General features: G+C 52.4%; 53 protein-coding genes (2 of these 53 cut by a window edge). 17 read left to right on the top strand and 36 right to left on the bottom strand.

The window, feature by feature from the left end; translation table 11 throughout:
- The 6 genes from K0778_RS05470 to K0778_RS05445 form a co-directional block, all read left to right on the top strand.
- Nucleotides 1-373 carry the 3' portion of a methionine ABC transporter permease MetI gene (locus tag K0778_RS05470; RefSeq protein WP_001294594.1) on the top strand. 281 nt of this gene lie to the left of the window's left edge, so only the last 373 of its 654 coding nucleotides appear in the window; its start codon lies beyond the left edge, outside the window; the stop codon is at nt 371-373.
- A 39-nt stretch (nt 374-412) separates the two neighbouring features.
- A complete protein-coding gene (gene metQ / locus K0778_RS05465) occupies nt 413-1228 on the top strand; it encodes a methionine ABC transporter substrate-binding lipoprotein MetQ (RefSeq protein ID WP_000874226.1) in 816 nt (271 codons plus the stop codon).
- A 117-nt stretch (nt 1229-1345) separates the two neighbouring features.
- Entirely contained in the window at nt 1346-1750 is a 405-nt protein-coding gene (rcsF, locus tag K0778_RS05460) for an Rcs stress response system protein RcsF (RefSeq protein ID WP_001202329.1), read from the top strand.
- The gene (tsaA, locus tag K0778_RS05455) at nt 1747-2454 is read left to right on the top strand and encodes a tRNA (N6-threonylcarbamoyladenosine(37)-N6)-methyltransferase TrmO (protein WP_000094011.1); all 708 of its coding nucleotides are present in this window, start codon (nt 1747-1749) and stop codon (nt 2452-2454) included. Before rcsF ends, tsaA begins: the two co-directional genes overlap by 4 nt.
- Before the next feature lie 111 nt (nt 2455-2565).
- Nucleotides 2566-4284 (top strand): proline--tRNA ligase, encoded by a 1719-nt coding sequence (gene proS, locus K0778_RS05450; RefSeq protein WP_001260712.1) that lies wholly within the window; start codon nt 2566-2568, stop codon nt 4282-4284.
- A 53-nt stretch (nt 4285-4337) separates the two neighbouring features.
- Nucleotides 4338-5162 (top strand): YaeF family permuted papain-like enzyme, encoded by an 825-nt coding sequence (locus K0778_RS05445; protein ID WP_001336393.1) that lies wholly within the window; start codon nt 4338-4340, stop codon nt 5160-5162.
- Nucleotides 5163-5361: 199 nt separating this feature from the next.
- Here the strand turns inward: K0778_RS05445 and nlpE are convergent, their stop codons facing one another.
- From nlpE to K0778_RS05430, 3 genes are read right to left on the bottom strand one after another with little or no spacing between them, the layout of a single operon-like run.
- Nucleotides 5362-6072, bottom strand: a complete 711-nt coding sequence (nlpE, locus tag K0778_RS05440; protein WP_153449062.1) for an envelope stress response activation lipoprotein NlpE — start codon at nt 6070-6072, stop codon at nt 5362-5364.
- Nucleotides 6073-6085: 13 nt separating this feature from the next.
- Complete coding sequence (gene arfB, locus K0778_RS05435; RefSeq protein WP_000635537.1) at nt 6086-6508, bottom strand: alternative ribosome rescue aminoacyl-tRNA hydrolase ArfB; 423 nt, start codon at nt 6506-6508, stop codon at nt 6086-6088.
- Complete coding sequence (locus K0778_RS05430) at nt 6505-7050, bottom strand: YaeQ family protein (RefSeq protein WP_001185290.1); 546 nt, start codon at nt 7048-7050, stop codon at nt 6505-6507. Before K0778_RS05430 ends, arfB begins: the two co-directional genes overlap by 4 nt.
- A 165-nt stretch (nt 7051-7215) precedes the next feature.
- Between K0778_RS05430 and K0778_RS05425 the strand changes: the two genes are divergently transcribed.
- On the top strand, nt 7216-7416 hold the full coding sequence (locus tag K0778_RS05425) for a YaeP family protein (RefSeq protein WP_000417058.1): 201 nt from the start codon (nt 7216-7218) through the stop codon (nt 7414-7416).
- Nucleotides 7403-7663 carry a Rho-binding antiterminator gene (gene rof / locus K0778_RS05420; protein ID WP_000062312.1) on the top strand — a complete coding sequence of 87 codons (261 nt, stop codon included), beginning with the start codon at nt 7403-7405 and terminating at the stop codon, nt 7661-7663. Before K0778_RS05425 ends, rof begins: the two co-directional genes overlap by 14 nt.
- A gap of 48 nt (nt 7664-7711) precedes the next feature.
- Here rof and tilS read toward each other — a convergent pair whose 3' ends face one another.
- From tilS to rpsB, 20 genes are all read right to left on the bottom strand, one after another.
- Nucleotides 7712-9010 carry a tRNA lysidine(34) synthetase TilS gene (gene tilS, locus K0778_RS05415; protein WP_000176549.1) on the bottom strand — a complete coding sequence of 433 codons (1299 nt, stop codon included), beginning with the start codon at nt 9008-9010 and terminating at the stop codon, nt 7712-7714.
- A 64-nt stretch (nt 9011-9074) separates the two neighbouring features.
- The gene (locus tag K0778_RS05410; RefSeq protein ID WP_000901099.1) at nt 9075-9464 is read right to left on the bottom strand and encodes a VOC family protein; all 390 of its coding nucleotides are present in this window, start codon (nt 9462-9464) and stop codon (nt 9075-9077) included.
- Nucleotides 9465-9520: 56 nt separating this feature from the next.
- Nucleotides 9521-11662, bottom strand: coding sequence for a lysine decarboxylase LdcC (ldcC, locus tag K0778_RS05405; RefSeq protein ID WP_001020973.1), 2142 nt, complete (start codon nt 11660-11662; stop codon nt 9521-9523).
- Nucleotides 11663-11760: 98 nt separating this feature from the next.
- A complete protein-coding gene (accA, locus tag K0778_RS05400) occupies nt 11761-12720 on the bottom strand; it encodes an acetyl-CoA carboxylase carboxyl transferase subunit alpha (protein ID WP_000055741.1) in 960 nt (319 codons plus the stop codon).
- A gap of 12 nt (nt 12721-12732) precedes the next feature.
- Nucleotides 12733-16215 (bottom strand): DNA polymerase III subunit alpha, encoded by a 3483-nt coding sequence (dnaE, locus tag K0778_RS05395; RefSeq protein ID WP_001294757.1) that lies wholly within the window; start codon nt 16213-16215, stop codon nt 12733-12735.
- A gap of 36 nt (nt 16216-16251) precedes the next feature.
- Nucleotides 16252-16848, bottom strand: coding sequence for a ribonuclease HII (gene rnhB, locus K0778_RS05390; RefSeq protein ID WP_000569430.1), 597 nt, complete (start codon nt 16846-16848; stop codon nt 16252-16254).
- Nucleotides 16845-17993 carry a lipid-A-disaccharide synthase gene (gene lpxB / locus K0778_RS05385; protein ID WP_063084618.1) on the bottom strand — a complete coding sequence of 383 codons (1149 nt, stop codon included), beginning with the start codon at nt 17991-17993 and terminating at the stop codon, nt 16845-16847. The genes rnhB and lpxB overlap by 4 nt, the downstream gene beginning before the upstream one ends.
- Nucleotides 17993-18781, bottom strand: a complete 789-nt coding sequence (lpxA, locus tag K0778_RS05380) for an acyl-ACP--UDP-N-acetylglucosamine O-acyltransferase (protein WP_000565966.1) — start codon at nt 18779-18781, stop codon at nt 17993-17995. The genes lpxB and lpxA overlap by 1 nt, the downstream gene beginning before the upstream one ends.
- 3 nt (nt 18782-18784) lie before the next feature.
- Entirely contained in the window at nt 18785-19240 is a 456-nt protein-coding gene (gene fabZ, locus K0778_RS05375; RefSeq protein ID WP_000210739.1) for a 3-hydroxyacyl-ACP dehydratase FabZ, read from the bottom strand.
- Nucleotides 19241-19344: 104 nt separating this feature from the next.
- Nucleotides 19345-20370, bottom strand: coding sequence for a UDP-3-O-(3-hydroxymyristoyl)glucosamine N-acyltransferase (gene lpxD / locus K0778_RS05370; protein WP_001139279.1), 1026 nt, complete (start codon nt 20368-20370; stop codon nt 19345-19347).
- A 3-nt stretch (nt 20371-20373) separates the two neighbouring features.
- Nucleotides 20374-20859 carry a molecular chaperone Skp gene (gene skp, locus K0778_RS05365; protein ID WP_000758956.1) on the bottom strand — a complete coding sequence of 162 codons (486 nt, stop codon included), beginning with the start codon at nt 20857-20859 and terminating at the stop codon, nt 20374-20376.
- 121 nt (nt 20860-20980) lie between these two features.
- Nucleotides 20981-23413, bottom strand: a complete 2433-nt coding sequence (gene bamA / locus K0778_RS05360; protein ID WP_001240896.1) for an outer membrane protein assembly factor BamA — start codon at nt 23411-23413, stop codon at nt 20981-20983.
- 29 nt (nt 23414-23442) lie between these two features.
- On the bottom strand, nt 23443-24795 hold the full coding sequence (gene rseP, locus K0778_RS05355; protein WP_001295561.1) for a sigma E protease regulator RseP: 1353 nt from the start codon (nt 24793-24795) through the stop codon (nt 23443-23445).
- A gap of 11 nt (nt 24796-24806) precedes the next feature.
- Nucleotides 24807-25664, bottom strand: a complete 858-nt coding sequence (gene cdsA, locus K0778_RS05350) for a phosphatidate cytidylyltransferase (protein WP_000922446.1) — start codon at nt 25662-25664, stop codon at nt 24807-24809.
- A 12-nt stretch (nt 25665-25676) separates the two neighbouring features.
- The gene (gene ispU, locus K0778_RS05345) at nt 25677-26435 is read right to left on the bottom strand and encodes a (2E,6E)-farnesyl-diphosphate-specific ditrans,polycis-undecaprenyl-diphosphate synthase (protein ID WP_001295562.1); all 759 of its coding nucleotides are present in this window, start codon (nt 26433-26435) and stop codon (nt 25677-25679) included.
- A 188-nt stretch (nt 26436-26623) separates the two neighbouring features.
- The gene (gene ispC / locus K0778_RS05340) at nt 26624-27820 is read right to left on the bottom strand and encodes a 1-deoxy-D-xylulose-5-phosphate reductoisomerase (protein ID WP_000811923.1); all 1197 of its coding nucleotides are present in this window, start codon (nt 27818-27820) and stop codon (nt 26624-26626) included.
- A gap of 91 nt (nt 27821-27911) precedes the next feature.
- Nucleotides 27912-28469 (bottom strand): ribosome recycling factor, encoded by a 558-nt coding sequence (gene frr / locus K0778_RS05335; protein WP_000622418.1) that lies wholly within the window; start codon nt 28467-28469, stop codon nt 27912-27914.
- 291 nt (nt 28470-28760) lie between these two features.
- Nucleotides 28761-29486, bottom strand: a complete 726-nt coding sequence (gene pyrH / locus K0778_RS05330) for a UMP kinase (protein ID WP_000224573.1) — start codon at nt 29484-29486, stop codon at nt 28761-28763.
- A gap of 146 nt (nt 29487-29632) precedes the next feature.
- Nucleotides 29633-30484, bottom strand: coding sequence for a translation elongation factor Ts (gene tsf, locus K0778_RS05325; protein ID WP_000818114.1), 852 nt, complete (start codon nt 30482-30484; stop codon nt 29633-29635).
- A gap of 257 nt (nt 30485-30741) precedes the next feature.
- A complete protein-coding gene (gene rpsB, locus K0778_RS05320; protein ID WP_000246882.1) occupies nt 30742-31467 on the bottom strand; it encodes a 30S ribosomal protein S2 in 726 nt (241 codons plus the stop codon).
- A 367-nt stretch (nt 31468-31834) separates the two neighbouring features.
- Between rpsB and map the strand changes: the two genes are divergently transcribed.
- The 5 genes from map (at nt 31835) to K0778_RS05295 (ending at nt 37632) form a co-directional block, all read left to right on the top strand.
- A complete protein-coding gene (map, locus tag K0778_RS05315; RefSeq protein WP_001018194.1) occupies nt 31835-32629 on the top strand; it encodes a type I methionyl aminopeptidase in 795 nt (264 codons plus the stop codon).
- A 61-nt stretch (nt 32630-32690) separates the two neighbouring features.
- The gene (gene glnD, locus K0778_RS05310; RefSeq protein ID WP_001094588.1) at nt 32691-35363 is read left to right on the top strand and encodes a bifunctional uridylyltransferase/uridylyl-removing protein GlnD; all 2673 of its coding nucleotides are present in this window, start codon (nt 32691-32693) and stop codon (nt 35361-35363) included.
- A gap of 30 nt (nt 35364-35393) precedes the next feature.
- Nucleotides 35394-36218, top strand: coding sequence for a 2,3,4,5-tetrahydropyridine-2,6-dicarboxylate N-succinyltransferase (gene dapD / locus K0778_RS05305; RefSeq protein ID WP_001186650.1), 825 nt, complete (start codon nt 35394-35396; stop codon nt 36216-36218).
- Nucleotides 36219-36271: 53 nt separating this feature from the next.
- Nucleotides 36272-37084 carry a phosphodiesterase YaeI gene (gene yaeI, locus K0778_RS05300; protein WP_001619118.1) on the top strand — a complete coding sequence of 271 codons (813 nt, stop codon included), beginning with the start codon at nt 36272-36274 and terminating at the stop codon, nt 37082-37084.
- A gap of 161 nt (nt 37085-37245) precedes the next feature.
- Nucleotides 37246-37632, top strand: a complete 387-nt coding sequence (locus K0778_RS05295) for a DUF3461 family protein (RefSeq protein WP_000272188.1) — start codon at nt 37246-37248, stop codon at nt 37630-37632.
- Nucleotides 37633-37720: 88 nt separating this feature from the next.
- Here the strand turns inward: K0778_RS05295 and cdaR are convergent, their stop codons facing one another.
- The 3 genes from cdaR to dgt all read right to left on the bottom strand — a co-directional run bounded on the left by cdaR (nt 37721) and on the right by dgt (nt 42104).
- Nucleotides 37721-38878, bottom strand: a complete 1158-nt coding sequence (gene cdaR / locus K0778_RS05290; protein ID WP_000929443.1) for a DNA-binding transcriptional regulator CdaR — start codon at nt 38876-38878, stop codon at nt 37721-37723.
- 154 nt (nt 38879-39032) lie between these two features.
- Nucleotides 39033-40457: a serine endoprotease DegP gene (gene degP / locus K0778_RS05285; RefSeq protein WP_000753946.1), complete on the bottom strand. Its 1425-nt coding sequence runs from the start codon at nt 40455-40457 to the stop codon at nt 39033-39035.
- Nucleotides 40458-40586: 129 nt separating this feature from the next.
- Nucleotides 40587-42104, bottom strand: a complete 1518-nt coding sequence (dgt, locus tag K0778_RS05280; protein ID WP_000057067.1) for a dGTPase — start codon at nt 42102-42104, stop codon at nt 40587-40589.
- 83 nt (nt 42105-42187) lie between these two features.
- On the opposite strand from dgt, the gene mtnN reads away from it, so the two are divergent.
- The 3 genes from mtnN to K0778_RS05265 are packed head-to-tail and all read left to right on the top strand — an operon-like array spanning nt 42188 to nt 44340.
- Entirely contained in the window at nt 42188-42886 is a 699-nt protein-coding gene (gene mtnN / locus K0778_RS05275) for a 5'-methylthioadenosine/S-adenosylhomocysteine nucleosidase (protein ID WP_000689844.1), read from the top strand.
- A complete protein-coding gene (gene btuF, locus K0778_RS05270) occupies nt 42879-43679 on the top strand; it encodes a vitamin B12 ABC transporter substrate-binding protein BtuF (RefSeq protein ID WP_001129927.1) in 801 nt (266 codons plus the stop codon). Before mtnN ends, btuF begins: the two co-directional genes overlap by 8 nt.
- Nucleotides 43680-43716: 37 nt before the next feature.
- Nucleotides 43717-44340 (top strand): TRIC cation channel family protein, encoded by a 624-nt coding sequence (locus K0778_RS05265; RefSeq protein WP_000964221.1) that lies wholly within the window; start codon nt 43717-43719, stop codon nt 44338-44340.
- Between the two features lie 46 nt (nt 44341-44386).
- Here the strand turns inward: K0778_RS05265 and erpA are convergent, their stop codons facing one another.
- From erpA to yadX, 4 genes are read right to left on the bottom strand one after another with little or no spacing between them, the layout of a single operon-like run.
- Complete coding sequence (erpA, locus tag K0778_RS05260) at nt 44387-44731, bottom strand: iron-sulfur cluster insertion protein ErpA (RefSeq protein ID WP_001295564.1); 345 nt, start codon at nt 44729-44731, stop codon at nt 44387-44389.
- On the bottom strand, nt 44724-44789 hold the full coding sequence (gene yadW / locus K0778_RS05255) for a small protein YadW (protein ID WP_120795373.1): 66 nt from the start codon (nt 44787-44789) through the stop codon (nt 44724-44726). Before yadW ends, erpA begins: the two co-directional genes overlap by 8 nt.
- Before the next feature lie 23 nt (nt 44790-44812).
- Nucleotides 44813-46234: a H(+)/Cl(-) exchange transporter ClcA gene (gene clcA, locus K0778_RS05250; RefSeq protein WP_000845394.1), complete on the bottom strand. Its 1422-nt coding sequence runs from the start codon at nt 46232-46234 to the stop codon at nt 44813-44815.
- A gap of 11 nt (nt 46235-46245) precedes the next feature.
- Nucleotides 46246-46293 (bottom strand): protein YadX, encoded by a 48-nt coding sequence (yadX, locus tag K0778_RS05245; RefSeq protein WP_211180485.1) that lies wholly within the window; start codon nt 46291-46293, stop codon nt 46246-46248.
- 165 nt (nt 46294-46458) lie between these two features.
- Between yadX and hemL the strand changes: the two genes are divergently transcribed.
- Nucleotides 46459-47739, top strand: coding sequence for a glutamate-1-semialdehyde 2,1-aminomutase (gene hemL, locus K0778_RS05240; RefSeq protein ID WP_000045290.1), 1281 nt, complete (start codon nt 46459-46461; stop codon nt 47737-47739).
- A gap of 157 nt (nt 47740-47896) precedes the next feature.
- Here the strand turns inward: hemL and fhuB are convergent, their stop codons facing one another.
- The 6 genes from fhuB to hrpB form a co-directional block, all read right to left on the bottom strand.
- A complete protein-coding gene (fhuB, locus tag K0778_RS05235) occupies nt 47897-49879 on the bottom strand; it encodes a Fe(3+)-hydroxamate ABC transporter permease FhuB (RefSeq protein WP_000044089.1) in 1983 nt (660 codons plus the stop codon).
- The gene (gene fhuD, locus K0778_RS05230; RefSeq protein WP_000015990.1) at nt 49876-50766 is read right to left on the bottom strand and encodes a Fe(3+)-hydroxamate ABC transporter substrate-binding protein FhuD; all 891 of its coding nucleotides are present in this window, start codon (nt 50764-50766) and stop codon (nt 49876-49878) included. The genes fhuB and fhuD overlap by 4 nt, the downstream gene beginning before the upstream one ends.
- Nucleotides 50766-51563 carry a Fe3+-hydroxamate ABC transporter ATP-binding protein FhuC gene (gene fhuC / locus K0778_RS05225; RefSeq protein WP_001158929.1) on the bottom strand — a complete coding sequence of 266 codons (798 nt, stop codon included), beginning with the start codon at nt 51561-51563 and terminating at the stop codon, nt 50766-50768. The genes fhuD and fhuC overlap by 1 nt, the downstream gene beginning before the upstream one ends.
- Nucleotides 51564-51613: 50 nt before the next feature.
- Nucleotides 51614-53857, bottom strand: coding sequence for a ferrichrome porin FhuA (gene fhuA, locus K0778_RS05220; protein WP_063084620.1), 2244 nt, complete (start codon nt 53855-53857; stop codon nt 51614-51616).
- Nucleotides 53858-54076: 219 nt separating this feature from the next.
- A complete protein-coding gene (gene mrcB / locus K0778_RS05215; RefSeq protein WP_000918162.1) occupies nt 54077-56611 on the bottom strand; it encodes a bifunctional glycosyl transferase/transpeptidase in 2535 nt (844 codons plus the stop codon).
- Nucleotides 56612-56806: 195 nt separating this feature from the next.
- On the bottom strand, nt 56807-57671 hold the 3' end of the coding sequence (gene hrpB / locus K0778_RS05210; protein ID WP_001619115.1) for an ATP-dependent helicase HrpB. 1565 nt of this gene lie beyond the right edge of the window; only the last 865 of its 2430 coding nucleotides appear in the window; its start codon lies off the right edge, out of view; its stop codon occupies nt 56807-56809.

Below are 57671 nucleotides of genomic sequence, written 5' to 3'. Positions count from 1 at the left end.
TCCGTTAACCGTTGGTGCAGCACCGTTTATTGCCCGTATGGTCGAGAACGCTCTGCTGGAGATCCCAACCGGGTTAATTGAAGCTTCCCGCGCAATGGGTGCCACGCCAATGCAGATCGTCCGTAAAGTGCTGTTACCGGAAGCGTTGCCGGGTCTGGTGAATGCGGCAACTATCACCCTGATTACCCTAGTCGGTTATTCCGCGATGGGTGGTGCAGTCGGTGCCGGTGGTTTAGGTCAGATTGGCTATCAGTATGGCTACATCGGCTACAACGCGACGGTGATGAATACGGTACTGGTATTGCTGGTCATTCTGGTTTATTTAATTCAGTTCGCAGGCGACCGCATCGTCCGGGCTGTCACTCGCAAGTAACGTTCAACACAACATAAATAATTGAAGAAGGAATAAGGTATGGCGTTCAAATTCAAAACCTTTGCGGCAGTGGGAGCCCTGATTGGATCACTGGCACTGGTAGGCTGCGGTCAGGATGAAAAAGATCCAAACCACATTAAAGTCGGCGTGATTGTTGGTGCCGAACAGCAGGTTGCAGAAGTCGCGCAGAAAGTTGCGAAAGACAAATATGGCCTGGACGTTGAGCTGGTAACCTTCAACGACTATGTTCTGCCAAACGAAGCATTGAGCAAAGGCGATATCGACGCCAACGCCTTCCAGCATAAACCGTACCTTGATCAGCAACTGAAAGATCGTGGCTACAAACTGGTCGCAGTAGGCAACACTTTTGTTTATCCGATTGCTGGTTACTCCAAGAAAATCAAATCACTGGATGAACTGCAGGATGGTTCGCAGGTTGCCGTGCCAAACGACCCAACTAACCTTGGTCGTTCACTGCTGCTGCTGCAAAAAGTGGGCTTGATCAAACTGAAAGATGGCGTTGGCCTGCTGCCGACCGTTCTTGATGTTGTTGAGAACCCCAAAAATCTGAAAATTGTTGAACTGGAAGCACCGCAACTGCCGCGTTCTCTGGACGACGCGCAAATAGCTCTGGCAGTTATCAATACCACCTATGCCAGCCAGATTGGCCTGACTCCGGCGAAAGACGGTATCTTTGTTGAAGATAAAGAGTCCCCGTACGTAAACCTGATCGTGACGCGTGAAGATAACAAAGACGCCGAGAACGTGAAGAAATTCGTCCAGGCTTATCAGTCTGACGAAGTTTACGAAGCAGCAAACAAAGTGTTTAACGGCGGAGCTGTTAAAGGCTGGTAATTTTTAGGCTGTTTCCACAATTTGTAATATCATTCAGGACGGGCGCTTGCCCGTCTTGTCATTTTTACAAGCTCCTGATTCAATATTGACGTTTTGATCATACATTGAGGAAATACTATGCGTGCTTTACCGATCTGTTTAGTAGCACTCATGCTAAGCGGCTGTTCCATGTTAAGCAGATCCCCTGTCGAACCCGTTCAAAGCACTGCACCCCAGCCGAAAGCGGAGCCTGCAAAACCGAAAGCGCCGCGCGCCACGCCGGTCCGAATTTATACCAATGCAGAAGAATTAGTCGGCAAACCGTTCCGCGATCTCGGTGAAGTCAGTGGCGACTCTTGCCAGGCCTCTAATCAGGACTCTCCGCCGAGCATTCCAACCGCACGTAAGCGGATGCAAATCAACGCCTCTAAAATGAAAGCCAATGCTGTATTACTGCATAGCTGCGAAGTCACCAGCGGTACGCCAGGCTGCTATCGTCAGGCTGTATGTATCGGTTCTGCGCTTAACATTACGGCGAAATGAGCAGTTTCCAGTTCGAGCAAATAGGCGTTATTCGCTCGCCCTATAAAGAAAAGTTCGCCGTTCCGCGCCAGCCAGGTCTGGTAAAAAGCGCCAACGGCGAACTGCATCTCATTGCTCCCTACAACCAGGCCGACGCCGTTCGCGGCCTGGAAGCGTTCAGCCATTTATGGATCCTTTTCGTCTTTCATCAAACGATGGAAGGCGGCTGGCGTCCGACTGTGCGTCCACCGCGCCTCGGCGGTAACGCCAGAATGGGGGTTTTCGCAACACGCTCTACTTTCCGCCCTAACCCAATTGGCATGTCGCTGGTAGAGCTGAAAGAGGTTGTTTGCCATAAAGACAGCGTGATTCTGAAGCTCGGCAGTCTGGATCTGGTCGATGGTACGCCGGTAGTGGATATCAAACCGTATCTCCCCTTTGCCGAATCGCTTCCCGATGCCAGTGCCAGCTATGCGCAAAGTGCGCCAGCTGCAGAGATGGCGGTGAGTTTTACCGCAGAGGTCGAAAAGCAGCTTTTGACGCTGGAGAAGCGTTATCCGCAGTTAACGCTGTTTATCCGCGAAGTACTGGCGCAGGACCCGCGCCCGGCCTATCGTAAAGGTGAGGAAACGGGCAAAACCTATGCCGTCTGGCTACATGATTTTAACGTTCGCTGGCGCGTCACCGACGCAGGTTTTGAAGTCTTTGCGCTGGAACCGCGTTAAATTCACGCCCTTCTCTTTTGACATTTCTTTTGCACTGGTAAACTAAATCACTTTTTTTTGTCCCAGGCTCGCCTTGAGCCTGTTCTACCTTCCAACTGGAACCGTAACAACATGCGTACTAGCCAATACCTGCTCTCCACTCTCAAGGAGACACCTGCCGACGCCGAGGTGATCAGCCATCAGCTGATGCTGCGCGCCGGGATGATCCGCAAGCTGGCCTCCGGGTTATATACCTGGCTGCCGACCGGCGTGCGCGTTCTGAAAAAAGTCGAAAACATCGTGCGTGAAGAGATGAACAACGCCGGTGCGATCGAGGTGTCGATGCCGGTGGTTCAGCCAGCCGATTTGTGGCAAGAGAGTGGTCGTTGGGAACAGTACGGTCCGGAACTGCTGCGTTTTGTTGACCGTGGCGAGCGTCCGTTCGTACTCGGCCCAACTCATGAAGAAGTTATCACTGACCTGATTCGTAACGAGCTTAGCTCTTACAAACAGCTGCCGCTGAACTTCTATCAGATCCAGACCAAGTTCCGCGACGAAGTGCGTCCGCGTTTCGGCGTCATGCGTTCCCGCGAATTCCTGATGAAAGATGCTTACTCTTTCCATACTTCTCAGGAATCCCTGCAGGAAACCTACGATGCAATGTATGCGGCCTACAGCAAAATCTTCAGCCGCATGGGGCTGGATTTCCGCGCCGTACAAGCCGACACCGGTTCTATCGGCGGCAGCGCCTCTCACGAATTCCAGGTGCTGGCGCAGAGCGGTGAAGACGATGTGGTCTTCTCCGACACCTCTGACTATGCAGCGAACATTGAACTGGCAGAAGCTATCGCGCCGAAAGAACCGCGCGCTGCTGCTACCCAGGAAATGACGCTGGTTGATACGCCGAACGCGAAAACCATCGCGGAACTGGTTGAACAGTTCAATCTGCCGATTGAGAAAACGGTTAAGACTCTGCTGGTTAAAGCGGTTGAAGGCAGCAGCTTCCCGCTGGTTGCGCTGCTGGTGCGCGGTGATCACGAGCTGAACGAAGTTAAAGCAGAAAAACTGCCGCAGGTTGCAAGCCCGCTGACTTTCGCGACCGAAGAAGAAATTCGTGCCGTGGTTAAAGCCGGTCCGGGTTCACTGGGTCCGGTAAACATGCCGATTCCGGTGGTGATTGACCGTACCGTTGCGGCGATGAGTGATTTCGCTGCTGGTGCTAACATCGATGGTAAACACTACTTCGGCATCAACTGGGATCGCGATGTCGCTACCCCGGAAGTTGCAGATATCCGTAACGTGGTGGCTGGCGATCCAAGCCCGGATGGCCAGGGTACGCTGCTGATCAAACGTGGTATCGAAGTTGGTCACATCTTCCAGCTGGGTACCAAGTACTCCGAAGCACTGAAAGCCTCCGTACAGGGTGAAGATGGCCGTAACCAAATCCTGACGATGGGTTGCTACGGTATCGGGGTAACGCGTGTGGTAGCTGCGGCGATTGAGCAGAACTACGACGAACGAGGCATCGTATGGCCTGACGCTATCGCGCCGTTCCAGGTGGCGATTCTGCCGATGAACATGCACAAATCCTTCCGCGTACAAGAGCTTGCTGAGAAACTGTACAGCGAACTGCGTGCACAAGGTATCGAAGTGCTGCTGGATGACCGCAAAGAGCGTCCGGGCGTGATGTTTGCTGATATGGAACTGATCGGTATTCCGCACACTATTGTGCTGGGCGACCGTAACCTCGACAACGACGATATCGAATATAAATATCGTCGCAACGGCGAGAAACAGTTAATTAAGACTGGTGACATCGTCGAATATCTGGTGAAACAGATTAAAGGCTGATGCCAGAAAGGGTCCTGAATTTCAGGGCCCTTTTTTTACATGGATTGTATAAAATGGATAAACCAAAGGCGTACTGCCGCCTGTTTCTCCCCAGCTTTCTTTTACTTTCGGCTTGTACCGTTGATATCAGCCAGCCAGACCCATCAGCCACAGCAGTAGATGCCGAGGCAAAAACATGGGCTGTCAAATTCCAGCATCAAAGCTCTTTCACCGAACAATCAATAAAAGAAATAACGGCACCTGATCTCAAACCCGGCGATTTGCTGTTCTCCTCAAGCCTTGGGGTAACCTCATTTGGAATCCGCGTCTTCAGCACTTCCTCTGTGAGTCACGTTGCAATCTTTCTGGGTGATAATAACGTTGCAGAAGCGACAGGCGCTGGCGTCCAGATCGTTTCCCTTAAAAAAGCGATGAAGCATAGTGATAAGCTTTTCGTCTTACGAGTCCCGGATCTTACCCCGCAACAAGCCACAGATATCACCGCGTTTGCCAATAAAATCAAAGATAGCGGTTATAACTATCGCGGCATTGTCGAATTTATTCCCTTTATGGTGACTCGCCAGATGTGCTCACTGAATCCGTTCTCCGAGGATTTTCGCCAACAGTGCGTCAGCGGCCTGGCGAAAGCGCAGTTAAGCAGTGTGGGCGAAGGAGACAAAAAGTCGTGGTTTTGTTCGGAATTTGTCACGGATGCCTTTGCCAAAGCCGGGCATCCACTTACACTGGCGCAATCGGGCTGGATTAGCCCTGCCGATCTGATGCATATGCGTATTGGTGATGTCTCTGCGTTTAAGCCAGAAACGCAGTTACAGTATGTTGGGCACCTGAAGCCTGGGATTTATATCAAGGCGGGTCGCTTTGTTGGTTTGACCCGGTGATAAAGTAAATGCCTTATCCGCCTTAAGGTATGAGGGGGGTTGTAGGCATGATAAGACTCGCCAGCGTCGCATCAGGCGTTGAGCACCATTGCCGGATGCGGCGTAAACGCCTTATCCGGCCTACAAAAAACGTGCAAATTCAAAATGTTGAAATATATCCTTCTGGCCTGTTTTGCGTTTGTTTCTGTCTCAAGACGGGTTACTGCCCCAAACTACTGCAATCCTGGTTGGGGTAAAATTTCCCTGCCGTATCGGGTGCCAATACTTTAGTCGGCGCACCGGTATCCGGATAACCCTCAAGCGTAAAGTGACCTTCTACTGACAGTAACACCGGTTTTTCACTGTGACCGCGCGCAGCCAGGTAGCTACGCTCCAGCTCTGCGTTATTCGCTACCATGAAACGTTTTCCGGTCGCGCAATCAGTGAAGGTCGCCGCATCAGCCATATAAAAATACATGCCCCGCAGGGTCATCGGCGTCATAGGTAAACTGGATTGTGCCGCTTCCAGCGTATAGTTGAACTGCGATTCAATCGGATTGCCTTCACGATCGAGCATCTCCAGCGCATCGCCTTTCGCCCGATAATATGACTTTTCACCTTTGCTGTCGGTTAATACCAGCTTGTCAGCGGTTCGCGCCCATGTACCGTAGGAAGCGAAGGAGGAAGGTTCTTCACGAGCACCGAGATAACGCTCATTCATCACCCATGTTCCGTCTTTTTCGAGGAACAGAGAGGTTTCGATTCCTTCGCAATCGGCACACGGCAGCACGCCGCGCCAACTTTGCGGCATCGGTTTCAGTTCGGCAGCCTGCGCCGGAGAAAGCGTATCGACTTCGGCCCGATTATTACATCCCATCAGAGTAAAGAGGCTGATTACAGCCATCGCTGTCACTATCGCTTTTTTCACCATCCATTCCTTCTTTTTATTCCCGACCGCTGCGCACTTTGCCGCGCATCGCCTTCACGCTTGATTTTTGTGCTTTCGATGCCAGCCTGCGCTCTTTCGATGCACGGGTGGGCCGCGTGGGTCGTCGGGCTTTTTTTTCTGTTGTTAATTCTTTAATCATAGCCACCAGCCGGGCCAGAGCTGCTTCGCGGTTCAGTTCCTGACTGCGGTATTCCTGTGCCTTAATGACAATCACGCCATCACTGCTGATCAAATGATGGCTGGCGGCGAGCAGACGCTCTTTGTAATACTCTGGCAGGCTGGACGCCCGAATGTCAAAACGCAGATGAATAGCCGTTGAGGTCTTATTAACATGCTGCCCGCCCGCGCCCTGCGCACGAATGGCGGTGATCTCAAGCTCACCATCGGGAATAGCAACATGTCGGGAAATCACAATCATGAAGGTTGTTGCCAGGCGGTTAAGTTCACTTCCAGATTATTCTTATCATCCGATAACCAGATCACGCCATCCTGAATCGTTGCCTGCAGCGTCATGGTACGATCGGCAAAGGCGCTTACTTTCGCCAGTTGTTCATCGTCCAGATACCAGACGGAAAGATTGGCAAACTGCACACATTTGCTCTGATTTTGCTGCCACCAGATTTGCGCCGCCCGACTATTATAGGTAAACAGCGCCACTTCTGCGGCCTGGGTGCAGGCTTTCTTAATCCGCCGCTCATCCGGCAGCCCCAGCTCAATCCACAAATCAATGCCCAGGTGATCGTTACGCAGCCACGCTTCCGGCTCATCATCGGCACACAAACCACGGGTAAATTGCAGACGTTCATCAGCATATTTCAGCCACGCCAGCAAGCGCAGCATCATACGCTCCTGGGTTTCTGAAGGATGGCGCGCCAGCGTCAGAGAGGCATCGAGAAACTGGTTGCGGTCGAGATCGGCCACATTAACCGTCGCTTTATAAATTGTCGCTTTAAGCGCCATAAGAAAACTCCTTTCGAATCAGGAGGCCATTGTAACGGAATACGTGCAGTTGCGGCGCTGATATTGCAGAAATGAGTGTGGTATAGTCACCTTGCGAAACAGAGTTTATCTTCGTAGGCTTAGACTTGCATCCACGGTTAAGTCAGAGTGCTGACAGGAGGGCATGTGGAAAAATATTGTGAGTTAATACGCAAGCGGTACGCGGAAATCGCCAGCGGAGACTTAGGATACGTTCCGGACGCGCTGGGCTGCGTTTTGAAAGTGCTGAATGAAATGGCTGCCGACGACGCCCTTTCTGAGGCTGTCAGGGAAAAAGCAGCATACGCTGCGGCAAACTTACTGGTGAGCGATTATGTCAATGAATGATACGTATCAACCAATCAATTGTGATGATTACGATAATCTTGAGCTCGCCTGCCAGCATCATTTAATGCTGACACTTGAGCTGAAAGATGGCGAAAAATTGCAGGCAAAAGCCAGTGATTTAGTCTCCCGCAAAAATGTGGAGTACCTGGTCGTCGAGGCCGCTGGCGAAACCCGCGAGCTGCGTCTGGATAAAATTACCAGCTTTAGCCACCCGGAAATCGGTACGGTGGTGGTAAGCGAATCCTGATTGACTTTCGCCGGATGCGACGTTTGATGCGTCTTATCCGGCTTTCACTTAACTAAGCGTTTTCTGCCAGACAAAACTTACGCCATTCTCACCTTCAGCCACACCTTCTTGCGTCACAAATACCCCTGCCGCCGCAATCAGCGTTTCGCCATAAAACAGCAGTGGCGTGGTGTCACGTAGCCACGGCGGCACGCCCAGCTCTTGCCAGATTTTCTTTAGCTTACGTCCGCCGTTACGCCCGACAATATGCAGCAATCCTGGCGCTTTGAAACGCACGCTGACCGCTTCGTCTGCACGCGGAGGGCGAATATCGCCTCCCGCATTAAGCTGTACACTTCCCAGCCCCGCCGGTAATTCCAGCGGTTGAAGCCACGTCTGCCACGGCACAATGTTTTCGCTTTGCCCGGTGACGGATTTAATCCACCACAGTTGCGACTGATAGCGTCGGATTTCAAACGCGCCCAAACGTAAACAGGGTGAGGCATCTTCCCGCGCCAGCGCCACTTCCTGCCAGATCCTCACCAACGCGTCGCGGGAAGGCATCGGTGCATTCTGCCCTGCCAGCCAGCGGCGGATAATCGCCGCGCGGCGGGCATCACTCATCGCCAGCATTGGCACAATCTGCAGCGTCCCCTGCGGCGATTGACAGTGTGCTAAATCATCTGCCAGCAGTTCATCCAGCAGGCTCTCTTGTTCAGCACAAAGTGCGGCGCTGCGGGCCGTTGCTTCGGCAAAATGCGGCCAACGCTGCTGCAATAACGGCACTACGCGCAGGCGCAGAAAGTTACGATCGTATGAGTCGTCCTGATTACTTTCGTCTTCAATCCAGCGTAAATCATACTGACGCGCCCACTGCACCAGTTCCCCCCGCGTGCGGGCGAGCAACGGGCGAATAAGCCGCGTTCCGGCAAACTCCGAGACTTCCGCCATAGCCGAAAGCCCGGCAGGGCCACTGCCGCGTTTTAGCGCCAGCAGAAAGGTTTCACATTGATCGTCGAGATGTTGCGCGGTGACCAGCACTTCACCGGGCAACAAGGTGCGGGCAAATGCCTGATAACGTGCCTGCCGCGCCTGGGCCTCAATGCCCAGTCCTTCTTGCGCAAGTTGTACGCGTTCGACCACCAACGGCACCTGCCACTGTTGGCAGACGTTTTCGCAATGCGTAACCCAGGCATCGGCATTGGCACTTAAACCGTGATGCACATGAATAGCGCGCAGAGCGACACCCGGATTTTCCGTCCGCCACTGCACCAACTGATGCAGCAGAACGGTGGAGTCAAGCCCGCCGCTAAAGGCCACCAGAATCTGGCGTGAGGTGAGAAGTTGTCTATTGAGCGTGAGTGTCATGATGGTGCGATTTTACAGTAGCAATGCCCGGCACGTTACCGGGCAAATGCGGCGATGACAAGCCTTACTGCTCATACAGTTCCAACGGCAGCCCGTCCGGATCGTTAAAGAAGGTGAAGCGTTTTTGCGTGTATGGATCGACACGGATGGTTTCACACTTCACGTTATGGCTTTCAAGGTGCGCCACTGCCGCATCGATGTCATCAACGCTAAAAGCCAGATGACGCAGACCGCAAGCTTCCGGTCGGCTGGGTCGTTCCGGCGGGAACGGAAATGAGAAAAGCTCAATCACATATTGCCCATTAAGCGCCAAATCCCCTTTCCATGAGTCGCGCGCTTCGCGATAGACTTCGCTTTGCAGCGTGAAACCAAGAATATCGCAGTAGAAAGCTTTGCTCACCGCATAATCCGTCGCAATAATCGCAATATGGTGAACCTGTTTTAAACCCAGCATAACGTCTCCTTTATTTGTTAACAGCACGTTACTCGCCCGGAAGCCGCTCTGGCAAGTTATCCCGCCATTTTTAGGACTCGTACGCGGTAAACGCCGTCTTCGTCCTGTTTCGCGCCGTGAATATCCGTTTCAAAACCGGGGTAATGTTGCCCGACGGAACAAAGCATCAGTAGAAAATCGAGTACTGTGCGGCTCTCTTTGGTCAGCATTTCTCCAGGCATCAACAGCGGTACGCCCGGTGGATAAGGCAGGATCATATTTGCCGATACTCTACCGACCAGTTGTTCCAGCGCAATGGTTTCTACTTCGCCTTTAATTTGTCGTTGCCATGCCTGATGTGGCGTCATGATCATCTCCGGCAAAGTATCGAATGCCCGCAACATCAAACCGGGAAGATCGTGTTTACGAATCAGCTTATGGATCCCTTGTGCCAGATCCTGAATACGCATATTGCGGTAGAAATCGGGATCTTCTGCATAGAGATCGGGTAGCATATTTTTGATCCGCAGGTTGAGATCGTAAGAGCGTTTGAATTCCGTCAACCCACGCAATAATCCCATTGCTTTGGTTTTATCGATGCCAATACTAAAGAGAAACAGCAGGTTATAAGGGCCGGTTTTCTCTACTACGATCCCACGTTCGTCGAGGAATTTTGCTACCAGCGCCGCCGGGATCCCCTCCTCGCTCATATTGCCCTGCTCGTCCATCCCCGGTGTCAAAATAGTGACTTTAACCGGATCGAGAAACATATGATCGGCATCCGCATCGTTAAAGCCGTGCCACTGTTCGCCAGGCGCAACGGGCCAGCATTCGGCTTCATCCACCTGCGGCGGTTGCCAGATATCGAAAAACCAACCGTCAGACTCTTCCCGCAGCCGCTGGACCTCTTTGCGAAAATGCAGAGCTCGTTCTACTGAACGGTTAATCAGCCGTTTGCCCGGATTACCACGCAGCATCGCCGCCGCCGTCTCAACCGAAGCAACAATGGGATAACTGGGCGAGGTGGTGGTATGCATCATAAAGGCTTCGTTAAAGGCCTCTTCGTCATACTCGCCTTTAATGTGGATCAGCGAAGCCTGCGATAACGCCGCCAGCATTTTGTGGGTCGATTGCGTTTCGAAGATCACTTTTCCCGCAACACGCTCGCCGCTCATACCACTTTTACCCTGGTAGATCGGATGAAAATGGGTGTACGGCACCCAGGCAGAATCGAAGTGAATCGACGGGACATCCAGCGTCTGTTTGATCCAGTCGGTGTTGTAGAGCAAGCCATCATAGGTGGAGTTGGTGATCACCGCATGAACCGGCCATTGTGCTTGCGTGGTAGCAGCGACTTTCTCTTCGATGCTGTCGCGAGTAAATTCACGGCGCGGGATCCCACCAAGAATCCCCAACGCATTACGCGTCGGTTTCAGCCAGACTGGCACTACATCGTTCATCATCAACAGATGCGCCAGCGATTTATGACAATTGCGGTCGATCAACAGCGTACTGCCGGATGGCGCGGCGTACATACCCACAATTTTGTTCGACGTCGATGTTCCGTTGGTAACGATATAACTCTGTTCCGCGCCAAAAGTCCGCGCGATGTACTCTTCCGCTTCCAGGTGTGGCCCGGTGTGGTCGAGCAACGAACCAAGCTCGGTGACCGAAATAGAGACATCAGCCTTAAGAGTATTCCCGCCGAAAAAATCATAAAACAGACAGCCAACCGGGCTTTTTTGATATGCGGTGCCGCCCATATGCCCCGGCGTACAAAAGGTGTACTTCCGCTCTTTGACGTAGGTAAACAAGGCTTTCGTGAACGGCGGTGTAATGTTATCAAGATATTCGTCGGTGTACTGACGCATACGAATGGCGATATCTTCCGCCTGCCCCAGCGCATATTCAAAAAACCAGAGCGCCATCCGCATATCCTGCACGCTGACATCCATCGTCGAGTGGGTGTTGATGAAGGCATAAAGCGGGAGATATTCATTAAGCTGATTGATATCGCTACATAAATCGAGACTGTACTCATCCCAGTCAAAAATCACGCCGCAAATTCGAGGGTTATGTTCGATAAATTTCAGCAAATCAACGCTGTTTTGTGGCCAGATAATCTGAAAGCCTTGCGCCACCAGCGCCGACTCCAGTTCTTTGATGGGCTCATCTTTATAAAAGACGCCATGCGGTCCCATAATGGCAATGATGTTCATGTGTTCCTCCTGGAAAATCCTTCCTTAATCATAGCCTGCTCAAACCGTGGCGATAAAAAAGGGCCACCGAAGTGACCCTTTTTCAGAACTTTTGCGAATTACGCGTAACCGTAGCTCATCAGGCGCTGATAACGACGATTTTTTAAATCTTCAGTGCTTAACACGTCGAGATCGGCCAGATCCGCCAGCAGTTGCGCTTTCAACGATGCCGCCATCGCTTCCGGGTTACGGTGAGCACCACCCAGTGGTTCCGGGATGATGGAGTCGATCAGTTTCAGTTCTTTCAGACGCGGAGCAATGATACCCATCGCTTCAGCCGCCAGCGGCGCTTTGTCGGCGCTCTTCCACAGAATGGACGCACAACCTTCCGGCGAGATAACGGAATAGGTGCTGTATTGCAGCATATTCACTTTATCGCCCACGCCAATCGCCAGCGCACCGCCAGAACCACCTTCACCGATAACCGTACAAACTACCGGTACGCCGAGGCGAGACATTTCACGCAGGTTGCGTGCAATGGCTTCAGACTGACCACGCTCTTCTGCGCCCACGCCAGGATAAGCCCCCGGGGTGTCGATAAAGGTGATGATAGGCATCTTAAAGCGTTCAGCCATTTGCATCAGACGCAGTGCTTTGCGGTAACCTTCTGGCGCTGGCATACCAAAGTTACGGCGAATTTTTTCTTTGGTTTCACGACCTTTTTGATGACCAATGATCATCACCGGACGACCATCGAGACGGGCGATACCACCGACGATAGCTTTATCGTCTGCATACGCGCGGTCGCCAGCCAGTTCGTCAAATTCATCAAATGCCAGGCGAACGTAATCCAGGGTATAAGGACGCTGTGGATGGCGTGCCAGTTGCGCAATCTGCCATGCACCGAGATCGGCGAAGATTTTACGTGTCAGTTCTACGCTTTTTTCACGCAGACGATGCACTTCTTCATCGATGTTAATATCCAGTTTCTCATCCTGACGGCTAACCGCAGTCAGAGAATCGATTTTCGCTTCCAGCTCTGCAATCGGCTGTTCAAAATCAAGGAAATTCAGACTCATAGTATTCCTGTATTAGTCAAACTCCAGTTCCACCTGCTCCGAACCAATGAGGCCACGGAGATCGTTTAATAAACGATCGCTCGGAGAGACACGCCACGTCGCGCCAAAACGCAACCGCGCGCGTGCATCCGCCCTCTGATAGTAGAGATGTACTGGAATTGTCCCAGAGCGGTGGGGTTCCAGAGACTGACGGAGTCGGTTTAAAAGCTGGTCATCAATTTGCCTGTCCGTCAGCGAGATAGCAAGCCCGCGAGCATATTTTTCCCGGGCTTCGTCAATATCCATCACTTCGCGAGCGGTCATTTTAAGCCCACCGCTGAAGTCATCAAAGCTGACCTGTCCGCTGACGATAAGTATGCGGTCTTTTTCCAGCAATTGCTGGTATTTATCCAGGGCGTCAGTAAACAACATCACTTCCAGCCGCCCGGAACGGTCATCCAGCGTGCAGATACCGATACGATTGCCGCGCTTGGTGACCATAACCCGCGCGGCAACAACGAGCCCCGCAGCCGTGATGACTTTACCACGTTCTGTCGGGTGCATGTCTTTCAGCCTTACGCCTCCGACATAACGCTCAATCTCTTTTAAATACTGGTTGATAGGGTGTCCGGTCAGGTACAGGCCTAACGTTTCACGTTCCCCATCTAATACCACCTGCTCCGGCCACGGTTGGCAGCTGGCGTAGGATTGTTCAATTTGTTCCGGCTCTTCGGCCAGCACGCCGAACATATCGGCCTGACCGATAGCTTCCGCTTTCGCGTGTTGATCTGCCGCTTTTAACGCATCGCCCAGCGAGTTCATCAGCGCTGCGCGATGTGGCCCAAGACGGTCAAACGCCCCGGACATGATCAGTTTTTCCAGCACGCGACGGTTCAACTTTTTGGTGTCGGTACGGGCGCAGAGATCAAACAGTTCGCGGAAGTAGCCGCCTTTATTACGGGCTTCGATGATGGCCTCAATCGGACCTTCACCGACCCCTTTGATCGCGCCAATACCATACACGATTTCGCCGTCGTCGTTGACGTGGAAATGGTAAAGACCGGAGTTTATATCTGGTGGCAGGATTTTCAGCCCCATCCGCCAGCACTCATCCACCAGACCCACCACCTTCTCGGTGTTGTCCATATCGGCGGTCATTACCGCCGCCATAAACTCCGCAGGATAGTGCGCTTTCAGCCATAACGTTTGATATGACACCAAAGCATAGGCCGCAGAGTGCGATTTGTTAAATCCGTAACCAGCGAATTTCTCCACCAGGTCGAAGATTTTCATCGCCAGTTCAGCGTTGATTCCGTTCTTTTCTGCACCTTCAGCAAATACAGAACGTTGCTTAGCCATCTCTTCCGGCTTTTTCTTACCCATCGCACGACGCAGCATATCCGCGCCACCGAGGGTATAACCAGAAAGCACCTGCGCAATCTGCATGACCTGTTCCTGATACAGGATAATGCCGTAGGTTGGCTCCAGTACCGGTTTCAGGCTTTCATGCTGCCACTGTACGTCCGGATAGGAGATCTCTTCACGACCATGTTTACGGTCGATAAAGTTATCCACCATCCCTGATTGCAACGGACCGGGGCGGAACAGTGCCACTAGGGCGATCATATCTTCGAAGCAGTCAGGTTGTAGACGCTTGATCAGGTCCTTCATGCCGCGCGATTCAAGCTGGAATACCGCCGTGGTTTCCGAGCGTTGCAGCATGTCGAAGCTTTTCTTATCATCCAGCGGGATCGCAGCGATATCCAGCGGCGGCTCGCCATTCTTCGCCCGCCGCTTGTTGATCATCTCCAGCGCCCAGTTGATGATGGTGAGCGTACGCAAACCAAGGAAGTCGAACTTCACCAGTCCGGCGTATTCAACGTCGCTTTTATCAAACTGGGTGACCGGATGTTTGCCCTCTTCATCGCAGTAAAGCGGCGCAAAATCGGTAATTTTGGTCGGCGCGATAACCACCCCACCGGCGTGCTTACCGGCGTTACGGGTGACCCCTTCCAGTTTGCGCGCCATGTCGATCAGCGCCTTAACTTCTTCATCCGCTTCGTAGATTTCCGGCAGCTGCGGCTCGGCTTCAAACGCTTTCGCCAGCGTCATCCCCGGATCGGGCGGGATCAGTTTCGAGATACGATCGACAAAGCCGTACGGATGCCCCAGCACGCGGCCTACGTCGCGGATCACCGCTTTCGCCGCCATTGTACCGAAGGTGATGATCTGCGATACCGCATCACGACCGTACATGTCCGCTACGTGCTCGATAACCTGATCGCGTTTCTCCATACAGAAGTCAACGTCGAAGTCAGGCATGGAGACACGTTCCGGGTTAAGGAAACGTTCGAACAGCAGGTCAAATTCCAGCGGATCGAGGTCGGTGATTTTCAGCGCGTAGGCCACCAGTGAACCCGCACCGGAGCCACGGCCTGGCCCTACCGGTACGCCGTTATCTTTCGACCACTGGATAAATTCCATAACGATGAGGAAGTAGCCCGGGAAGCCCATCTGGTTGATAACCTGAAGTTCAGTCTCCAGACGTTCGTCATATTCCGGGCGGCGCTTAAGACGTTCTTCCTCATCAGGGAATAAAAAGGCCAGACGCTCTTCCAGGCCCTCTTTTGCACGCTTGACCAGATAATCTTCGGTGCTCATGTCCCCGGTCGGGAACTGCGGCAGGAAGTATTCACCAAGACGCACGGTTACGTTACAGCGTTTGGCGATCTCAACGGTGTTGGCAAGGGCTTCGGGGATGTCGGCAAACAGCTCACACATCTCCTCTTCGCTACGCATATATTGCTGCGGCGAATAGTTACGCGGGCGTTTAGGATCGTCGAGGGTAAAGCCGTCGTGGATCGCGACGCGGATTTCGTGTGCGTCAAAGTCGCTGCTGTCGATAAAGCGCACGTCGTTGGTCGCCACGACGGGCAAACCGCGCGCTTCCGCCAGTTCCACCGCCGCGTGCAGATAGCTTTCTTCATCCGGCCTGCCGGTGCGGATCAGCTCGAGAAAATAGCGATCCGGGAAGTGTTCTTCATAAAACGCGACACACTCATCTACCAGCGCGCTGTTACCACGCAAAAGACTGCGTCCGACGTCGCCCATGCGTCCGCCGGAAAGAAGGATCAACCCTTCGTTTAATTCGATAAGCCAGTCGCGATCGATGATCGGCCCGGCGGCACCGTACCCGCGCTGATACGCTTTTGAGATCAGCAACGTCAGATTCTGATAGCCGGTATTGTTCGCCGCCAGTACCGTCAGGTGGGTTAACTCATCACCCAGCAGGTCGCACTGGACGTTAAAATCTGCCCCGACGATAGGCTTAATCCCTGCGCCATGTCCCGCTCCGTAGAACTTCACCAGACCACAAAGGTTGGTGAAATCGGTGATCGCCAGTGCTGGCATACCCAACGCCGCCGCCTTTTTTACCAACGGTGCGGTTTTGGCCAGGCCATCGATCATCGAGTAGTCGCTGTGCACCCGCAGGTGTACGAAACGTGGTTCAGACATCTTCAGATTCCGGTTTACTTAATCTCGACACAAGAATCAGGACGCAAGTCCCAGTGCGCGTTTGACAGGCCCAAAGCTGCGCCGATGGTGTTCGGTCGCGCCGTGTTCAGCCAGTTTTTCCAGATGAAAAGCGGTTGGGTACCCTTTGTGTTGGGCAAAACCATATTGCGGGAAAACAATATCCAGCGCCGCCATTTCGGCGTCACGCGTCACTTTCGCCAGGATAGACGCGGCACTGATTTCCGGTACGCGGCTATCGCCTTTCACCACAGCCATCGCAGGCATCGGTAATTTCGGGCAGCGGTTACCATCAATCAACACATATTCCGGCGCAATATGCAGCCCAGCGACGGCACGCTGCATCGCCAGCATGGTCGCATGAAGAATGTTCAGCTCGTCGATTTCGTGGGGTTCCGCGCGGCCCAGACTCCAGCTCAACGCTTTCTCTTTGATCTCTTCATAGAGCGCCAGACGGCGTTTTTCGCTCAGCTTTTTGGAATCATTCAGCCCGGCAATCGGGCGCGCCGGGTCAAGGATCACCGCAGCGGTGACGACCGCGCCAACTAACGGCCCGCGTCCGACTTCATCCACACCCGCAACCAGCTGCGTGTGCGGATAAACAAATTCGATCATTGTGCTAACTCCAGAACGGCTTGTGCCGCCTGCTCATCGGCATTGCAGCGGATCTGCTGATGCAGTTCACGGAAGGTATCGTGCATCGCGTGGCTGGTTTTCCCGTTCGCCAACAGCGGTAACAGCGCCGCAGCCAGTTTTTGCGGCTCACACTCTTCCTGCAATAATTCTTTGACTAACTCTCTGCCCGCCAGCAGATTTGGCAGCGAGACATAATCAGTTTTCACCAGCCGCTTCGCCAACCAGAAGGTAAAAGGCTTCATGCGATATCCCACCACCATCAGGCATTTCGCCAGCATACACTCCAGGGCTGCCGTACCCGACGCCAGTAGCGCCGCATCGCTGGCGACCATCGCCTCACGGCCCATCCCATCCAGCAAATGAACTGAAAGGTCTGGCGCGACTTCAGCTTTGATGCGTTCAAACTGCTCGCGGCGTTTGGCATTCACCAGTGGCACCACGATTTCGAGATCCGGATATGTCTGGCGCAAAAGCTGGGCCGTTTTCAGGAAATCGGCACTAAGCATTTCAACTTCTGCACCACGGCTCCCCGGTAGCAACGCCAGGCAGTGGGCATCGTGAGGGATCCCCAGCACATCACGGGCGGCATTTTTATCTGGATCTAATGGCATGGCATCAGCCATGGTATGACCGATAAAGCGGCACGGTACGTTGTATTTGTCATAAAACGCTTTTTCGAAAGGCAGAAATGCGAGCACCAGATCGGTGGCTCTGCCTATTTTGAAAACACGTTTCTGTCGCCACGCCCAGACTGACGGACTGACGTAATGAATGGTTTTGATACCCTGCTTTTTGAGGTTACCTTCAAGAGTAATATTGAAGTCAGGCGCATCAATACCAACAAAAACATCTGGCTTCAGTTCGCCAAAACGCTTTGTCAGATCGGCACGAATATGCAGTAAGCGACGCAGACGACCGAGCACTTCAACAATGCCCATCACCGCCAGTTCTTCCATTTCGTACCAGGCTTCGCAGCCTTCAGCCTGCATTCGTGGCCCGGCAACACCAACAAAGCGGGCGTTGGGCACATGTTCTTTCAGAGCGCGGATTAAACCGGCCCCCAGGATATCGCCGGAGGTTTCTCCGGCGACCAGGGCAATCGTTAATGGACGCTGTTCAGTCATTAACGAATCAGACCGCGCGTTGAGCGTGCAAAGAAATCGGTAAAGGCTTTCACTTCCGGATATGTTTCCGCCAGTTCAGCAATTTCCGGTTTCACTTCATCGAGCGTTTTACCGCTACGATAAATCAGCTTATACGCATTGCGGATAGCGGTAATCGCCTCACGGCTGAATCCGCGGCGCTTCAGCCCTTCGATATTGACACCGAACGGCGTTGCGTGGTTACCCTGCGCAATGACATAAGGAGGGACGTCCTGCGCCACACCGGAGCAGCCGCCAACCATCACGTGCGCACCAATGATGCAGAACTGATGGACTGCGGTCATGCCGCCGATGATCGCGAAGTCGTCAACCGATACGTGACCCGCCAGCGTTGCGTTGTTGGCGAGAATACAGCGGTTACCTACCGTACAATCGTGCGCAATGTGCGCGTTGATCATCAGTAAGTTGTCGCTGCCCACCTTCGTCAATCCACCGCCCTGGACTGTGCCACGATGAATGGTGACGCTTTCGCGAATGCGGTTACGATCGCCGATTTCCACACGGGTCGGTTCGCCAGCATATTTCAGATCCTGGTTAACTTCGCCGATGGAGGCGAACTGATAAATCTCATTATCGCGGCCAATTTTAGTATGACCATTCACGACAACGTGAGATTTCAGTACGGTACCCTCACCAATTTCGACATGGGGTCCAACGATACAAAAAGGACCAATGTGTGCGTTCGCGCCAATTGACGCGCCCTCTTCCACAATGGCGGTTGGATGCACAAAGGCGGATTTATCAATCACGTATCAGGCCTCCCGGCTACGAGCACACATCATCGTTGCTTCGCAAACTACTTTACCATCGACCAGAGCAACCCCTTTAAAACGGGTCAGGCCGCGGCGCGTTTTTTCGAAAGTGACTTCCATGATCATTTGATCGCCAGGCACGACCGGGCGCTTGAAGCGCGCTTCGTCAATACCAGCGAAGTAGTACAGCTCACCCGGTTCCAGTTTTCCTACGCTTTTAAACGCCAGAATACCTGTTGCCTGTGCCATTGCTTCCAGAATCAGCACACCCGGGAAAATCGGTTTTCCAGGGAAATGGCCCTGGAAGAATGGCTCATTGACAGAGACATTTTTTACTGCGCGCAGAAAACGACCTTCTTCAAAATCCAGCACGCGATCCACCAGTAAGAACGGGAAACGGTGCGGCAGAAGTTCTAAAATCTCTTCAATCTGCAGAGTATGAGTGTTAGTAGTCAAGATACTCTTCCTGTCAAAATATAAGAAACGACAATAATAACACGGCCTGCCGCAATCGTAAGAATGAGACAGGCCGTAAAGTTTGGCGAACAAAAGATGGAACGTTAGTCTTGTTGATTAACCTTGCGCTCAAGCGATTTCAGACGCTTGCTCATGTCATCAATGTTCATCACCAGTGCAGCGGTTTTGCGCCAGACTTTGTTGGGTTGCAGCGGAATGCCTGAGGAATAGACGCCTGGTTCAGTGATGGGACGCATCACCATACCCATGCCCGTAACCGTCACTTTGTCGCATATTTCCATATGCCCGTTGATTACGCTGGCTCCGCCGATCATGCAGTAACGACCAATTTTCAGGCTGCCCGCCATAATGACGCCACCGGCAACCGCCGTATTGTCGCCAATCACGACGTTATGTGCAATCTGGCACTGGTTATCAATGATCACGCCATTGCCAATAATAGTGTCATCCAGCGCGCCGCGATCGATGGTTGTGCAGGCACCGATCTCCACGCGATCGCCAATAATTACGCGACCAATCTGTGGGATCTTCACCCAGTTACCACGATCGTTGGCATAACCAAAGCCGTCTGCGCCTACCACTGTTCCGGACTGGATCAGGCAATTCTGACCGATCTGGATCTCATGGTAAATGGTTACGTTCGCCCAGAGACGCGAACCTGCACCGATTTTGCTGTTTTTACCTACGAAGCAACCGGCACCGATAATCACGTTATCGCCCAGTTCAACGCCGGACTCAATCACCGCGTTAGCGCCAATCGATACGTTGTTACCCAGCTTCGCCGTCGCGTCGATCACCGCACTGGGTGCAATGTTCTGCGCGGGCTGCGGCGTGGTATCTAAAATTTGCGCCATGCGCGCGTAAGTCAGGTAGGGATTCTTCACTACCAGTGCGGCACTTTTCGCGAAAGGAAGATCGTCCTGGGTCATGACAACCGCGGACGCCTGGCACAAGCCTAAATGCTCACGGTATTTTGGGTTAACCATGAACGTAATGTGACCTGTTTGTGCAGATTGCATGGACGCAACGCCGGTGATGACGATATCGCCATCACCGTGTAGTTCTGCATCCAACTGCTGCGCTAAATCAGCCAGTCGAATTGAAGGCATTACTTATTTAACCTGTTTCAGTACGTCGGCAGTGATGTCTTTTACATCGCTGCTGTTGTAAGCAACGGCGTTTGCATCAACAACCAGATCGATATCCTGGCTGTTGGCAACGGATTTCACAGCAGTCTGGATACGAGTAACCAGTTTGCCGCGTTCTTCGTTGGAACGACGTGCGCGATCCTGCTCAAAAGCCTGCGCTTTCTGAGCAAAAGTCTGGCGCTGAGCCATCACGTCTTTTTCCAGCTTAGTGCGATCGCTGCCCGCTTTCATGGACTGCAGCTTTTTCATTTTAGCCTGCAGATCGGTTTCCATACGCTGCAGTTCGCTGGCACGGCCTTTGAACTCATTTTCCAGCGTGTTAGAAACACCGGTTTTCTGCGCTACCTGCTGGAACAGGCTGCCCATGTTGACGATTGCAATTTTGTCAGCCGCCTGAGCAGAAGTTGCCAGTGCTAAACCGAGACCTGCAGCTAATAACCACTTTTTCACAATAAACTCCTTACCATCCCATTTGCACCGGAGGGTGCAGTTCTTTGCGTGGCCCGGCGATCTTATATTGATCGCCTAAAGTCATCGCTACACTACCACTACATTCCTTTGTGGAGAACACTTACCAGGTTTTACCGATGTTAAACTGGAACTGTTCTGCCTTGTCTCCATCGTACTTTTTGAACGGCTGGGCGTAGGAGAACACCAACGGCCCCAATGGGGACATCCATTGTAATGCGATACCCGCAGACATACGGATATTGCTTGGATCACTATAGTCCGGATATCCAGAATATTGGCTGGAATCCCAGTTTGTATCCCAAACGGTACCCATATCCCAGAAGAAGGAAGTACGAACCGAGTTAGCATACTTATCGCTAATAAACGGCGTCGGGGTGATGAACTCGAGGCTGGCAACCGCCATGGCGTTACCGCCTACAGCATCATCCGATTTACACAGGTCTTTCGCGCCGTCCTGAGTCGCACATTCGTAATCATAGTCCGGATCATAATTACTGGCCTGATGCGGGAAGTAAACTGCTTTCGGACCAATGGTATTGGACTGGAAGCCACGCACGGTGCTGGAACCACCGGCATAGAAGTTCTCGTAGAACGGCATCTCTTTGCCGCCTAAACCATCACCATAACCCCAGCGGGTACGCCCCAGAACAACCCATTTGTGATCGTCATCGATCGGCACATAAGTCGCCGTGTCTAACGTCACTTTGTAGTATTCGTTATCCGATCCAGGAATGGTCACTTTACCGGTCAGGTTGACACGTGAACCATCTGTCGGGAAGTAACCACGGTCAAGCTTGTTATAGGTCCAACCATAGTTGAACGTGAAGTCGTCCGTTTTGAAGCTGTTATCCTGATCAGAGGTGCTCGGATGTTCACCCATAGAGTACAGATAACGCCACATCGCAACCTGAGGCTGCATGTTGGACAGGGAGTTATGTACATAACCCAGACCTGCACGCAGCGAGTTATATTCGTTAATCGGGAAGCCCAACGTCACGTCTGTACCATAACTCTTGTTGGTATAGTCGGACAGGTCGGCGTCATCTGCCTGGAAGTCATTATAGAAGAGACGACCACCGAGGCTTACGCCATCTACGGTGAAGTACGGGTTGGTTACCGACAGTTCAGCATAGGTCTGGTAATCGTTTTTGGTCCCGTTGATACCAACAGCATAACCTGTACCTAACCAGTTATCCTGCTGCACACCAGCCTGGAAGCTCACGCCACTTTCAGTACCGTAACCAATACCAAAGTTGAAGCTACCGGTGTTGCGCTCTTTTACCTTGTAGACGACATCAACCTGGTCCGGGCTACCCGGAACACGTTGGGTATCGGTATCGACAGTTTCAAAGAAGCCCAGACGATTCAGACGCTCCTTACCCTGATCGACCAGATCGCTCCCCAGCCATGCACCTTCCATCTGACGCATTTCGCGACGCAGGACGGCATCTTTCGAGGTATCGTTACCTTCAAAACGGATCTTACGCACGTAGAAACGGTTACCCGCATCAACGTTCACACGTAATTTAACGGTTTTGTCGGCATCGTTAATTTCGGGCATCGACTGTACGCGCGGATAGGCATAACCATAGCGACCGAGAAGCTTTTTGATGTCATCTTCCATCTTGGTCACTTTGGTGCCGTTATACAGCTCACCCGGCTCGATCTTAGTCAGCTGCTCAATTTCAGCGGAGTGCCCGGCAAGGTTGCCGCTCACTTCAACGCCAGAAAGCTTGTACTGATCGCCTTCGGTGATGTTCACCGTGACGTAAATACCTTTTTTATCTGGCGTCAGACTGACCTGGGTAGAGTCGATGTTGAAACGGGCATAACCGCGATCCAGATAGTAGCTGCGCAGGGTTTCAAGGTCGCCCGCCAGTTTCTGTTTCTGGTATTTACGATCGCCTACCACGTTCCACCACGGCACTTCGTCACGCAGTTGGAAATGAGAGATCAGTTCGTCGGTGGTGAAAGCATGGTTACCAACAATGTTAATTTGCTGGATTTCAGCTGACACACCTTCCTGGAACACCAGTTTTAGGTCAACACGGTTGCGCGGCAGCGGGGTCACGACAGCTTTTACGCTGGCGCTATATTTACCGACGCTGTAGTAGAAGTCTTCCAGACCTTTCTCGATATCGGCAATGGTGGTGCGATCGAGGGATTCGCCCACACGCACACCAGAAGCCTCGAGGTTTTGCTTCAGCATGTCATCTTTCACCGATTTGTTACCGGAGAAAGTAATGCTGGCAATGGTCGGACGTTCTTTTACCTGAACCAGAAGGGTATCACCATCACGAAGGACGCGAACATCCTCAAAGTTGCCGGTAGCAAACAGAGCGCGAATGGTATTACTGATATCTTCATCATTAACCGTGTCGCCTGTGCGCACCGGCATACTGAGGAGGGCCGCACCAACGGCGACACGCTGAAGGCCTTCGAAATGAATATCTTTCACTACGAACCCTTCAGCACCGTATACGGTGGCGCTGCTAAACAGCAGCGACGCTATGAGCAACTTTTTCATCGCCATCGTTATTATGCGTTCTTCCTAACTAACTCTCATAACCGAGAGAAATCATTGAAAAGTGCAAGCCCCATTAACAGCACCAGCAGAATCGAGCCAATGCGATAACAAAAGTCTTGAACCCGCTCGGATACCGGTCCGCCCTTGATCTTTTCGATCGCAAGGAACAGCAGATGCCCCCCGTCAAGTACGGGCAACGGAAACAGGTTAATTATCCCTAAGTTCACGCTAATAAGCGCAAGAAACGGCAGGTAATAAACAACCCCGAGTTCCGCTGTCATCCCAGCCCCCTTGGCGATAGAGATCGGCCCACTGAGGTTGTTCAGTTTCACATCACCGGTGATCAATTTTCCCAGCATACTGACCGTCAGCTTCATCAGCTGCCACGTTTTGTCCGTGGCTTCGACGATGGCGTTGAACGGCCCATACTGGCGTACAACTTTATACTCATCTGGCAAAGGAATGACTTTCGGCTCAATACCGACAAAACCAATCGCTTTACCATTACCCGGTTTACTCTCCGGGATTAATGTCAAAGACAAGGGACTCCCCTGCCTTTCGATTTCTAACGCTAAGGATTTACCCGGGTTATCCCGGACAAGCATCACAAAGGTCACCCACTGCGTTAAGGGCTGACCATCGACTTTAACGATCCTGTCGCCTGCTTGCAAACCTGCCTTGCTTGCCGCCGAGTTTGGCTGCACATTTTCCAGTACAGGTTCAATTTGCGGCCCACGAGGACGAATCCCCAGCGAAGATACCGGATCTTCTTTATCAGGCTCAAACGCCCAGTGACGTAAATCGAGCTTTACATCCCGCCGTTGGTCGCTGCCAAATGGCGCTACTGTAATGGTGGTGCTTTCATCGCCAATTTTATCGACCAACTGCAAACGCACGGCATCCCAATCAGGCGTTTCGATACCATCTACGGCTTTTAGTTCCGTACCTGGTGCAATTTGTGCTTCCGCAGCTATCGAATTGGCTGCTATTTCGCCAACCACCGGACGTACGCCAGGCACACCAATAATAAAAACCAGCCAGTAGGCAAAGATAGCAAAAATGAAGTTTGCAACCGGACCTGCGGCAATAATCGCCGCTCGTTGGCCGACAGATTTATTATTGAAGGCATGGTGGCGGAGTTCCGGAACGACCGGTTCTGCGCGCTCATCCAGCATTTTGACATAACCGCCCAACGGGATCAGGGCGATAACATATTCGGTGCCGAGCTTATCAGTTCGCCGCCAGAGCGCCTTACCAAACCCTATTGAGAAACGCTCAACGCGAACACCACAACGCCGGGCAACCCAGAAATGACCAAATTCATGCACGGTGATAAGTACACCCAGTGCAACGATGAACGAAGCCAAATCCCAGAGAAAACTCAGCATATTACCTTCCGTTAAAGCGTCCTGAATACCAGTAACAACAAGCAAGCAAAGACCGGTACCGCAGCCGTCAGGCTATCAATACGATCTAAAATACCACCGTGTCCTGGAATTAAATGACCGCTGTCCTTAATTCCTGCTTCACGCTTAAACATACTCTCGGTCAGATCGCCGAGCACTGAGGCTAACGCTGCGACAATAGAGCAAATGAGTAAGGTGACGGGAGCGACGTCGAGATTCGCCCACATGCCATAACCCCATGAGATTACCGCTGCAGTAGCGAGTCCACCGATAAAGCCTTGCCAGGTTTTACCCGGAGAAACCTTCGGTGCCAGCTTATGTTTACCAAACAATTTGCCAAACATATATGCGCCGGAGTCAGCGCCCCATACTAGGATCATGACATAGAGCAGCCATATTGCGCCACTGTAATGATTCTCGTCATAGTGCCAGGCCCGTAACGCCAGCATGCCCCAGAAGAAGGGAACAATGGTTAGCACGCCAAAAATAAGGCGCAATGTTTTAGAGTTACGCCAGATTGCTGCGGAACCTGGGTAAAACAGCACCAGCAATAGCGCGACAATCCACCAACCCAGCGAAGCCCAAAGTGAGATTTCAACCAGCGGTTGATGAATATTTCGGTGATATTCCGGCAACAGAAAAAGCATCAGCGCCAACAATAACCCGCATAACACCGCCAACCATACTCGCTGCGAACGAGTGGTAAAACCGCTAAGCTGTCCCCATTCCCACGCTGCCAGCATGCAGACCACCAGCGTTACAATGGCGAACCCCACCGGCGGCAACAGAAACAACGCCGCGATGACGACGGGTATTAACACAAAAGCAGATATCAGGCGATACTTCAGCAAAAGCGACCCCCATCAGGCTGTTTCATCACCGGGCTCGGTGCCGCCGAAACGACGCTCTCGATTAGCAAAGGCATTTAACGCCCCTTCAAAGTCTTGTTCATCGAAATCGGGCCAGAGAACATCTGTAAAGTAAAGTTCGGCATAGGCAATTTGCCAAAGCAAAAAGTTACTAATGCGATGCTCCCCCCCAGTCCTAATTACTAAATCTACAGGGGCCAGTTCATGCATACAGACATGCTGGTTTAGCATCTCTTCATCTATCTGATCTGGTTGCAGGTTTCCTTGCTGCACCTTTTCAGCCAGTTGCCTGACTCCCTGGACTATATCCCAACGTCCACCGTAGTTCGCCGCAATATTCAGCGTCAGACCGGTATTCCCGGCTGTTAGCGCTTCAGATTTACGAATACGTTCTTGCAAACGCGAGTTAAAGCGACTGGTATCGCCAATAATACGCAGACGCACGTTATGTCGGTGCAGACTTTTTACTTCGCTATCGAGCGCCCACACAAACAGTTCCATTAACGCACTGACTTCCTGCGCTGGTCGGTTCCAGTTTTCACTACTAAAGGCATACAGCGTTAACGCCTCAATACCGTTGTTGGCCGCAAAAGAGACAGCCCGGCGGACGGATTTTGCCCCGGCTTTATGCCCAAAGGCACGAATCTTCCCTTGCTTTTTTGCCCAGCGACCATTGCCGTCCATAATGATCGCAACATGACGGCAGCCATGCGCTGGCAATTTTTCGCTAAGTGGTTGAGTAGCAGACAACATCACGCGTTTTTTATTCCCTGACAGGGTTTACGGTACTCAGGAATACTGAAGCCTATACAAAAAAAAGCCGTGTAAAACCACGGCATACCTGACCTTATAAAGCCAACTACTTACGATCAGATGGCGCAGACTATATCACTGAAGCCCTACGCTAACAAATAGCGCGACTCTCTGTAGCCGGATTATCCTCAGCTTGCGAGACGCATCACCTCTTTTCTGGCGACTTCACGCGCGTTCGCATCAACAGATAACACATCGTCCACACATTGTGGTTCGCGCATATCCATTTTTTCCAGTACGGATAAATTCAACGCAGCGATATCCGTAAAGCGGATTTGTTGCGCAAGAAAAGCAGCAACGGTGATTTCGTTTGCGGCATTCAATGCTGTCGTCGCTGCCTGGCCTTGTTCGAACGCCTCCATCGCCAGTTTCAGGCATGGATAACGATCATAATCCGGTGCGGCAAATGTCAACGCACTTAGTTTGCAAAAATCGAGCGGCTTCACGCCAGAGTTCACGCGATTCGGCCATGCCATGGTGTGGGCAATTGGCGTACGCATATCCGGTTCCCCCAGCTGCGCCAGAACACTGCCGTCCTGATAGCGCACCATTGAGTGAATCACTGACTGCGGGTGAATCAGCACTTCCATCTGGCTGGCGCTGGCGTTAAACAGCCAACGCGCTTCAATGTATTCCAGACCTTTGTTCATCATGGTAGCCGAATCGACAGAAATTTTACGCCCCATCGACCAGTTCGGATGACGGCAGGCTTGATCCGGCGTCATTGTTGCCAAATCGCGCAATGGCGTCTCACGGAAAGGGCCACCAGACCCGGTAAGTAAAATGGACACCACGCCATTTTGCTCAAGGTCAGCGTATCCCAGATTATGCTGGATAGGTTGCGGTAAACTCTGAAAAATGGCGTTATGTTCGCTATCGACCGGTAACAATTGCGCTTTGCTCTGCTTTACGGCGTCCATAAACAGACGTCCGCAGGTAACCAGTGATTCTTTATTGGCCAGCAAAATGGTTTTACCCGCGCGGATCGCAGCAAGCGTAGGTAACAGCCCAGCAGCGCCAACAATGGCTGCCATCACCTGATCAACATCCTCAAGCGCTGCCATATCGCAAGCGGCTTGTTGCCCACTTAAGACTTCGGTGCGGCTACCCTGTTGCTGTAGCATCGTTTTAAGAAGTTTCGCACTCGCTTCATCGTCCATTACGGCATAGCGGGGAGAGAATTCCAGGCACTGTTCTACCATGCGAGTGACATTTTTGCCTGCCACCAGCGCAACTACGCGGAAGTGTTCGGGATTATGGCGCACCACGTCCAGCGTGCTGCAACCAATCGAGCCGGTCGAGCCCAGAATGGTGAGTTGCTTCATGAAACATCCAGAGTTGAGACAGAATAAAAAGCAAAACGCCGCCAGCCGATCCGCAAGGATCTACTGAGCGGCGTTTTTGTCGTTCAAGAAATCAGAACTGCATCAGTTCTGCTTCTTTGTCTGCCAGCGCCGCTTCAATTTTCTTGATTGCAGCATCAGTCAGTTTCTGTACATCGTCCTGAGAACGGCGATCGTCGTCTTCGCTGATCTCTTTATCTTTCAACAGTGCTTTCACTTTGTCGTTCGCGTCACGACGCACGTTACGTACTGCAACACGCGCTTGTTCTGCTTCACCACGAACGATTTTGGTCAGATCTTTACGACGTTCTTCCGTCAGCGGCGGCAGCGGAACACGGATGTCGCTACCCGCAGAGTTCGGGTTCAGGCCAAGATCGGACGCCATAATCGCTTTTTCAACGGCCGGAGACATTGAACGATCAAACACGTTGATTTTCAGTGTACGGGAATCTTCTACCGTTACGCTTGCCAGCTGACGCAGCGGCGTCGGCGTGCCGTAATATTCCACGACAATGCCATCCAGCAGGCTGGGAGAAGCACGACCCGTGCGTATTTTGCTGATTTGGGTTTTGAACGCTTCTACGCATTTGTCCATGCGTACTTCAGCATCTTTTCTGATATCGCTAATCACGTTACGAATCCTTGAAAACTTGTCTCAGTCAGACCAGACAGTCACACACAGTGGAAGTGTGCTAAGTATAGCCCTGATTAAACATATTACGGGTAATCGTCTGGATTATTAGGCTATTTTATTTGCCATTTTGGCCCCGGGCAGTGCTCGCCATCCTCACGTACTTTTGTACGCTCCGGTTGCTGCGCGCTGGCCGTGACCAAACTGCCTGCAACAATAACGCCTTATAACCAGACTTACGCCCCCGCGATACTTACGCGGAATCTTACCCTTATTTATCCATCACGGGAATTATTCCGTGATTAAAGTCCCTTCTTTTTCACCCATTACCACACGGCGCAGCGCACCCGGTTTGTTCATATTGAAAACACGAATCGGTAATTTATGGTCACGAGCCAGCGTGAAGGCCGCCAGGTCCATGACTTTCAGCTCTTTTTCCAGCACTTCGCTGTAAGTCAGTTGCTCGTACATGGTTGCGGTTGGATCTTTCGCCGGATCAGCGGTAAACACGCCGTCAACTTTGGTTGCTTTCAGCACCACATCGGCTTCAATTTCGATACCACGCAGGCAAGCTGCTGAGTCGGTGGTAAAGAACGGGTTACCTGTACCGGCGGAGAGGATCACCACACGGTTGTTGCGCAACAGGCTGATAGCTTCTGCCCAGCTGTAGCTGTCGCACACGCCATTCAATGGAATAGCGGACATCAGACGAGCGTTCACATAGGCGCGGTGCAGTGCATCACGCATTGCCAGGCCGTTCATTACGGTCGCCAGCATCCCCATGTGGTCGCCCACAACGCGGTTCATACCCGCTTTCGCCAGACCAGCGCCACGGAACAGGTTACCCCCACCAATCACCACACCAACCTGAATACCCAGTTCAACCAGTTCTTTGATTTCCTGAGCCATACGATCCAGTATGCTTGCATCAATACCGAAGCCTTCAGTGCCCTGCAGAGCTTCGCCACTCAACTTAAGCAGAATGCGTTTATAGACGGGTTTTGCATTGGTAGCCATGTTTCTTTCCTGAGACTGTCAACGATTGAAATGAATTAATACTAGCGACATTGTACGTCGCTTTTCAGCGCAGCCCCACAAGGGTTAGCTGAATTTACAAGATGGGCACAAAAAGAAGCCGCCCTCAGGCGGCTCCTTTTCGATAATTAAGACTGCTTGGACATCGCAGCAACTTCTGCTGCAAAGTCAGTCTCAACTTTCTCGATGCCTTCACCCACTTCGAAGCGGATGAAGCCAGTCACTTCAGCGTTATGCTCTTTCAGCAGCTGACCAACAGTTTTGCTTGGTTCCATAACGAACGGCTGACCGGTCAGAGAAACTTCGCCGGTGAATTTCTTCATGCGGCCTTCAACCATTTTCTCTGCGATTTCTTTCGGCTTACCAGACTGCATCGCGATATCCAGCTGTACCTGGTATTCTTTTTCTACCACTTCAGCGGATACGTCTTCTGGTTTGATGAATTCTGGCTTGCTTGCAGCAACGTGCATAGCGATGTGTTTAACCAGCTCTTCGTCAGCGCCTTTAGCAGCAACCAGAACGCCGATACGCGCACCGTGCTGATAAGAACCCAGAACGTCGCCTTCCAGCGCAGCAACGCGGCGAATGTTGATGTTCTCACCAATTTTCGCTACCAGCGCAACACGTTCTTCTTCGAACTGTGCTTTCAGAACTTCAACGTCAGTGATTTTGCCAGCAACAGCTGCGTCCAGAACTTTGTCTGCGAACGCCTGGAAACCAGCGTCTTTTGCAACGAAGTCAGTCTGGCAGTTAACTTCCAGAATGATGCCGTAGTTGCCGTCGATTTTGGTTTTGATCACGCCGTCAGCAGCAACGTTGCCTGCTTTTTTCGCTGCTTTAATAGCACCGGACTTACGCATGTTTTCGATTGCCAGCTCGATGTCGCCGTTAGCTTCAGTCAGTGCTTTTTTGCAATCCATCATGCCTGCGCCAGTACGCTCACGCAGCTCTTTTACCAGGGATGCGGTAATTTCAGCCATTCTAAAATCCTCGGAGATGTGATCTGCCCGGCATTAAACCGCACAGATATAAAAGTGAAAAAGGGGGCCATATGCAGGCCCCCTAACCAAACGTGTACTACCTGGTCTATAAGGGCTCTCCCCCTTCATATTTCGCGCCGCAGATGCGTTGTCTTCGCTCGCTCATCCCGGTCACTTACTGATGTAAGCTCCCGGGAATTCTCGAGCTTGCCGCCTTTCTGCAACTCGAACTATTTTGGGGGAGTTATCAAGCCTTATTACTCAGCTTCTACGAAGCTTTCTTCCGCCTGGGAAGCCAGATCCTGAGAACGGCCTTCACGTACGGTTGCAGCAACAGCGCCCAGGTACAGGGTCACAGCACGGATTGCGTCGTCGTTACCCGGGATAACGAAGTCAACACCGTCCGGATCAGAGTTGGTATCAACGATAGCAAATACCGGAATACCCAGGTTGTTTGCTTCTTTGATAGCAATGTGTTCGTGGTCAGCATCGATTACAAACAGAGCGTCCGGCAGACCGCCCATGTCTTTGATACCGCCCAGGCTGTTTTCCAGTTTCTCCAGCTCACGAGTGCGCATCAGCGCTTCTTTCTTGGTCAGCTTGTCGAAAGTACCGTCCTGAGACTGAGTTTCCAGGTCTTTCAGACGTTTGATGGACTGACGAACGGTTTTCCAGTTAGTCAGCATACCGCCCAGCCAGCGATGGTTCACGAAGAACTGGTCGCAGCTCAGAGCAGCGTCTTTCACCGCTTCGCTTGCAGCGCGTTTAGTACCAACGAAAAGGATTTTACCTTTGCGAGAAGCAATCTTGTTCAGTTCAGCCAGAGCTTCGTTGAACATCGGTACAGTTTTCTCAAGGTTGATGATGTGAACTTTGTTACGCGCACCGAAGATGAACGGCTTCATTTTCGGGTTCCAGTAACGGGTCTGGTGACCGAAGTGAACACCAGCCTTGAGCATGTCGCGCATGGAAACAGTTGCCATGATTAAAACCTCTATATAAAAGTTGGGGTTATGCCTCCACGTATCCCATATTACCGACCCCAAAGGGCACCCCGGAATATGTGCCGATACGTGTGTGTTGTTACACAAAGTGAGATTGTCGCTTCCGTCCAGTCTGTGTATACGAAATGGATCGGAAGTCCGGCGCGCTTTATACCACAAATACGTCATGGACACCAATAATTGTTGGCGCTGTGTACAGCATCAGACGTTGAATTTTCTATTATAGAAAACGTTCAGTGGCACGTTTGGCGAAATTCAGAATGATTCTCAATTTGCCCGGGTGTGATACCATTGACGGCACTTACATATATATTGTCGGTATCACCGACGCTGATGGACAGAATTAATGGCTATCTCAATCAAGACCCCAGAAGATATCGAAAAAATGCGCGTCGCTGGCCGACTGGCTGCCGAAGTGCTGGAGATGATCGAACCGTATGTTAAACCGGGCGTCAGCACCGGCGAGCTGGATCGCATCTGTAATGATTACATTGTTAATGAACAACACGCGGTTTCTGCCTGCCTCGGCTATCACGGCTATCCGAAATCCGTTTGCATCTCTATTAATGAAGTGGTGTGCCACGGTATCCCGGACGATGCTAAGCTGCTGAAAGATGGCGATATCGTTAACATTGATGTCACCGTAATCAAAGATGGTTTCCACGGCGATACCTCGAAAATGTTTATCGTCGGTAAGCCGACCATCATGGGCGAACGTCTGTGCCGCATCACGCAAGAAAGCCTGTACCTGGCGCTACGCATGGTAAAACCAGGCATTAATCTGCGCGAAATCGGTGCGGCGATTCAGAAATTTGTCGAAGCAGAAGGCTTCTCCGTCGTTCGTGAATATTGCGGACACGGTATTGGTCGCGGCTTCCATGAAGAACCGCAGGTGCTGCACTATGACTCCCGTGAAACCAACGTCGTACTGAAACCTGGGATGACGTTCACCATCGAGCCAATGGTCAACGCGGGTAAAAAAGAGATCCGCACCATGAAAGATGGCTGGACGGTAAAAACCAAAGATCGCAGCTTGTCTGCACAATATGAGCATACTATTGTGGTGACTGATAACGGCTGCGAAATTCTGACGCTACGCAAGGATGACACCATCCCGGCGATAATCTCGCACGACGAATAAGATGAAGCCGGCGAATGCCGGCTTTTTTAATGCGATAATTTAATCTTATGGGTGGCGCACAATGAATACCCTTCCAGAACAGTACGCAAACACCGCTCTCCCCACCCTGCCCGGTCAACCGCAAAATCCATGCGTCTGGCCCCGTGATGAATTAACCGTCGGTGGGATAAAAGCCCATATCGATACTTTCCAGCGTTGGCTGGGTGATGCCTTTGACAATGGGATCTCTGCAGAGCAGTTGATTGAGGCGCGCACCGAGTTTATCGACCAGCTCCTGCAACGATTATGGATTGAAGCGGGATTCAGCCAGATTGCCGACCTGGCATTGGTCGCCGTCGGTGGCTACGGTCGTGGCGAGCTGCATCCACTTTCAGACGTCGATTTACTGATTTTAAGCCGTAAAAAGCTCCCGGACGATCAGGCGCAAAAAGTGGGCGAGCTGTTAACGCTGCTCTGGGATGTAAAGCTGGAAGTCGGTCATAGCGTGCGCACGCTTGAAGAGTGCATGCTGGAAGGGTTATCGGATTTAACCGTCGCCACCAATTTAATCGAATCCCGCTTATTAATTGGCGATGTTGCGCTGTTCCTCGAACTGCAAAAACATATTTTCAGCGAAGGATTCTGGCCTTCCGACAAGTTCTACGCGGCGAAAGTTGAAGAACAGAACCAGCGCCATCAGCGTTACCATGGCACCAGCTACAACCTTGAACCAGACATCAAAAGCAGCCCTGGCGGCTTGCGCGATATCCACACTCTGCAATGGGTGGCCCGCCGTCATTTTGGCGCAACATCGCTGGATGAAATGGTCGGGTTTGGCTTCTTAACCTCAGCGGAGCGGGCGGAATTAAACGAATGTCTGCATATATTGTGGCGTATTCGCTTTGCCCTGCATCTGGTCGTCAGCCGTTACGATAATCGCCTGTTATTCGATCGCCAGCTTAGCGTCGCCCAGCGTCTGAATTACAGTGGTGAAGGTAACGAACCGGTCGAGCGGATGATGAAGGATTACTTCCGCGTTACACGCCGCGTCAGTGAACTCAACCAGATGCTGCTGCAACTGTTCGATGAAGCCATCCTCGCCCTTCCCGCCGACGAAAAACCACGTCCAATCGACGATGAGTTTCAGCTACGCGGTACGCTAATCGACCTGCGTGATGAAACACTATTTATGCGCCAGCCGGAAGCCATCTTGCGTATGTTCTACACCATGGTGCACAACAGTGCGATCACCGGCATTTACTCCACCACGCTGCGCCAGTTACGCCATGCCCGTCGCCATCTGCAACAACCGCTGTGTAATATTCCGGAAGCACGAAAACTGTTTTTGAGCATTCTGCGTCACCCCGGAGCGGTGCGGCGCGGGCTATTGCCAATGCATCGCCATAGCGTGCTCGGCGCGTATATGCCGCAATGGTCGCATATCGTCGGGCAGATGCAGTTTGATCTGTTCCACGCCTACACGGTGGATGAACATACTATCCGCGTGATGCTGAAACTGGAGAGTTTTGCCAGTGAAGAAACGCGCCAGCGCCATCCGTTGTGTGTGGACGTCTGGCCGCGCCTGCCGTCAACTGAGCTGATTTTCATCGCCGCGCTGTTTCACGATATCGCCAAAGGACGCGGCGGCGACCACTCCATTCTCGGTGCTCAGGATGTAGTGCATTTTGCCGAACTCCACGGGCTGAACTCACGCGAAACACAGCTGGTCGCCTGGCTGGTTCGCCAGCACCTGTTGATGTCGGTGACCGCCCAACGCCGCGATATTCAGGACCCGGAAGTCATCAAGCAGTTTGCCGAAGAAGTGCAAACGGAAAATCGTCTGCGCTATCTGGTATGCCTGACTGTGGCTGACATTTGCGCCACCAACGAAACGCTGTGGAATAGCTGGAAGCAAAGTCTGTTGCGTGAGCTCTACTTTGCCACCGAAAAGCAGCTACGACGCGGAATGCAAAACACGCCGGATATGCGCGAACGGGTTCGCCATCACCAACTCCAGGCACTGGCACTACTGCGCATGGATAACATCGACGAAGAGGCGCTGCACCAAATTTGGTCACGCTGTCGTGCTAACTATTTTGTCCGCCATAGCCCAAATCAACTGGCCTGGCATGCCCGCCATTTATTACAGCATGATTTAAGCAAACCGCTGGTATTGCTTAGCCCGCAGGCTACGCGTGGAGGCACCGAGATTTTTATCTGGAGCCCGGACCGCCCTTATCTGTTTGCCGCCGTCTGTGCCGAATTAGACCGCCGCAATTTAAGTGTTCACGACGCACAAATTTTCACCACTCGCGACGGTATGGCGATGGATACCTTTATCGTGCTGGAACCCGATGGCAGCCCACTTTCCGCAGATCGCCATGAAGTTATTCGATTTGGTCTGGAGCAGGTACTGACACAAAGTAGCTGGCAGCCACCGCAGCCACGTCGCCAACCTGCCAAATTGCGCCATTTTACTGTTGAAACCGAAGTGACGTTTTTGCCAACCCATACCGACCGCAAATCATTCCTTGAGCTTATCGCGCTCGACCAGCCAGGACTGCTGGCGAGAGTCGGGAAAATTTTTGCCGATCTGGGAATTTCGCTTCATGGCGCCCGAATTACAACCATTGGCGAACGAGTAGAAGATTTATTCATAATTGCCACCGCTGACCGGCGTGCGCTTAATAACGAGTTGCAGCAGGAAGTACATCAGCGGTTGACAGAGGCCCTCAATCCAAACGATAAAGGGTAATGTGTTTATTTATATGGAAAGAGTTTAACAATGCAGCAGTTACAGAACATTATTGAGACCGCTTTTGAACGCCGTGCCGAGATCACGCCAGCCAATGCAGACACCGTTACCCGCGAAGCGGTAAATCAGGTGATCGCCCTGCTGGATTCCGGCGCACTGCGTGTGGCGGAAAAAATTGACGGTCAGTGGGTGACGCATCAGTGGTTGAAAAAAGCGGTGCTGCTCTCTTTCCGTATTAATGATAATCAGGTGATCGAAGGGGCAGAAAGCCGCTACTTCGACAAAGTGCCGATGAAATTCGCCGACTACGACGAAGCACGTTTCCAGAAAGAAGGCTTCCGCGTTGTACCACCAGCGGCGGTACGTCAGGGTGCGTTTATTGCCCGTAACACCGTGCTGATGCCGTCTTACGTCAACATCGGCGCATATGTTGATGAAGGCACGATGGTTGATACCTGGGCCACTGTCGGTTCCTGTGCACAAATTGGTAAAAACGTCCATCTGTCTGGCGGTGTAGGCATCGGCGGCGTGCTGGAGCCGCTGCAGGCTAACCCGACCATTATTGAAGATAACTGCTTCATCGGCGCGCGTTCAGAAGTTGTTGAGGGCGTGATTGTCGAAGAAGGTTCCGTTATTTCCATGGGCGTATACATCGGTCAGAGCACCCGTATTTACGACCGTGAAACCGGCGAAATCCACTACGGTCGCGTTCCGGCGGGGTCTGTGGTTGTTTCAGGTAATCTGCCGTCAAAAGATGGCAAATACAGCCTCTACTGTGCGGTTATCGTTAAGAAAGTTGACGCGAAAACTCGCGGCAAAGTCGGCATTAACGAACTGCTGCGTACCATCGACTAAAAGTATGCACACGGGCAGCACGACGCTGCCCGATTTTTTTGCAGGGATGAGCGATGATTTCACGCAGATGTTTGTTACTGGCTGCCGCCGCAACGTTAACTGCCGGATCAGGCTTCGGCTATATGCGTTATTGGGAACCAGGTTGGCTCGAATTAACCCATCAGCGCATCGCCTTTTTTAAAGACAAAGCCGCACCCTTCAAAATTCTTTTTCTGGCAGATCTCCATTACTCTCGTTTTGTTCCTTTAAGCCTAATTTCTGACGCGATTGCTCTTGGCATAGAACAAAAGCCCGATTTGATATTGCTGGGCGGCGACTACGTATTATTTGATATGCCGCTGAATTTTTCGGCGTTTAGTAACGTACTCTCTCCCCTTGCCGAATGTGCGCCGACGTTTGCCTGCTTCGGCAACCACGATCGCCCTGTTGGTACAGAAAAAAATCACTTAATTGGCGAGACGTTGAAATCAGTGGGCATCACGGTGTTGTTTAACCAGGCTACGGTGATCGCCACGCCGAACAGGCAATTCGAACTGGTAGGCACCGGTGACTTATGGGCCGGACAATGCAAACCACCTCCCGCCAGAGAAGCAAATCTGCCAAGACTGATGCTGGCACATAATCCCGACAGCAAAGAAGTCATGCGTGATGAACCCTGGGATCTGATGCTGTGCGGCCATACTCACGGCGGGCAACTGCGCGTACCGTTGGTTGGTGAACCTTTTGCCCCTGTCGAAGATAAACGTTACGTCGCCGGATTAAATGCCTTTGGCGAACGACACATCTACACAACCCGTGGCGTGGGCAGTTTGTATGGTTTGCGTCTGAACTGCCGCCCGGAAGTAACGATGCTGGAACTGGTGTAGAACGTGAATTTTATCACCACAATAAAGCAGGTAATTTTTTGATTTTTACGCCATGATAGAAGTCTGGAAGAAAAAGGCTTTCTGCGATCACAGTCGAGCCGGGCGGGCCAGGCCAAATGCTAAAATAAGCACAATTTACTGACTCATTTTGAGGTAACGCTATGTACGACAATCTGAAAAGTCTGGGTATTACCAATCCTGAAGAAATTGATCGTTACAGCCTCCGGCAGGAAGCCAACAACGATATTCTGAAAATCTATTTCCAGAAAGACAAAGGCGAGTTTTTCGCCAAGAGCGTTAAGTTTAAATATCCGCGTCAGCGTAAAACGGTCGTCGCTGATGGTGTGGGTCAGGGTTATAAAGAAGTCCAGGAAATCAGCCCGAATCTACGGTATATCATTGATGAGCTTGATCAAATCTGCCAGCGTGACCGCAGCGAAGTTGATCTTAAGCGTAAGATCCTCGACGACTTACGTCACCTGGAGTCAGTCGTAACCAATAAGATCAGCGAGATTGAAGCCGATCTGGAAAAACTAACGCGTAAATAATCCCGAATTGACGGTTAACTCGGGCATTCCCCTCTCCCCTTCGGGCTGAGGGGAATGAGCCAGCGCCGCCTCAACCTTAACGCATAACCTACCGCTCTTCATCCAGTTGTAACGCCACATACAGCAGCAACCTGTCATCAAAATTGCCCAAATCAAGCCCGGTCAGTTCCGATATACGATTAAGCCGATACTCCAGGGTATTACGATGAATAAACAACGCCTTTGACGTTGCCAGCGGTTGCACATTGTGGCGAAACCACGCCGCCAGCGTTCGTCGCAGCAAGCCGTTATTGTCCATCGTTTTCAGCCGCGCCAGCGGTCGCGCCAGTTCGTTGGCCTGCCAGTCGCCACGCAAACTGTCGAGTAACACAGGTAACATCAGATCCTGATAAAAATAGCAGCGACTTTCTGGCATCCGCTGTTTACCCACCACCATCGTCGTTTTCGCCGTACGATAGGATCGGGCAATACTGCCAGGACCGGTAAAATAGTTGCCCAGTGAAACGCGAAAACGCAGCTGGCCGTACTCTTTCATGCGGGTAATCAGTTGTTCAACTCGCTTACGATGATCTTCTGCATCCCAGCGCCCAAAAGAGTTCAACGCCGGTTTCAACACCACCATTTCGGTTAGCGAGACAATCGCCACCAGATTATTACGCTCGGGCGTAGTCAGCGCGTTTTGCAGTTGTTGTAACTCCGCCATTGCGCTGTCCACGCCAAGCTGACCGCTGTCGACCTCAACAATAGCCACCACTCGCGGTTGATTGAGATCGATCCCCAGCCGTTGCGCCCATTCAGTAAGTGCGGGAGTATTCTCCTCTGCCTGAATCAGGTTCATCACCAGTTCTTCCCGCAAACGGCTATCCTGCGCCAACAAGTGCATCAACCGCGACTGTTCCAGCATCATTTCAGCCGTCATGCAGACCAGTTCGCCATATTTACGCAGATTCTCTGGTTCACCTGTCAGGCCAATTACGCCGACAATTTCACCTTCCAGCCGTAACGGTAGATTAATCCCCTGCCGCACACCGTGCAGATGACGTGCTACCGCGTCATCGATATCGACGACTCGTCCCTGTGAAAGTACCAGCAATGCACCTTCGTGCAATTCACCAATACGCTCACGATCGCCGCTGCCGATAATTCGCCCACGGGCATCCATTACGTTGATATTGGTATCGATGATGCGCATGGTACGTGCCACGATATCCTGCGCCATTTTGGTATCAAGATGCCAGCCAGCCATAAGTCCTCCGTTATGCACGGCTTAGCATAAGGAAGTACGTAACGTACGGCATTGTGCAAATGCCTAAAGGATGATGAAGATGTATGGAGTTGTGGTGAAGTTCACAGATTGTAAGGAGAACCCCTTCCCGTTTTCAGGAAGGGGTTGAGGGAGATTACTGCATTAACAGGTAGATGGTGCTGTCGCCGCGCTGAATGTTGAGTGCCAGCACAGACGGTTTGCTGTCGAGAACTTTACGCAGTTCAGCGATGTTTTTCACTGCCTGCTGGTTCGCGCCAATAATCACATCACCTTTCTTCAGGCCGATCTGCGCAGCCGGAGTGCCCGTTTTCACGTTGTTCACTACCACGCCCTGATCTTTGCCTTTGTTGCTCATCTCAGCGCCTTCAATGCCGTTGAAGATGGAGCTGGAATCAACCTGATTCTGGCTGCTCTGCTGCAGTTCCAGGTTCACGTTAACCTGCTTACCGTCGCGCAGTAAGCCCAGGGTCAGTTTGCTGCCTACCGGCATAGTACCTACCTGAGCACGCAGTGCGGCAAAGCTGCTGATCGGCTTACCGTTCAGTGAGGTGATCACATCACCCGCTTTAATGCCCGCTTTTGCAGCGGAGGAATTAGGCAGAACCTGGCTTACGAAAGCACCGCGCTGGGCGTCAACTTTCATCGCTTTCGCCAGTTCGGAGTTCAGCTCAGTCCCCATAATACCCAGCTCACCGCGTTTCACCTGGCCGTATTCCACCATCTGCGAGGTCAGGTTTTTCACCATGTTACTCGGGATAGCAAAACCGATACCGATGTTGCCGCCGTCCGGTGCGAGGATCGCGGTGTTGATACCGATCAGTTCGCCGTTCAGGTTAACCAGCGCACCACCGGAGTTACCACGGTTGATCGCTGCATCGGTCTGGATGAAGTTTTCGTAGTTTTCGGCATTCAGGCCGCTACGCCCCAGCGCAGAGACAATCCCGGAAGTTACCGTCTCGCCCAGACCAAACGGGTTACCAATCGCTACGGTGTAATCACCCACGCGCAGTGCATCAGAATCCGCCATCTTAATTGCGGTCAGGTTTTTCGGGTTCTGGATTTGGATCAGCGCGATATCAGAGCGCGGATCTTTGCCAACCATCTTCGCATCGAACTTACGGCCATCGCTCAGTTGAACTTTAATGACCGTCGCGTTATCAACAACGTGGTTGTTGGTGACGACATAGCCTTTATCGGCATCAATGATGACGCCGGAACCCAGCGCCATGAATTTCTGTTGCTGGCCGCCACCATTACCGCCCTGGCCACCCTGGCAGAACGGAGAGCTCTGGAACGGAGAACCTTCCTGGCAGAACGGAGAATCATCACCGAAGAACTGCTGGAAATTACGCGGCATACGCGGCGTATTAACGGTTGTGCTACCTTCTACGTTAATGCTGACCACTGAAGGCATCACCTTTTCGAGCATCGGTGCAAGGCTTGGCATCTGCTGGGCTGTCGTTGCTGAAGAAGTCTCAGCCGCCGTTGCAGAGAGCGGAGATAACGCCAAACCTAAACTCAGAGCCAGTGCACTCAGTGCTAATGTGGTTTTTTTCATGTATTTCAGTCTCGATTAACAGATAACGCAAAATTGCTGTGTTCTTCAGATTCGTTTTATAGCCTGAAGTTCCGAACTAAAGTTTCTGCAAAAGGTAAAAATTTATTGTTCGTCTTTACAAAAGCCTGGTTATTGTTCTACGGCCATCAGACGTCGGTATTCATCCCACGCATAGAGGTCGGTCATACCGCTGATATAATCCTGCAGCAGGCGGCAACGGTAATAATATTCCCATAGCGGAAACTCAGGAGAATCTGACGGTAATTTACTGACAGCCTCGACATAGGCCAGCCGATGGCGCGTCGAGAGTTTGTGGAATAAGCGCGATTCAATAGGGAAACGTTTCACCCGTTCTTTTTCTACCAGTTCAGTAAAGTCTGATAACGACAGGCTTAATAAAGGACGATAAATCTCTAATAATCCGCTAATGACCCGATAGCCCTGCAATTCAAGCTGCTCGACATCTGGATGGCTAAACACATGTTTTACAGCGACATTTTTATATAGCTTAAGAAGATCGCTGCATTCGCTGGCATCTTCCAATAATGCATGATTAAACGTTCCGGCGAAAATCGCAGGCAGATTATCAATAAATCGTTGTGCCGCGTAGGGTACCAGTTTATTTAGGGTGTTTACTCGTAAATACATAAAAAACTGATCTTCCGTACTGCGGCTTAAACTATTTGAGCGTGATTTTTCCCAGGCATTTTCAACCACTAGCGAAAAGAGCGAACCTTTCTCATGCTGGCCCCACGCTTCGTGCAAATGATGATAAAGCTGCTCAACGGTAAATATTCTTTTCTCTACCGCATCTTCAAGGTCTGCCACACAATAGGAGATGTCGTCGGCAGCTTCCATAATCCACGTTAATGGAAAACGACTGTAAAGCGCCAAATTAAGTTCTTTACGCAACCGCGCAATATAGGCTTCTTCAGAAAGATAATAACCCGGCTTTTTCATTAAATAGTGATGTGTCTCAGGCGTTTCGCCACGCCACCACGCCGGACGGGTATATTTTAAAATACCGCCAACCTGTGCCCAGGTGAGATTCATCCGCATCAATGTATGCACCAGACGAATGCCTTGTGCATTCCCCTCAAAATGACATAAGTCCTGACGAATCTTGCGCCGCAGCTCGTTAAGCGGTTCTTCCCCGTCCCGTAAACGTAGTGCCGCCACGCTGCAGCGATCGTCAGTCAGAGGCTGGCTTTCGGCATCTTCCGGGTGCAAACGTTGGCGAAACCAGTCATTTATCGCTGCTTCGCCAAAATGACCAAACGGCGGATTGCCGATATCGTGCATCAGGCATGACATCTCAACAATGCTTTCAAAGGGGCCGGTCAGTTCATCCAGGCCGTATGCTTCCAGCAATTTAAGCTCTTTCAGACGGCTTAAAATTTCTTTGGCGATGTAGCGTCCCACCTGCTGGACTTCCATCGAGTGGGTAAGACGCGTGCGCACGGCGGCATTGCGCTCCAGTGGAAAAACCTGGGTCTTTTGTTGCAGACGACGAATTGCCGGAGAGTTGATGATACGCCCGCGATCGCTCTCGAAGATCCGCAGGATCTCATGTTCGGTTTTAACGCCCTGCGGTGAACGGTAACGACGATGCCAGTTTATTTTTTTTCGGAAATCAATCTGTGCCATGTCCTCTCCCGCGTGAGAAATACGCTTCCCCGTAAGCGCATGGTAAACTATGCCTTCAAATCGGGCTTATCGCGAGTAAATCTATGAAAATCGGCATCATTGGTGCAATGGAAGAAGAAGTTACGCTGCTGCGTGACAAAATCGAAAACCGTCAAACTATCAGTCTCGGCGGTTGCGAAATCTATACCGGCCAACTGAATGGAACCGAGGTTGCGCTTCTGAAATCGGGCATCGGTAAAGTCGCTGCGGCGCTGGGTGCCACTCTGCTGTTGGAACACTGCAAGCCAGATGTGATTATTAACACCGGTTCTGCCGGTGGCCTGGCACCAACGTTGAAAGTGGGCGATATCGTTGTCTCGGACGAAGCACGTTATCACGACGCGGATGTCACGGCATTTGGTTATGAATACGGTCAGTTACCAGGCTGTCCGGCAGGCTTTAAAGCTGACGATAAACTGATCGCTGCCGCTGAGGCCTGCATTGCCGAACTGAATCTTAACGCTGTACGTGGCCTGATTGTTAGCGGCGACGCTTTCATCAACGGTTCTGTTGGTCTGGCGAAAATCCGCCACAACTTCCCACAGGCCATTGCTGTAGAGATGGAAGCGACGGCAATCGCCCATGTCTGCCACAATTTCAACGTCCCGTTTGTCGTAGTACGCGCCATCTCCGACGTGGCCGATCAACAGTCTCATCTTAGCTTCGATGAGTTCCTGGCTGTTGCCGCTAAACAGTCCAGCCTGATGGTTGAGTCACTGGTGCAGAAACTGGCACATGGCTAAGTCACTGTTCAGGGCGCTGGTCGCCCTGTCTTTTCTCGCGCCACTGTGGCTCAACGCCGCGCCGCGCGTCATCACGCTTTCTCCCGCCAACACTGAACTTGCCTTTGCCGCCGGGATCACGCCGGTTGGGGTCAGCAGCTATTCCGACTATCCTCCACAAGCGCAAAAGATTGAGCAGGTTTCCACCTGGCAGGGGATGAATCTGGAACGCATTGTCGCGCTGAAACCCGATCTGGTGATTGCCTGGCGTGGAGGTAATGCCGAGCGGCAGGTTGACCAGCTGGCTTCGCTGGGAATAAAAGTGATGTGGGTCGATGCGACAAGCATTGAACAAATTGCCAATGCGTTACGTCAACTGGCCCCCTGGAGTCCGCAACCGGATAAGGCCGAACAAGCCGCGCAATCCCTGCTGGATCAGTACGCGCAATTGAAAGCGCAATATGCTGATAAACCTAAAAAACGTGTTTTTCTGCAATTCGGCATTAATCCGCCATTTACCAGTGGAAAAGAGTCGATTCAAAACCAGGTACTCGAAGTTTGTGGCGGAGAAAACATCTTTAAAGACAGCCGGGTTCCCTGGCCGCAAGTTAGCCGCGAACAGGTGTTAGCACGCTCGCCACAGGCGATTGTCATTACAGGCGGACCGGACCAAATTCCTAAAATCAAACAATACTGGGGTGAACAGCTCAAAATTCCCGTTATTCCTCTCACGAGTGACTGGTTTGAACGTGCAAGCCCACGTATTATCCTCGCTGCACAACAGCTCTGTAATGCGCTTTCACAGGTAGATTAGCGCCAGACCTTTTCAGGTGCTCAGTGGGGATTGAACAATGCTCGTCTATTGGCTGGATATAGTCGGCACAGCGGTATTTGCCATCTCCGGCGTTTTGTTAGCCGGAAAATTGCGTATGGACCCTTTTGGTGTTCTGGTACTGGGCGTGGTTACCGCTGTAGGCGGCGGGACAATTCGCGACATGGCGCTGGATCACGGCCCGGTATTTTGGGTGAAAGATCCCACCGATCTGGTCGTTGCAATGGTCACCAGCATGCTGACCATCGTGCTGGTGCGCCAGCCAAGACGCTTACCAAAATGGATGTTGCCGGTGCTGGACGCCGTTGGTCTGGCGGTGTTTGTCGGCATTGGCGTGAATAAAGCCTTTAATGCGGAAGCCGGTCCGTTAATCGCGGTTTGTATGGGCGTCATTACTGGCGTTGGCGGCGGGATCATTCGTGATGTTCTGGCCCGCGAAATCCCCATGATTTTACGTACAGAAATCTACGCAACTGCCTGTATTATCGGCGGTATTGTCCACGCTACGGCTTATTACACATTTTCCGTACCACTGGAAACAGCCAGTATGATGGGCATGGTCGTGACGCTATTGATTCGGCTGGCGGCTATTCGTTGGCATCTTAAGCTACCGACGTTTGCGCTGGATGAGAATGGGCGTTGAAGAGAGAAGATGTGCCGGATAGTTTATCCGGCACATGAACAACAGATTAGATACTAAAGGAAGAACCGCAACCGCAGGTGCTTTTCGCGTTCGGGTTGGTCACGATGAAACGAGAACCTTCCAGACCTTCGGTATAATCAACGGAACCGCCGACCAGATATTGCAGGCTCATCGGATCAACCACCAGGCCAACGCCCTGTTTTTCGATGGTCATATCGCCTTCGTTCACCTGATCATCAAAGGTGAAACCATACTGGAAGCCGCTGCAACCGCCACCGGTGATATACACGCGTAATTTCAGATTCGGGTTATCTTCGTCAGCGATCAGGCTTTTAACTTTGTTGGCTGCTGCGTCGGTAAACTCCAGCGGCAGTGCTACGTCATCACTCATATTTTGCTCCAAACGACATCGGCAATTGGGCAAATTCTAACCCAATAATAATCGCCATTATCTAATACCCTGGTATTTCGTTCAAGTATTCTCGCTGGCTGATGCGGCCTTGCTTCGCGCCAGTTGCTCAGCTTCCTGTTTTGCCAGCGTGCGCGCAAGAATCGCCGAGTATAGCGGTTTCCCGCCGGTAAATTGCGCTAATAGTGTTGCGCCAAGACCGGTAATAATCATTGGCAAAATGAGCTGGTAGTTATCGGTCATCTCCAGAACCAGAATGATCCCCGTTAACGGCGCGCGAATAGATGCCGCCAGTAATGCCCCCATTCCGGCAATAGCAAACGTCCCCGCCTCAAGGTGATATTGCGGAAACAGCTCAACGGCAACCATTCCGAAAGCGGTTCCCAGCACAGTACCCAGCGCCAGCATCGGGGCAAAAATACCGCCCGGCGCGCCGGAAGAGAAGCAGAGTAAGGTGGTAATGACCCGCGCGACGAAGATAAACACCAGCATTCCCATGCTGAAATTCCCCGCGGTAGCGATAGGAATCAGGTTAAAACCGCCGCCCGACGTTGCTGGTGCCACAAACCCCAGCAATCCACACAGACCGCCAATCGCACCGCCCATTAGCACCCATTTGGTAATATTGCCGCCGTGCACACGGTGCAGCAAATCCTGCATCCCCAGCACCCATTTATTAAAAATAGGGCCGAAAATGCCAAAAATAATACCGAGGATCAGATAAAGCCACAGCGTATTAAGCGGCGCATCAGAAAGTTTACCGACGTCAATCAACGCAACTTCATGATTAAAAATCCGGTACATAATGGTCGACATAATGACACCAATAAATACCGCTTTAATCGAAATTAACGTATAGCGAAACTGCGGACGCATCTCTTCGATAATAAACAAAATACCCGCCAGCGGCGCGTTAAAGGCCGCCGCCAGCCCCGCAGCAGCACCGGTTGCCAGCAGCGTATGGCGAGCTTCGTCACCTTTCAGGCGGAAAATATCAAGCACCATACGGCCAATGTTACCGCCGATCTGCACGGTTGGCCCTTCGCGCCCCAACACCATGCCTCCGCCGAGTGTCCCCAGCCCGCCAAAGAACTTCACCGGCAATACACGCCACCAGCGAACGGGACGTTGATCTTCCAGCGCCCCTTCAATTTCCGGGATCCCCGAACCACCTGCTTCCGGCGCGTATTTGCGCACCAAAAAGTAGCCAAACATCGCCAGCACCGCCGAACAGAGAAAAGCGACGGTTAACAGAAGCGGATAATTATCAGCAGTATGTACCAGCGCCCCCATACGTTGGTTCTGCAACCAGGCGACACCTTTGTCAAAAGCAACCGCTGCCAGCCCAACAAGCGTGCCGACGACTGCCGCCATAAACAAAATGGCTAACGGGGTTTTATCGCGCTCAAGAAGTTGGCGAATCAGTTGTCTGCGTCGCAGGCGCGCGGCCTGCGGTGTTTCTAAAGAGGGAGTATCAGTTTTCATCCAATGATCACTTATTGGTCATACAAATAAGATGACGGCATTTTACTCGCACGTTCCATGAAAATCCTTTGCAAAGCGTAATGTTTCAAATGCACAAAACTTTTATACTCTAAGAAATCAGGATTGCACCAGTACAAGCAGCCTGATGTTTGACGAGTATTTAACTTGTTATGAATAACATAGAATAGCAGCCATTCACTTTTTCTACGAATCAGGAACCCTCCATGAGTAAGTCTGAAAATCTTTACAGCGCAGCGCGCGAGCTGATCCCTGGCGGTGTGAACTCCCCTGTTCGCGCCTTTACTGGCGTGGGCGGCACTCCACTGTTTATCGAAAAAGCGGACGGCGCTTATCTGTACGATGTTGATGGCAAAGCCTATATCGATTATGTCGGTTCCTGGGGGCCGATGGTGCTGGGCCATAACCATCCGGCAATCCGCAATGCCGTGATTGAAGCCGCCGAGCGTGGTTTAAGCTTTGGTGCACCAACCGAAATGGAAGTGAAAATGGCGCAACTGGTGACCGAACTGGTCCCAACCATGGATATGGTGCGCATGGTGAACTCCGGCACCGAGGCGACGATGAGCGCCATCCGCCTGGCCCGTGGTTTTACCGGTCGCGACAAAATTATTAAATTTGAAGGTTGTTACCACGGTCACGCTGACTGCCTGCTGGTGAAAGCCGGTTCTGGCGCACTCACGTTAGGCCAGCCAAACTCGCCGGGCGTTCCGGCAGATTTCGCCAAACATACCTTAACCTGTACTTATAACGATCTGGCTTCTGTACGCGCCGCGTTTGAGCAATACCCGCAAGAGATTGCCTGTATTATCGTCGAGCCGGTGGCAGGCAATATGAACTGCGTTCCACCGCTGCCAGAGTTCCTGCCAGGTCTGCGTGCGCTGTGCGACGAATTTGGCGCATTGCTGATCATCGATGAAGTAATGACCGGCTTCCGCGTGGCACTGGCTGGCGCACAGGATTATTACGGTGTGGAACCGGATCTCACCTGCCTGGGCAAAATCATCGGCGGTGGAATGCCGGTAGGCGCATTCGGTGGTCGTCGTGATGTAATGGATGCGCTGGCCCCGACGGGTCCGGTCTATCAGGCGGGTACGCTTTCCGGTAACCCAATTGCGATGGCAGCGGGTTTCGCCTGTCTGAATGAAGTCGCGCAGCCGGGCGTTCACGAAACGTTGGATGAGCTGACATCACGTCTGGCAGAAGGTCTGCTGGAAGCGGCAGAAGAAGCCGGAATTCCGCTGGTCGTTAACCACGTTGGCGGCATGTTCGGTATTTTCTTTACCGACGCCGAGTCCGTGACGTGCTATCAGGATGTGATGGCCTGTGACGTGGAACGCTTTAAGCGTTTCTTCCATATGATGCTGGACGAAGGTGTTTACCTGGCACCGTCAGCGTTTGAAGCGGGCTTTATGTCCGTGGCGCACAGCATGGAAGATATCAATAACACCATCGATGCTGCACGTCGGGTGTTTGCGAAGTTGTGATCCAGCATGGTTTGTCGGATGCGGCGTGAACGCCTTATCCGACCTACGATTCGGGGCCGTTTGTAGGCCCGATAAGACGCGCCAGCGTCGCATCGGGCATCCGTTGTCGCGTAAACGCTTTATCCGTCCAGGCGTACAGGGCCGTTATATGGAAAAATTAACGGCTCTGCTTTCTCAGCAAATAGATAAAATATGGCGCGCCGATAAAGGTCGACAGCAGCCCCGCCGGGATCTGGAACGGAAACAGCACCATCCGCCCACACCAGTCAGCGAACACCAGCAGTAAACCACCCACCAGCGCCGAAATTACGATGTGTGGCATCGTCCGTCGAAAGCCCATCATCCGCGCAATATGCGGTGCCATTAAACCAACAAAACTCAACGGTCCAATAGTCATCGTCGCGGTCGCCGTCAGGCAAGCCGCTAACAGCAGCAGCGCAATTCGCGTCGGCGTCAGCGCCATTCCTACGGCTCGGGCGGTATCACCACCCAGCGGTAAAATGGTCAGCCAGCGGCGGCACAGCGGGGTAATCGCCAGCAAAATCACCATCACAATTCCGGTGCGCCAGACCTGCGCATCGGTCGCGTTGTAGGTCGAACCGGAAATCCAGGTCAGCACTTGCGCCATTCGCGGGTCACCACTTGCCTGCAGCATCATCAAAAGCATGGTGAACGCGGTGCTTAACGCCATCCCCGCCAGTAACATGCGGTGTGGGGAAAATCCACCGCGGCCGGCGGCGATCATAATGATCAACAGCGTCACCGCCGCGCCGAGACTGCCTGCAGGTAACAGCCAGCCAAAGGCATTACCCGGCACCAGAAACAGCATCAACACCACGCCAAACGCCGCGCCGGAGCTAATCCCCAGCACTTCCGGGCTTGCCATCGGGTTTCCGGTCAGTCGCTGAATAATACAGCCCGCCACCGCCAGCATGACGCCCGCAAACAGCGCCGCCATAATTCGCGGCCAGCGCCAGGGCATTAAATCCTCGAGCAACGCCCCGCTCGCCCACGTCCAGCCGTGCGCATCACGACCAAACGACAGCGCCACCACCACAGCCATCAACAGCAGCACGCCGCCCGCGAGGGCAAACGCCAGCACATGTTGGCGTTCAGCCGCGACACGATCGTTGACCTTCATATCCGGCGCGCTAATGCTGCGTAAACGCGGCAACAGCCACAGTAGCAGCGGCGCACCGATCAACGCAGTGACCGAACCGGTGGACACTTCCATCCACACGCGAGTCAGCCAGAGGATGATTTGATCGGAAAGCCAGAGGATCAGCGCACCAATCAACGACGCCAGCATCAGTCGTGGCAGCAGACGCCGCGCCCCCAGCATTTTTGCCAGCAGCGGCGCGAACAACCCGATAAAGCCGATAATCCCCACAGCGTTCACCAGCAGCGCACTGATGACAATCGCCAGCGACAGCGCCGCCAGACGCGCAAGCGACAAGGCCAGCCCGAGATTGCGCGCCACGCCATCATCAAGCCCCATCAGGGTTAACGGACGAAGTAGCAGCAACGTCAGCATCACACCGCCCAGCAACTGCGGCCATAAACGCTCAACACCGCCCCAGTCGGTTTGCGTCAGCGTTCCAGTGCTCCACAGAAACATGCTTTGCAACTGGTCATGATGGAAGATAACCAGTAACTGATTGATTGCCCCACAATAAAGGCTCACTACCAGCCCCGCGAGAATCAGCGTAACCGGCGAAAGCCGTTTCCCCCACGCGACGCCAAAGACAATTAAGCCAACAACGCAAGCCCCTGCCAGCGCAGCAAACTGGCTCGCCATAGCACCGGGGATCGCCCAGAGCGTGGTGACGGTAATCCCCAGTTGCGCGCCTGTAGCAACGCCCAACGTCGTCGGTTCCGCCAGCGGGTTACGCAGCACTTGCTGAAACAGCACGCCCACCAGCCCCAGGCCCGCGCCCACCAGTAGAGAAATCGCCAGACGTGGTAACAAGCTGTAGTGAAAAATCATCTGCTCGATGACGTTAATATCCGGCGACCAGGCGGCCTGCGCCCACTGGCTACGCGGCAGCGCCTGCGAAAAGTTCATCCAGGTCAGCGCCGTAGCGACAATCACCAGCAGCGCCAGCAATAACGCCGGAAAAAGCGCAATTCGTTTACTCACGCTTTACCTCCGATGGCGTTATCCAGAACGCGCACAAAGTGCATTGCCGAGAGCGTCGCACCATAAAACCAGACTGCGGGTACGCGCTGAAAGCGTCCGGCGCGGACAAACGGCATGGCCTGCCACAGCGGGGTTGCCATTAGCGCGTCCATGTCTTTGCTGTTGTCGTGATCAAAACAGAGCACATCAACATCTTTATACGCCGCCAGACGATCGATGCTGACGGCGGTACTGCCCCAGAAGTTGGTTTCCCCTTGCCAGGCATTTGGGATGCCGTACTCATCAAGAATTTCCTGAAACAAGCTGTTTGGACCGAAAACCAGCATATGGCGCGGATCGATAAGCGTCGTCAGCAATAACGGGCGTTCACCACGCTTCACAAAGCGGGGTTTCATGCTGCGGATAAAGTCTTCATAGTGCGCTAAATGCGTTTCTGCTGCGCTTTGCAGGTTAAGTAAATCTGCCATTTCCGTCAGTGACTTACGCGCCATCGCCAGCGGCTGTTTGCCATCGCTGAAGTTAAATCCACGCCCCGGCGCAATACGAGCCAGCATTTCTGGTGAAGGGCCATATCCTGCCGACCAGACCATAAACGACGGTTTCATTTCGGTCAGCAGTTCAAGGTTAGGTTCTGTGCGCAAACCGACGTCGATCACTGAGTCCGGCAATGGTGGTTCGCTGACCCACAGGCGATAGTTGATGGTATCCGCCACGCCGTAAGGCACGATGCCGAGCGCCAGCAGTAATTCCACCGGCAACCACTCCAGCGCCACAATACGATTGGGATCAATAGCCGCCGCGTGGGCGGTATTCATCTGCCATAACAACGGAGAAAGCGCCATCGCCGTTAACAGTCGACGGCGCGAAATAAGAGGTAAGCCGCTCATCAATAAACAAAACTCACAGGTGCAGCACCCGCCGGATGCGGCAAAATACCCATCGGGATGCCATAAATCATTTCGAGGGTTTCGCCGCGCATAATTTCCGCAGGCGTTCCCTGAGCAATCATTTCACCGCCGCGCAGGGCGACCAGATAATCACAATAACGCGCAGCCATATTGATATCGTGCAGCACGGCAATGACCGTCAGGCCACGTTCCTGACTTAAACGATGCACCAGTGCCAGCACATCAACCTGGTGAGCGATATCCAGCGCCGAGGTTGGCTCGTCGAGCAACAGACAACGGCTATCCTGCGCCACCAGCATGGCGATCCACGCCCGCTGACGTTCGCCGCCAGAGAGACTATCGACCAGCCGATGCGCCAGCGGTTTTAAGCCAACCAGCGAGATAGCTTCCTCAACTTTTTCGCGATCTGCCGCACCAAAGCGCCCCAGCGCGCCATGCCACGGGTAACGACCAATCGCCACCAGTTCACGCACGGTCATCCCTTCTGCCGGAGGAAGCTGCTGCGGCAAATAAGCCACTTTGCGGGCAAACGCTTTGCTGCTCCAGCTTTCCAGCGGCTGGGCATCAAGAAGAATCTCCCCTTCTGACGGAGGCTGATGACGGCCAAGCATTTTGAGCAGAGTGGATTTACCAGAACCGTTGTGACCAATCAGACCGGTCACTTTCCCGGCAGGAAAGGTTAACGACAGCGGATGCAAAAGCGTGCGCCCGGGCACACGAAAGGAGATATTACGCAGTGCAAAAGTGGTATCGGAATGATTCGTGTATTCCTGCATAACAGCCAACTTGTGAAATGGGCACGGAAATCCGTGCCCCAAAAGAGAAATTAGAAACGGAAGGTTGCGGTTGCAACGACCTGACGTTCTGCGCCCCAGAAGCAGCCATAAGTGTTAAAGCAGCTGGCGACGTATTCACGATCGAACAGGTTGTTAACATGCAGCGCCACGTTGGAGCCCGCCATGCCGACTCGCGCCAGATCATAACGCACTAACGCATCCACGACCGTATAACTTCCCACTTTAAAGGAGTTAGCCGGATCACCATAGCTGGAGCCAGTATAACGACCACCGGTGCCCAGCGTCAGACCTGAAAGCGGACCGTCAAAGAAGGTATAGTCAGCCCACAGCGAAGCCATGTGTTTTGGCACCTGTGCAGGCGTATTGCCTTTATAGGTAGTATCGGTGGTGTATTCCGCATCGGTGTAAGTATAAGAACCGACTACGTTAACACTCGCCGACAGCGCCGCTTTCGCTTCGATTTCTACGCCACGTGCGCGGATCTCGCCACCTTCAACCGAGAAGAAGGAACCCTCAGGGTCCGCCATCAGGTTGTTGGTTTTAGTGAGATTATACACGGCACCAGTAACTACAATCGGACGATCTTCCGGTACATATTTCACGCCGACTTCATACTGCTTACCTTTAGACGGTGCGAAAATATTACCATCCTTCCCAACTTGCGAAGAAGGTTCAAACGATTCGCTATAGCTGAAGTAAGGTGTTACACCATTATCAAACAGGTAGTTAACACCACCACGCCAGGTAAACTGTTTGTCATCACGTTTATCGGTCGTCCCGGCAACGCGGTTAAGAGATTCTTGATCTGCCCAGTCATAACGACCGCCCAGGGTGACCAGCACTTTATCCCACTGCGCCTGATCCTGAACATAAACGCCCGTTTGTTTCTGTTTATTCAGAATGCGGTAAGGGCCGGAGTTTGCCGGATCTTTGGCATTGAAGTCGAAATCGGTATTCATCGGATTGTACAGATTGAGCAGTGGCACAGAGTCGTCGTAACCAAACCAGGCGTTGATGTCATTACGCATACGCATAAAGTCGACACCGGTCAGCAGGGTGTGGTCGATATCGCCAGTGGCAAACTTGCTCTGCAACTGGGTATCAACGGAGAAGTTTTGCAGCTTCTCATCATCAACGACGTATTTACGTGCCAGATAATGGCCTTTATCCGCTGGCGCTAATGCCGCACACTGTTTGCTGTAAGCATTCGCCGGATCGGAGCAGACGCCGTAACCATAAACGCTGTTTTGCGAGGTTTTGTTTTCAGCAAAGCGCAGGTTCTGACGCACAGTAAAGGTGTCGTTAAATTCGTGATCGAAGCTGTAGCCGACCATCTTCTCATTACGAGAATAGGTGTTGTTCTTCGCCCCTTCATTAAAGTCTGTCGGCAGACGCTTACCGTTCGGCAGCGGCTCAACGGTTCCCTCTTTCGGCAACCAGCCGTAATAACCGGTTTCCGGCTCGTTCTGGAAGTAAGAAAGGAAGGTAAAATTGGTTTTATCATCCGGACGCCAGGTGAACGCCGGTGCAATAGCATAACGCTGCTCTTCTGACCCTTTCTGCTGGGCATTGGCAGAACGCGCAAGACCGGTCAGGCGATAAGAGTAAACACCGTCATCATCCAACGAATCGCTAAAGTCAAAACCAGTCTGGAACAGGCTGTCAGTACCGGCTTTAAACTGAACTTCTTTCAGCGGTTCGGTGGTCGGACGCTTGCTGACCATATTCAACAGGCCGCCAGGACTGCTTTTACCGTAAAGCACGGAAACCGGGCCACGCATAATTTCAGCGCGTTCCAGCATATACGGGTCAATGACCGCATCGTTATAGAAGTTGCCCTGCAACTTCAGGCCATTCAGATAGTTATTCTGGCTTTGGCCTTCTGCCGCAAAGCCGCGAATGATCAGGTGGTCATAGGTGTTGGATGCGCCACGCGTACCAACAGAGACACCCGGCGTGTAGCTAAGCGCTTCTTTTACCGACTTCGGCTGATGCAGCGCCATCTCTTCGGCGGTCACAACAGAAATAGACTGTGGCACTTTTTGAATCGGCGTATCGGTTTTAGTGCCGGTAGCAGACTGTCGCGCCGCAATAGTTGCAGCAGGCCCCCATGCGCTTTCTTGCGGCGCAGGTGCAGCGGTAACGGTGATAGTGTCTTCTTTCGGTTCAACCGCTGCCTGTGCATAAACAGACATGCCGCTAACCGCTGTGGCTACTACAACTGCGATTTTACGCAGTGAGTGTTTTGGCTGAGCAGTTTTGGAACGCGCCATTGGTATATCTCTGATGTAAAGTGAATGATAACGTAAACGAGAATGATTATTATAAAGATAAGATAATATTCGAAACGCTGGCGGGTTCGCAAGCGGTACGCAATCTGAGCGTTCCTGAAGGGTTAATAAACAACCAGATGAAAAGAAAGGGTTAATATCTTAGATGGGATGTTATTTTACCGGATGGCAACTCGCCATCCGGTATTTCACGCTTAGATGTTAATTACTACCAAACATATCCTTGATCCAACCGGCTACACCGTCGCTGTCTTTCTGCTCTTGCTGAGCAGGTTGCTGTTGCGGCTGTTGCTGCGGCTGAGAAGACTGATCAAACGGATTGCCTGACGGCTGCTGCTGCATCTCGCTCTGCTGGCACAGCGATTGCGGATCGCTGGTCCAGACCGGCAAGATACGCATGCCACCGCTGCAAACAAAGTTGCCGTCGTAGTCCACGCCCATATCTGCAATATCTTCTGGCGGAACAAGATTCAGCGGCGTTGGCGTCTGGTTAGCCAGATAACGCTGATAAATCGACATTGCCCCGCTGGCACCATACAGTTTGGTCGGCTGGTTGTTATCACGGCCGACCCAGGTGATGGTCACCGTGCTGCCGTCAATGCCCGCAAACCAGGTATCTACGTTATTGTTGGTAGTCCCTGTTTTCCCTGCCAGATGCAGGTTCGGGTATTTCGCCCCAAGCTGACGACCCGTACCGCGTTGTACCACCTGCTGCATGGTCCATAGTGTCAGATACGCCGCCTGCGCCGGAACAGCGCGTTCCGCCTGCGGGAAGCTCTGATACAGCACTTTGCCATCTTCCGCGATTACCGAACGCAGCGCAGAAAGCGGTGCACGGTTACCACCGCTGGCGATGGTCTGGAATGCCTGCGCCACTTCGATTGGCGTTAAGTTCAACGCCCCCAGCAGCATTGCCGGAACCGGATGCAACTGATCTTTCGGTACGCCCAGTTTAATCCAGGTCTCCGTAACCGCAGGCAGCCCCAGCGCCATCCCCAGATTTACCGTCGGCACGTTCATCGAACGGGTCAACGCATCCACCAGCATCACTCTGCCGCTTTCGCTATAACGACGGTCATCATTCTGCGGTGACCAGACCTGGCCATTCGGCTGACGCAGCGCAATTGGCGCATCCGCAATCCACGTATTCAGACGATAGATTTTCGGCTGGCTTAAGGCCGTCAGATAAGTCGCTGGTTTTGCAAGGGAACCAATCGAACGACGCGCCTGCATCGCACGGTTGTAGCCCGCAAACTGCGGCTCAGAACCTCCGACCATCGCACGAACTTCACCACTAAAGCGGTCGACGACCACAATCGCAGTTTCAAGATCGCTCAACTTACGCTGTTTCTTCAGTGCCGGAATGCCTTCCACGGCGGCTTTTTCTGCCGCGTCCTGGGCCACCGAGTCAAAGGTAGTGAAGATCTTCACGCCGGAGAGATCTTTTACCTTATCGCCCAGTTTTGCCTGCAGCTCCTGACGCACCAGTTGCATAAAGGCTGGCTGAGGAGAGATCACCCCACCGCGCGGCTGAACCCCCAGCGGACGGGCACTCAACATGTCATAGAGTTCTTGATCAATAATCTGTTGCTGTTGCAGCAGACGCAGCACCAGATTACGTCGCTCCAGCGCCAGTTTTGGGTTACGCCACGGGTTGTAGATGGACGCCCCTTTCACCATACCGACTAACAGCGCCTGCTGGTCGAGGCTTAGCTCTTCTACCGGGCGACCAAAGTAATACAAGCTTGCCAGCGGGAAGCCGCGGATTTCGTTGTCGCCGCTCTGACCGAGATACACCTCGTTCATATACAGCTCAAGAATACGGTCTTTGCTGTAACGCGCGTCCATGATCAGCGCCATATAAGCTTCGTTCGCTTTACGCCAGTAAGAACGCTCGCTGGAGAGGAACAGGTTTTTCACCAGCTGTTGCGTCAGCGTACTCGCACCCTGTACCGTGCGTCCGGCGGTCAGGTTTGCCAGCACCGCACGTCCGATTGAGTAGAGACTGATTCCATCATGCTCGTAAAAATGACGGTCTTCTGTCGCCAGCAAAGTATCCACCAGCAAATCCGGGAAACCACTGCGCGGCACAAACAGACGCTGCTCACCGTTTGGCGAAGAGATCATGGTGATCAGACGCGGATCAAGACGGAAGAAACCGAACTGACGGTTGTTCTCCATATTGACGATCGTCGCCAGATGATCGCCATCAAAGGTCAGACGCGCGCGCACCTGTCCTTCTTTACTGTCCGGGAAATCAAACGGACGGCGAATCATCTCAATGCTGTTGGCCTGCACGGTAAATTCGCCAGGACGGGTCATTTTCGACACCTGACGATACTGGGTCGCCTCCAGCAGCTTCACCATCTCGTTCTTGCTGATGGTCATGTCTGGCTCAAGATTGACCATTCGGCCATAAACTGCCGCAGGCAGTTGCCAGACCTTGCCATCAATACGGCTACGAATTTTTTGATCGAGATAAACGCCGTAAATGGCGATCAGCACGGCAAAAACGATAGCCAGTTTTAGCAGTAGCCATAGCCAGCCGCGTTTGCCACGAGGCTTACGCCCTTTGCCTTTGCCCTTACCTTTGCGCGGCATCGGTTCTTCATCCTCATAGTCATCATAATCGTCGTAATCATCGTCATCTTCGTAACGACGACGGCTTACCTTTTGTTTGACCGGACGCGTCGGTTTCCCTTTGCGTCCAATTGGCTCGCGGTCATTCCCGGCCATGCTTTTTCTCCGCAATATTCAGGCGCAAAAGCCCGATTTTCTGTTCTTCTGTTACAAGACAGAAGAAGATATCTCTCAAAATTTGTGCTCGATCGGTCCCCTCTCCCTTGGGGGAGAGGGTTAGGGTGAGGGTGAACGTGCGCGCTGATGCCCTCACCCCGGCCCTCTCCCACAGGGAGAGGGAGAAAACCAACCTTACGAATACTTTTTCGTCCGTCGCGTCGGTGCAGTATTTGCCGGGTCGTCCGGCCAGACATGTTTGGGATAACGCCCTTTCATCTCTTTTTGCACCTCACGGTACGCTCCTTTCCAGAAGGCGCTCAAATCTCGTGTGATTTGTAATGGCCTTTGGGCAGGTGAAAGCAACTCCAGCACCAGCGGCACGCGCCCCTGGGCGATCGTCGGATTGGTGGCCTCGCCAAACATCTCTTGCATTCTCACCGCCAGCGCGGGCGGGTTATCTTCATGATAACGAATGGCGATCCGGCTTCCCGTCGGCACAGTGTAATGCGCAGGCAATTCACTATCCAGACGTTGCTGCATTCCCCAATCAAGTAATCCGCGTAGTGCCTGATAAATGTCGAGTGATTTCAGGCCGCGTAGTGAATGTACGCCAGTCATATGTGGCAGCAGCCACGTTTCCAGCGCTGCCAATAAACTTTCATCATCAACCGCTGGCCAGTCATATTCCGGCAACCACTTTGCGGCGCATAACAAACGCAAGCGTAGCTGTTCCGCTTCCGCCGTCCAGTTGAGCACGCTTAAACCTTTATCACGGATGCCATTAAGCATCGCCTGATGCAACTCGTCTTCTGACGGTTTCGCCAGCGGCTGCACTTTCACCGTCAACTGACCGATTTGTAGCCGACGCCAGGCTTTCAGCGTACCTTGCGCGTCATCCCACTCCACAGTGTCAGACTGCTGTACCAGCTGCGGGCAGCGTTGTACTAACTCATCAATATCGACCGGCAGCGCCAGTAAAATCCGCGCATCCGGCGAGGCGCTGCCCTGCAATAATAACGGTGCGATCAACCATTCGTGGCGGCTTAGCGCGTCGTTG

The organism is Escherichia sp. XD33 (genome assembly GCF_019375075.1).
Taxonomy (GTDB): Bacteria; Pseudomonadota; Gammaproteobacteria; order Enterobacterales; family Enterobacteriaceae; genus Enterobacter; species Enterobacter flexneri_A.
This window is presented reverse-complemented; position numbering and strand designations above follow the sequence as displayed.

What these genes read in the sequence shown, in the direction of transcription:
- metQ (WP_000874226.1), top strand. Translation starts at nt 413, where the DNA reads ATGGCGTTCAAATTCAAAACCTTTGCGGCAGTGGGAGCCCTGATTGGA.
- rcsF (WP_001202329.1), top strand. Translation starts at nt 1,346, where the DNA reads ATGCGTGCTTTACCGATCTGTTTAGTAGCACTCATGCTAAGCGGCTGT.
- tsaA (WP_000094011.1), top strand. Translation starts at nt 1,747, where the DNA reads ATGAGCAGTTTCCAGTTCGAGCAAATAGGCGTTATTCGCTCGCCCTAT.
- proS (WP_001260712.1), top strand. Translation starts at nt 2,566, where the DNA reads ATGCGTACTAGCCAATACCTGCTCTCCACTCTCAAGGAGACACCTGCC.
- K0778_RS05445 (WP_001336393.1), top strand. Translation starts at nt 4,338, where the DNA reads ATGGATAAACCAAAGGCGTACTGCCGCCTGTTTCTCCCCAGCTTTCTT.
- nlpE (WP_153449062.1), bottom strand. Translation starts at nt 6,072, where the DNA reads ATGGTGAAAAAAGCGATAGTGACAGCGATGGCTGTAATCAGCCTCTTT.
- arfB (WP_000635537.1), bottom strand. Translation starts at nt 6,508, where the DNA reads ATGATTGTGATTTCCCGACATGTTGCTATTCCCGATGGTGAGCTTGAG.
- K0778_RS05430 (WP_001185290.1), bottom strand. Translation starts at nt 7,050, where the DNA reads ATGGCGCTTAAAGCGACAATTTATAAAGCGACGGTTAATGTGGCCGAT.
- rof (WP_000062312.1), top strand. Translation starts at nt 7,403, where the DNA reads ATGTCAATGAATGATACGTATCAACCAATCAATTGTGATGATTACGAT.
- tilS (WP_000176549.1), bottom strand. Translation starts at nt 9,010, where the DNA reads ATGACACTCACGCTCAATAGACAACTTCTCACCTCACGCCAGATTCTG.
- K0778_RS05410 (WP_000901099.1), bottom strand. Translation starts at nt 9,464, where the DNA reads ATGCTGGGTTTAAAACAGGTTCACCATATTGCGATTATTGCGACGGAT.
- ldcC (WP_001020973.1), bottom strand. Translation starts at nt 11,662, where the DNA reads ATGAACATCATTGCCATTATGGGACCGCATGGCGTCTTTTATAAAGAT.
- accA (WP_000055741.1), bottom strand. Translation starts at nt 12,720, where the DNA reads ATGAGTCTGAATTTCCTTGATTTTGAACAGCCGATTGCAGAGCTGGAA.
- dnaE (WP_001294757.1), bottom strand. Translation starts at nt 16,215, where the DNA reads ATGTCTGAACCACGTTTCGTACACCTGCGGGTGCACAGCGACTACTCG.
- rnhB (WP_000569430.1), bottom strand. Translation starts at nt 16,848, where the DNA reads ATGATCGAATTTGTTTATCCGCACACGCAGCTGGTTGCGGGTGTGGAT.
- lpxB (WP_063084618.1), bottom strand. Translation starts at nt 17,993, where the DNA reads ATGACTGAACAGCGTCCATTAACGATTGCCCTGGTCGCCGGAGAAACC.
- lpxD (WP_001139279.1), bottom strand. Translation starts at nt 20,370, where the DNA reads ATGCCTTCAATTCGACTGGCTGATTTAGCGCAGCAGTTGGATGCAGAA.
- bamA (WP_001240896.1), bottom strand. Translation starts at nt 23,413, where the DNA reads ATGGCGATGAAAAAGTTGCTCATAGCGTCGCTGCTGTTTAGCAGCGCC.
- rseP (WP_001295561.1), bottom strand. Translation starts at nt 24,795, where the DNA reads ATGCTGAGTTTTCTCTGGGATTTGGCTTCGTTCATCGTTGCACTGGGT.
- ispU (WP_001295562.1), bottom strand. Translation starts at nt 26,435, where the DNA reads ATGTTGTCTGCTACTCAACCACTTAGCGAAAAATTGCCAGCGCATGGC.
- ispC (WP_000811923.1), bottom strand. Translation starts at nt 27,820, where the DNA reads ATGAAGCAACTCACCATTCTGGGCTCGACCGGCTCGATTGGTTGCAGC.
- pyrH (WP_000224573.1), bottom strand. Translation starts at nt 29,486, where the DNA reads ATGGCTACCAATGCAAAACCCGTCTATAAACGCATTCTGCTTAAGTTG.
- tsf (WP_000818114.1), bottom strand. Translation starts at nt 30,484, where the DNA reads ATGGCTGAAATTACCGCATCCCTGGTAAAAGAGCTGCGTGAGCGTACT.
- rpsB (WP_000246882.1), bottom strand. Translation starts at nt 31,467, where the DNA reads ATGGCAACTGTTTCCATGCGCGACATGCTCAAGGCTGGTGTTCACTTC.
- map (WP_001018194.1), top strand. Translation starts at nt 31,835, where the DNA reads ATGGCTATCTCAATCAAGACCCCAGAAGATATCGAAAAAATGCGCGTC.
- glnD (WP_001094588.1), top strand. Translation starts at nt 32,691, where the DNA reads ATGAATACCCTTCCAGAACAGTACGCAAACACCGCTCTCCCCACCCTG.
- dapD (WP_001186650.1), top strand. Translation starts at nt 35,394, where the DNA reads ATGCAGCAGTTACAGAACATTATTGAGACCGCTTTTGAACGCCGTGCC.
- yaeI (WP_001619118.1), top strand. Translation starts at nt 36,272, where the DNA reads ATGATTTCACGCAGATGTTTGTTACTGGCTGCCGCCGCAACGTTAACT.
- K0778_RS05295 (WP_000272188.1), top strand. Translation starts at nt 37,246, where the DNA reads ATGTACGACAATCTGAAAAGTCTGGGTATTACCAATCCTGAAGAAATT.
- cdaR (WP_000929443.1), bottom strand. Translation starts at nt 38,878, where the DNA reads ATGGCTGGCTGGCATCTTGATACCAAAATGGCGCAGGATATCGTGGCA.
- degP (WP_000753946.1), bottom strand. Translation starts at nt 40,457, where the DNA reads ATGAAAAAAACCACATTAGCACTGAGTGCACTGGCTCTGAGTTTAGGT.
- dgt (WP_000057067.1), bottom strand. Translation starts at nt 42,104, where the DNA reads ATGGCACAGATTGATTTCCGAAAAAAAATAAACTGGCATCGTCGTTAC.
- mtnN (WP_000689844.1), top strand. Translation starts at nt 42,188, where the DNA reads ATGAAAATCGGCATCATTGGTGCAATGGAAGAAGAAGTTACGCTGCTG.
- btuF (WP_001129927.1), top strand. Translation starts at nt 42,879, where the DNA reads ATGGCTAAGTCACTGTTCAGGGCGCTGGTCGCCCTGTCTTTTCTCGCG.
- K0778_RS05265 (WP_000964221.1), top strand. Translation starts at nt 43,717, where the DNA reads ATGCTCGTCTATTGGCTGGATATAGTCGGCACAGCGGTATTTGCCATC.
- erpA (WP_001295564.1), bottom strand. Translation starts at nt 44,731, where the DNA reads ATGAGTGATGACGTAGCACTGCCGCTGGAGTTTACCGACGCAGCAGCC.
- clcA (WP_000845394.1), bottom strand. Translation starts at nt 46,234, where the DNA reads ATGAAAACTGATACTCCCTCTTTAGAAACACCGCAGGCCGCGCGCCTG.
- hemL (WP_000045290.1), top strand. Translation starts at nt 46,459, where the DNA reads ATGAGTAAGTCTGAAAATCTTTACAGCGCAGCGCGCGAGCTGATCCCT.
- fhuD (WP_000015990.1), bottom strand. Translation starts at nt 50,766, where the DNA reads ATGAGCGGCTTACCTCTTATTTCGCGCCGTCGACTGTTAACGGCGATG.
- fhuC (WP_001158929.1), bottom strand. Translation starts at nt 51,563, where the DNA reads ATGCAGGAATACACGAATCATTCCGATACCACTTTTGCACTGCGTAAT.
- fhuA (WP_063084620.1), bottom strand. Translation starts at nt 53,857, where the DNA reads ATGGCGCGTTCCAAAACTGCTCAGCCAAAACACTCACTGCGTAAAATC.
- mrcB (WP_000918162.1), bottom strand. Translation starts at nt 56,611, where the DNA reads ATGGCCGGGAATGACCGCGAGCCAATTGGACGCAAAGGGAAACCGACG.